The sequence below is a fragment of the Inhella sp. genome, from assembly GCF_027532025.1.
Lineage (GTDB): Bacteria > Pseudomonadota > Gammaproteobacteria > Burkholderiales > Burkholderiaceae_C > Inhella.
Map to the genome: position 1 here is coordinate 1 of NZ_JAPZSY010000014.1, position 55,002 is coordinate 55,002.

Consider the following 55,002-nt stretch of genomic DNA (forward strand, 5'->3'; position numbering starts at 1 on the left):
CTCAAACTTGTCGATGCCGTCGACCTTGAGCGTGCGCGGTTGGAACGAGCCCACGCCGCCGGCGATGAAGATGGTCTTGGTCAGGAACTGCGTGCCCTTGCTGGTGGCGACGAAGAAGCGGCCGTCGTCTTGCTTCTCGACGGTGGTGACTTCCTGGCCCAGGTGGAAGGTCGCGCCGAAGGGCTCGATCTGCTTGAGCAGGTTGTCGGTCAGCTCTTTGCCGGTGACCACCGGCAGTGCCGGGATGTCGTAAATCGGCTTGTCGGGGTACAGCTCGATGCACTGGCCACCGGGGTAGGCCAGGCTGTCGATGATGTGGGCCTTGATCTCGAGCAGGCCGAGCTCAAAGACCTGGAACAGGCCCACGGGGCCGGCGCCAACGATGACGGCGTCGGTCTCGATGACGCCTGCGGGGGTTTGGTTCTGGGTCATTTACTTGATCAGCTCGGGCAGCTTGCCCGTCTTGTCTTTCCAGTCGTCGGCGTCGGGCAGCGGGGCCTTGCGCTTGGTGATCGAGGGCCACTTCTTGGCCAGGTCGGCGTTCAGCTTGATCATGTGCTGCTGATCACCGGGCACGTCCTCTTCCGGCACGATGGCGTTGACCGGGCACTCGGGGATGCAGACCGCGCAGTCGATGCACTCGTCCGGGTCGATGGTCAGGAAGTTCGGGCCTTCGCGGAAGCAATCGACAGGGCAGACGTCGACGCAATCGGTGTACTTGCAGCGGATGCAGGCTTCGGTAACGACGTGGGTCATGGTGGCAAGGCTCGCGCGAGGGTTGACGCCGGAAAAGGCAAAGCGCGCGATTTTAGGTGGGGGCGGGGGTTTTCCTGGGGAGGGGTTGGGAAGCCGCAGCCGGCGTGTACCGGCTTTGCCACAACGGCGCCGACTTCTTGGGCGCCCACGCCCACGGTGACGACGGTCGGCCGACCGGCGTGCAGTGCTTGGGCATCGGCCAAATCGGCCAGTGCATGGCTGCTGTGCAGGGCATCGGCACAGCCAGCGCGGCTCACCACCAGGGCGGGGGTTTCGGCGGGCCAGCCGGCTGCCAGCAGACGGCGGCGCAGGGCGGGCAGTTGGCGGCCGGCCATGTAGAAGACCTCGGTGTCGGCAGTCTTACCGGCATGCAGGTCGCCCTCGCGGGTCATGGCCGTGGTCAGGGCCACGGTGCGGCCGCTGCCACGGCGTGTCAGAGGGCGTTGGGTTTCGGCCGCGGCAGCCGAGGCGGCGGTCACGCCCGGCACCACCTCGCTGGCGATGCCGGCCTGCGCCAGCGCTTCGAGTTCTTCTTCGAGACGTCCGAACACCGAAGCGTCGCCACCCTTGAGGCGCACCACCAAGCCGGTGGCGGTTTGGGCGTACTGCACCAGCAGGGCGTTGATGTCACTTTGCTTGGCGGCGTGGTCGAAGCCGCGCTTGCCCACGTCCACCCAGGTGGCCTGGGGGGCGAAGGCCCGCAGGGCCGGGTCGGTCAGCGCGTCAAACAGCACGACCGCGGCTTGGCTCAGGCGTTGCACGCCACGCAGGGTGATGAGGTCGGCGGCGCCGGGACCGGCGCTGACGAAGCTGACCCGCACGCTCACCACGCGTCGTCCTCGGCCGGGGCGGGGATGGCGTCGACCAGCAACGCACCGCTGGTGCGGTGGCTGGCCGGGTCGACCACGATCAGCGCGCCGCCCACGCGGTTGTCGGCGAAGGGCTCCACGGGCAGGGCGTGCTGCACCTCCATCTGCACGCGGCCGATGGCGTTCACGGGCAGTTCGTGCGCGTCCTGCGGCTGCAGGGTGTGGATGTCGAGCACCGAGTCGATGCTGCTGATGCGGGCCTGCACCCAGCGGTTGCCGTGGCGCACCCAGTACTTGCGGCCGGGCTTGGCGGGTTCCGTGTCCAGCCAGGCCAAGGTGGCCGGGAAGTGCGTGCGGGAGTCGGCCGTCTCGGGGGTGACGATCCAGTCACCGCGGCTCACGTCCAGCTGGCGGTCGAGGATCAGGCCGGCCGACTCGCCAGCCTTGGCGTCGCCGACCTCGTCGCCGGCACGGCGCAAGGCGGCCACGATGGCGCGTTGGCGGCTGGGCAACACCTCGATTTCGTCGCCCACCTTCACGCCGCCGTGGGCGATGCGGCCCCACAACACGCGCGGCTGGAAGCCGGCGCCTTCGGTCTGGTAAGCGTCCTTCTGCACGAACTGCACGGGCAGGCTCAAGGGGGCGTCGGTGCGCTCTTGCGTGGTGGGCAGGCCTTCCAGCACCTGCAGCAGCGAGGGGCCGTCCCACCAGGGGGCGTCGAGCGGCTGGGTGACGTTGTCGCCGCGCAGCGCGCTCACCGGCACGGTGGCGGCCACGTTCAGGCCGGCCGCCTGGGCGAAGGCCTCCAGAGCGGCCTTGACCTTGGCGAAGCCGGGACCCGGCTCGGCCAGCGCGTCGATCTTGTTCACGGCGAACACGATGCTGGGCACGCGCAGCAGCTGCGCCAGCAGGCTGTGGCGGCGGGTTTGCGGCAGCAGGGCCACCTCGGGCTGGCTCAGGTCGAGCTTGGTCACGTCCACCAGCACCACGGCGGCGTCACTGCCCGCGGCGGCCGTCACCATGTTGCGCGTGTACTGCTCGTGGCCGGGGGCGTCGGCAATGATGAACTTGCGCGTTTTGGTGGCGAAGTAGCGGTAGGCCACGTCGATGGTGATGCCTTGCTCGCGCTCGGCCTCGAGACCGTCGGTCAGCAGGCTCAGGTCCAGGGGCTTGCCGACGGCGCGGCGGGCCAGCACGTCGAGTTGGTCGGCCAGGATGGCCTGGCTGTCGAACAGCAGCCGGCCGATGAGGGTGCTTTTGCCGTCGTCGACGGAGCCAGCGGTGAGGAAGCGAAGGGCTTGCATGGGTGGGATGGGTCTCGGTGCCCGTTCGCCCTGAGGTATCGAAGGGCCGCGGGGTGAGCGCGGGGGCTTCGATACCTCAGCCCGAACGGTGGTGGGAAGGCGGCCGGGAAGGCGTTAGAAATAACCCTCTTTCTTGCGCTTTTCCATCGAGGCTTCGCTGGTGCGGTCGTCCATGCGCGTGGCCCCGCGCTCGCTGACGGTCACGGTCAGCGTTTCGGCCACCACCTCGGTGGCGTTGCGGGCCGGGCTTTCCACGGGGCAGGTGCAGGTCATGTCGCCCACGGTGCGGAAGCGCACCTCCACCGTCTCCACCGTTTCACCGTCTTGCGGCGGCGTCACCTCGGTCAGCGGCACCAGCAGGCCCTTGCGCCGCATCACTTGGCGCTGGTGCGCGTAGTACATGGGCGGCAGCGGGATGCTTTCACGGGCGATGTACAGCCACACGTCCAGCTCGGTCCAGTTGCTGATGGGGAAGCAGCGGAAGTGCTCGCCCGGGCGGATGCGGGTGTTGAACAGGGTCCACAGTTCGGGGCGCTGCTCCTTGGGCTGCCATTGGCCGAAGCTGTCGCGGTGGCTGAAGATGCGTTCCTTGGCGCGGGCCTTCTCTTCGTCGCGGCGGGCGCCGCCGATGAGGGCGTCGAACTTGTGCTCTTCGATGGTCTCCAGCAGCGTCACCGTCTGGTGGCCGTTGCGGCTTTCCAGCGGGTGGGCCAGGCGGATGGTGCCCTTGGCCATGCTGTCTTCCAGGTGGCCGACCACCAGGCGCTCTTGCATGGTGGCCACGCGCTCGTCGCGGAAGGCGATGACCTCGGGGAAGTTGTGACCCGTGTCGATGTGCACCAGCGGGAAGGGCAGCTGCCCGCGGAAGCCGCTGGGGTGGCTGGCGTCCTTCAGCTTGAAGGCCTTCTCGGCGAGGCGCAGGACGACGCAGCTGTCCTTGCCGCCGCTGAACAGCAGGGCGGGGCGCTCGAAGCTGGCGGCCACCTCGCGCAAGATGAAGATGGCTTCTTCTTCCAGCGCATCGAGGTGCGCGTGGTCGACGTCGGGAATGAGGTTTTCAGGCTTCACAGCAGCATTCATGATTTCGCGTGCAGACCGCACTCTTTCGTGGAGTCTTCCCACCACCAACGCCCAGCGCGGAAGTCCTCGCCCACGGCAATGGCGCGGGTGCAAGGCGCGCAGCCGATGCTGGGCATGAACTGGTCGTGCAGCGGGTTGGTGGGCACGGCAAATCGCTCGACGTAGGCCCAGACTTCGGCCCAGGTCCAGTCGGCGATGGGGCTGATTTTCCGGCGGCTCATGTTGGGCGTCATGCCGTCGTCCTCGTCAAACGCCACCTCGGCGCGGGCGCCCGATTGCTCGCGGCGCAGGCCGGTGATCCAGGCGCTGCGGCCGGCCAACATGCGGCCCAGGGGCTCGAGCTTGCGCACGCCGCAGCAGGCCTTGCGCAGCTCGATGGACTTGAACATGGCGTCCTCGCCCTCGCGCTTCACAAAGGCAATGACTTGCTCTTGTTGGGGCTGGAACACGGTCACGTCCCGCCCGTACTGGGCCTGGATGCGCGGCAACAGGCCCAGGGTTTCCGGGTGCAGCTTGCCGGTGTCCAGCGTGGCGATGTCGATGGGCAGCTGGTGGCGGGCGATCAGGTCGGTGACGACCATGTCTTCCACGCCCAGGCTGCTGCTTTGCACCAGACCCTGGCCGTGGGCGATGCTGGCCTCGCGCAGGCGCTGCACGGCGGCCTCGATCTTGGCGTCCAGCGCCGGGCTCCAGCGCGCGTACAACGCGATGGCATTGCCCGCGGTCGCGGAGGCCGGGGCGGCCCAAGGCAGGGCGCTGCTGCTCATCGGGCGAACACCGGCGCTGTGGCGTGCACGTCGCCTTGGTAGAAGCCTTGCGGGAAGAAGGCCAGCGCGCGCTCGGCCGCGGCTTGGCTTTGGTCGCCGCGCAGTTGCACCTCGCTGAAACCGGTGCGGTGCAGCAGCTGCATCATGTCCACCAGCACCTGGCCGCTGGCGCGGATGGCGCCGGCAAAGCGGTAGCGGGCGCGAAGCAATCGAGCCTGGCTGTAGGCGCGGCCGTCGGTCCACTTGGGGAAGTCCAGCACCACCAGGGCGATGCGGTCCAGGTCGGGGGCCAGCTGCGCGATGTCGGCGTCGTTGGGGAACTCGATGGCCACGGGCAGGTCCGCCGGCCAGTGGCTGCGCACGGCGTGCCATTGCTCCAGGCTCAGCAGGCGATTCGGCGCGGGATCGGGGTCGGGCTTGGGGCCGTCTTCGCCCACCGCGTGCTGCCAAAGGTCGTGGTGCAGGTCGATGTACTTCATGGCAATTCCGATCACGCTCGCGCGGTGGCCACGCGCACGGCGTTGGCGGCGGCCTTGAAGGGGTCCAGGCCGAGGCGTTTGACGGCGTCGACGAAGCGCTCGCCACTCAGGCGCTGGGCCTTGTAGGTGTCGAGCACGGCCTCGATGGCGTCGGCGATCTCGTCGGCCGCGAAGCTCGGGCCGATGACCTTGCCGGCCACGGCCGGGCCGCTCAGGGTGGAGCCGTCGCTGCCGCCCAGGGTCAGCTGGTACCACTCGGTGCCGTCCTTGTCGACGCCCAGCACGCCGATGTGGCCGCTGTGGTGGTGGCCGCAGGAATTGATGCAGCCGCTGATGTGCAGGTCGATGTCGCCCAGGTCTTCCAGCTCGTCGAGGTCTTGGTAGCGCTCGGCGATGTCGGCGGCGATGGGCAGCGAGCGGGCGTTGGCCAGCGCGCAGTAGTCGCCCCCGGGGCAGGCGATCTGGTCGGTCAGGCGGCCGGCGTTGGGCGTGGCGAAGCCGGCGGCGCGCGCGGCCTGGAACAGCTCCGGCAGGTCGGCCTCTTTCACCCAGGGCAGCACGAGGTTTTGGCGGTGGCTCACGCGCAGCTCGCCGTGGCTGAAGCGGTCGGCCAGCGCGGCGGCGGTGTCCATCACGTCGGCCGTGGTGTCGCCCGGTGGGATGCCCACGCGCTTGAGGCTCAGGGTCACGGCGCGGTGGCCGCTGACGCGGTGGCCGTGCACGTTGCGCTGCAGCCAGCGCTGGTAGGCGGGCTCGGCGTTCAGTGCGGCCACGTCGATGGCGGGCGCGGCTTGCAGCCCTTCCGGGTCGACAAAGCCGGCCTTCACGCGGGCCAGTTCGGCCTCGGGGATCAGGTGCTCGTGGCCACCGGCGTCATCCGCCAAGATGGCGGCGAACTCGGCGTTCACGGCGTCGACAAACTTTTGCCCTTCGGCCTTCACCAAGATCTTGATGCGGGCCTTGTAGAGGTTGTCGCGGCGGCCGGCCAGGTTGTAGACGCGGACGATGGCTTCGATGAAGACCAGGATCTGCTGCCAGGGCACGAAGGCGTTGATCTCGGTGGCAATGATGGGCGTGCGCCCCATGCCGCCGCCCACGAAGACCTGGAAGCCCACCTCGCCGGCGGCGTTCTTCTTCAGCTGCAAGCCGATGTCGTGCCACAGGATGGCAGCGCGGTCTTCGGCGGCGCCGCTCACGGCGATCTTGAACTTGCGCGGCAGGTGGGCGAACTCGGGGTGGAGCGTGGACCACTGGCGCAGGATTTCGCAATACGGCCGCGCGTCCTCGATCTCGTCGGGCGCGATGCCCACGAACGCGTCGCTGGTGATGTTGCGGATGCAGTTGCCGCTGGTCTGGATGCCGTGCATGTCCACGGCGGCCAGCAGGTCCATCACGTCGGCGCTCTTGTCCAGCGGGATCCAGTTGTACTGCAGGTTTTGGCGCGTGGTGAAGTGGCCGTAGCCGCCCTGACCGGCGAAGGGGCCGCTGCTCACCACGTCGTACTCGCGGGCGATCTTGGCCAGTTGGCGCAGCTGGCGGCTGCTCAGCTCGCCGTAGGGAATGGCCACGCGCAGCATGGGTGCGTGGCGCTGCACGTACCAGCCGTTTTGCAGGCGCAGCGGGCGGAAGTCGTCGGTGCTCAGCTCGCCGCGCAGGTGGCGCTCGAGCTGGTCGCGGTACTGTGCGGCACGTTGGTGGACGAACTGACGGTCGAAGTCGGTGTAACGGTACATAAGCTTCAGGCCAGGGCCTTCCAGAGGTTGAAGGCGCTGATCAACACGATGACGGTGCCCACCAACGCCAACAGGGCCTTGGTGTGCAGCTTGCTAGTAAGTAGGGCGGCAAAAGGGGCAGCGAACAGGCCGCCGACCACCAGGCCGGCCACCGTCGTCCAGGGGCTTTCGCCCACGAGCACGGCGAACACGCCGGCGCTGATGAAGGTCAGGAAGAACTCGGCCAGGTTCACCGAGCCGATGGTCATACGCGGGTCGTTGCCGGTACCCACCAAGGTGGTGGTCACCACCGGGCCCCAGCCGCCACCGCCGACCGCGTCGACAAAGCCGCCGAACAGACCCAGCTTGGCCACGTGCTTGGGCTCCTCGCGGCGCGGCTTGATCTTGCGAAAGATCTTGCTGATGACATAGAGCCCCATCAGCATCAGGTAGCCGGCGATGAAGGGCTTGATCAGGTTGCCATCCACGCTGGACACCACCCAGGCGCCCGCGGCCGCACCGATCATCCCGGGCACCAACAGGCGCAAGAACAGGCGCTTGTTCACGTTGCCCAGCTTGATGTGCGAGATGCCCGACACACCGGTGGTGAACACCTCGGCAATGTGCACCGAAGCACTGGCCACCGCCGGGCTGGTGCCCGTGGCCAGCAGGAAGCTGGTGCTGGTGATGCCGTAGGCCATGCCCAGCGCCCCGTCGACCGTCTGGGCCAACAGGCCCACGGCGGCGGCCAACCAAAACTCGCGGCTTTGCAGGGCTTGAACGATCAGCTCGAAGCCGCTGTGCCCCGCACCGGGTTGGGTGAACAGTCGTGTCGCCAAGGCGATGGTCAGCGCCATCAGCAGGAACACCACCGACCACATGGCAAAGCGCAGCACAGGGTGGTGCGGGTCGTGGGCGTGGGTCACCGCGTTTTCCAGGGGCGGCAGGCCCAGGGCCGCGTGTTCGGCGTTCACCGGGTTGTCGCTGAGGTCGAGGTCGCGGATTTTCATGGCGGGCGCGACTCTACGAGGCGGTAGTTATTCCAGCAACGAAGTATTCGTTCTCTTTATATTCAGATGCGGAATATGGCTTCAGCGACCCGGCTCTCGCCATGTCGCCGCCCCCAGCAGCACCACCCGCAACTGCCTCACGAAGGTTTCCGTCATTTCGGCCTCCAGCAAGGGTTGCTGGGGGGGCAGGTCCAGCATCTCGGGCGCGGCGGCCAGCATCGTGGTGACCACCAAGCCGCACACCATCTGCAGGCTGGGCGTGGGCATGTCGGGGTAGGCGCCCAGGTGGCGGAAGTCCTGCGCCATTTCGTGGGTGAAGTGCACCACCTCGTTGCGGATGGCCAGGCGCAGCAGACGGCTGCCGCCCGCGCGCTCGCTCGAGATGAAGCGGAACATCGGTCGGTTGGCCTTCACATAGTCGTGGTAGACCTGCACCGATCGCCGCACCACCGAGCCTTGTGCGGTGCCCATGGTTCGTGCCTCGCGCAGCAGGCGCCTCAGGGTGATCCCCACCTCCTCCACCAGGGCCAGGCCCAGCTCGTCGGTGTTGCGGAAGTGCCGGTAGAAGGCGTTGGGCGCCACGCCGGCCTCGCGCACGATCTCGCGCAGCGCCAAGCTGGTGAAGCTGCGTCCTTCGTCGATCAGCGTCAGCGCTGCTTGCATCAGCGCCTGGCGTGTCAGGTCCTTGCGCTCGGCGCGCGACAGGCTGTCCTTGCGAGAGCTGGTGTCGGTCATGCCGACATTTTGCCTGCGGCAGGTTGACGGTTGTCGTTTTGGTTTGACGACCGTTCTTGGATGCCGTCCTCTAAAGAGAAGGATTGCCGCGCCATTTCGGTGGACAAATGTACACAATGCGGACGTCGCCCACTTTGGCGGCGCCCCAAAGGTTTCTCATGTCCAGCCTTGCCGCCTCCCACCCCACCTCGGCCGAGCGAATCGCCCGGCCCCTGGTGCGCCTGCTCCGTCACCCCCTGGTGGACAACGTGGTTCGGCTCAGCACCGTGGAGGACGTGATGCAACACGTGCGCCCCACAGCCTCGCTCACCGAAGTGCGGGCCCGCGTGCTGGCCGTGCGCGACGAAACCCCCGACACCCGCACCTGGCTGCTGCAACCCAACGCCCTGTGGCGCGGCCATCAAGCGGGCCAGCATGTGACCGTGCGCACCGTGCGCGACGGCCGGCGCGTGCAGCGCCCCTACAGCCTGTCGTCCGCCCCGGGTGATGGGCCCCTGGCCATCACCGTTAAGCGCCAGCCCGGCGGCTTGGTGTCCAACCACCTGCACGACACCCTGCGCGTGGGCGACGTCGTCGCCCTGGGTGCGGCCGAGGGCGACTTCGTGCTGCCCGCCGTGCTGCCCACGCGTCTCACCTTGCTCAGCGCGGGCAGTGGCATCACCCCCGTCATGGCCTTGCTGCGCGAGCTGCGCCGGCGCGGGCACGACGGCGCCATTGCCTTCGTGCACGTGTGCCGCACCCCGCAAGACCTGATCTTTGGCGATGAGCTGCGCGCGTTGGCTGCCCGCTGCCCCGAGCTGCCGGGTCTGCGCGTGCACCTGCACGTCAGCGCCAGCACCGGCCGCTGGACGCCGGCCGACTTGGCTCGCGCCGTGCCCGATTGGGCTGGTCGCGCCACCTGGCTGTGCGGCCCTTCTGCGTTCATGGACGCCGTCAGCGCGCATTGGGCCACTCACGGTGCGCGCGCTCCGCTGCATCGCGAACGCTTCACCCCTGCCTGGACGCCGCCCCAGCCGCTGGACATGCCCGTGGCCGTGCAAGCCGCCCGCAGCGGCCGTGCTTTTGCCAGCACCGGCGCCTCCTCCCTGTTGCTGCAGGCCGAGCAAGCGGGCCTCGCGCCCCAGCACGGCTGCCGCATCGGCATCTGCCGCTCTTGCCAGTGCGTCAAGCGCAGCGGCACGGTGCAAAACCTGCAAACCGGCGCGCTCAGCAGCGAGCCGAACGAACTCATCCGCCTGTGCGTGAGCGCTGCGCGTTCTGACCTGACTCTAGACCTGTGAAGGAAGCGCCATGAGCTTCGCCGCCCCCACCCACCTCACCCGCGAACAAGTCGCGCAGTTCCAAACCGAGGTCGACGCCATCCGCGAGCGCGTGATGAACGACCTCGGTCAGGCCGATGTCGACCACCTGCGTCGCATCATTTGGCGCTGCCGCGCCAGCGAAGCGGCGGGCCGCGCGCTGCTGCACTTCGGCGTGGGGCCGCTCAGCTGGCTGGGCGGCGTGCTGGCCTTGGCCCACGCCAAGATCCTGGACAACATGGAGATCGGCCACAACGTCATGCACGGCCAGTACGACTGGACGGGCGACCCGGCGCTGAACTCCCAAACTTACGAGTGGGACATCGCCTGCGACGGCGACAGCTGGCGCCACTCGCACAACGTGGTGCACCACACGTACACCAACATCCTGGGCAAGGACCGCGACCTCGGCTACTCCCTGCTGCGCATGACACCCGAGCAGCGCTGGAAGCCGCGCCACTGGCTGCAGCCCATCGCCAACGCCATGCTCGCCATGGGCTTCCAGTACGGCGTGGGCTCGCACGACCTGGAGCTGGGCCGCTACAAGCACGGCGCCCTGCCCAAACCCGTGTTCATGGACCGCTGGAAGCGTTTCCGCCGCAAGGTCGGCCTGCAATGGGCCAAGGACTACGCGCTGTTCCCGCTGCTGGCGTGGCACGGCTGGCTGCGCGTGCTGGCCGGCAACGCCGCGGCCAACCTGCTGCGCAACCTCTGGACCTACCTCGTCATCTTCTGCGGCCACTTCACTGAGGGCGTGGCCATCTACCGCCCCGAAGACTGCGAGAACGAAACCCGCGGCGACTGGTACCTGCGCCAGCTGTCCGGTTCCAGCAACCTCACCGGCCCGCGCTGGTTCCACGTGCTGACGGGGCACCTGAGCCACCAGATCGAGCACCACCTGTTTCCCGACATGCCCGCCCACCGCTACGCCGAGGTGGCGCCGCAGATCCAAGCGCTGTGCGCCAAGTACGGCCTTCGCTACAACACCGGCAGCTTGTGGAAGCAGTACGGCACGGTGATGAAGCGGATTTGGGTGAACACCTTTCCCCCGAAAGTGGCCGTGGCGCAAGGCTGACCCAGCGGTGGAGGTGCAGGGTTGTCCTCATGGGCGAGGCTGGTGCGTCTGTTGGGGTCGGCTGGGTCCGCATGGCCCGCAGCTCTCGCTGCCGGTCTGTCAGGGCCGCGCACCCCGCAGGGCAACGCCATCCACGCTGCGAATGACGGGACAGTTCACCACCACGTCCAGCGGGGTTAGGCGCACTTCGCCTCGATCCTGGGCGGCCAACACATCCTCTTCGGAGCGCAGCTCGCGGCGCGGGTGTCCGGGCACCCAACGGACTTCCACCACTCGCCACAAGGGGCTGTAGTGGACCCCCTGACGATCTGGGCTGCTGGGCAGCGGGGCCGACTCGAACACGCTGATCTGCGCATCGTCGGCGAACTTGTAGACGCGATCCACCAGTGAGCGGCCTCCAACGCCTCCGATGGCCGCGCGCAGGCGCGGTGCGTGATGCGCGCCCATCATCGAGGCCATGGCGGCGTCTGACACATCGGTCACGATGTACTCGACCGTTTGGCCGTTGAACCAAGCGCGACTCAAAGGAAGCCGAATCTCGGTCGTTGTGGGTCCCTCAGGCAGGGTTGAGCACCCCAGCATCATCCCCGCCATCAGCAGGGCCGCCATCCGGCCTCGCAGGTGCCCCTTCATGGCAGCAACTCCGCCACCGTGTCCCATGCTTCAGGGGGGATGCGGCCTGCCACACGCAGGTGCTCCCGGCCGTCGGGCCCGAACACCAGGGTCAGAGGCAGCTGGGTGGGGCGGGTGTGCAGACTGTGGCTGAAACCAGGGGAACCCCCCCACAGGGTCACGCCGCGCTGCGCTGCTTTGGGCTGGGTGATGGCGAGCAACTGCTCGTAGCGCCGCCAATCGCCCTCCGACTTGTCCAGGCTCACCATCACCAAGTCAAAGGGCTGATGCGCCCAACCGGCCAGGTTGCGGCGCAGTTCCGGCAACTTGTCGAGGCAAACCGCACAGCCGGTGGACCAGTACACCACCATCACCACCCGGCCCTGCTGCGACTTCAAGTCAAAGTTTGGGCCTCGGAGCGTGGGGCCACGAAGCTCGAACGGCTCAACCGGCGCTGCGGACGCGCTCGTGGTCATCGCCCCAAGGGCCAGCAGCATGGACAACACAACAACCAGACGGGGCATGAGACTCTCCTTGCGAAAGACAGGAGTCGATCTCTGTCCTGCAGTCCTTACAGCCTGGCCGTTGCGGTGAAGTTGCGCATGCGGCGTTGCCGCGTATCCTGATCACAGATAACCAAGCAGCCCCCTATGCAATCCCGCCCCACTCAGTCCCCTCTCGGCCACAAGGTGGCCATGTCCCTTTGCGCCGCCAGCCTTGTTGTGATCGGCGTCTCCACCTACCTCGTACACCTTGCCCCGTTGCGGGCGATTGGTGACGAGCGCTACGGCGCGCTCAAGGAGGCCTGTAGCGCGAATCCGGGTTGCAAGGGGGTTCGGGTGCTCTGGCATCCGCGCGATGGCTACGTCGACAAGCCGGCTGTATCGGTGCTGGTGTCTATCGAGGGCGACGCGAAAGCTCGGCGCCCCGCCATCGAGGCGATCAATGCCGCAGCGGCGCTGGGGGAAGACCCCGTGCCCGTGATCGAGAACCGCATCATTCGAGGCCGCTAATGCGTTTCCTTCTCTATCCCTTCTTCTGGGTCATGTTCCAGGCTGCCGACCTCATTCGGTGGCCCGGTCGCCGGTTCCCACGCATGGGCACGGCGCTCTTTTCGATCCCAGCAGTCCTGCTACTCCTGAGCTGGGGCTTGGCCGCGATGCTGGGCGACCGCATTCAGCCCCGCCCGGGCGGCTTGATCGGCGTGGATCAGGAGGCGGTGCGCCAAGTGGCCATGCTTGCTGCTGGCTGCATCGGGTTGATGGTCCTGGCCACTGTCTCGCTGGTCCGTCGGCTCTACCCTGTCGTCACGATGCTGCTGTACTTCGGCGCGGCCGCTGCTGGCTTCATCTGGCTGCTGACCTACTGCCCGCTGTTTCTGATCTACGGGCCTTGGACGCTGCTGATGCTTTACCCCCTGGCCGTGGTCGCAGTCAGCGCGCCTTTCGTCATGGGTTGGTCGACCTTCGCCGAGCGTCCTCGCGCCCGCAACGAAAGCCTGGAACGAGTCAAGCGCTTCGTGGAGGGAGACAACGTCGGCTCCCAACACCAGGGTCACGCCGGCAGCCATCCCTACCAGGCCCAGCCACCGCACAGCACTGGTGGCACCGATCACCAGACTGCTACGCCGGCCATGGGCGCAGGTCCGTCGTCCGCTTTCGATGTGTCCATGCCGACCCGCAACCTGAGTTCGATCGCCGGCATGTCTGCTCTGAAGGCCGACCTAGAGCCGGTCCTTGCGAAGTTCCGCGTCTGGCACCAGTCTCGCGATAACCCCAAGGCTCCCCGCCCTGAGCCCGTCGACCGGAACGGCATCTTGTTCACCGGCCCACCCGGCAACGGCAAGTCCACGATGGCTGAGGCCATCGCCGGGGAACTGCGACTCCCTCTCCTGCGAGTGGGGACGCAAGACCTCAGTTCGAAGTGGGTGAACGAGACCGCCGAGAAGATCACGGCAGTGGTGAACGAGGCCATCGCGATTGCCCCTTGCGTGTTGTTCATCGACGAGATGGACGCCGTCGCGCCTCGCCGGGATAGCAATAGCTCCCACCAGGAAGACAAGAAGGGTGTGAACACCCTCTTGCAACAGATCGACCGTCTGCGCAAGAAGTGCGTCCTGCTGGTTGGTGCCACCAACTTCTTGGAGAACATGGACGCGGCCGTGGTGCGGGACGGGCGTTTCGACTTCCGCATCGAAATCCCCTGGCCGGACGAGGAAGCCCGATTTGGCATCCTGACTGCGCTGGCAGCCAAGCACAAGGTCGCCCTGCCAACCGATGTGGCCCAGGCAGCGGCCAAGCGATGGGAGCGCCGCAGCGCTGCCTTCATCGAGAACGTGGTGAAGCGCCTGCGCGACGAGATGCAAGCGTCACCTGGCGCGACTGCAACGAGCGCCATGGTGCGTGCGGCCGACCGAGCCGTCAGCAAACGGGCTGGCAGCATGCCGAGGGCTGGCCGCAAGCTGAGCGATCTGGCCCTCCTGCCGGATGTGAAGCGCCAAGCAGGCTCCATCGTGTCCCGACTCGCCCATTGGGATGAGATCACCGATCAGGGCGGCACGCCGCCTCGTGGCATCTTGCTCTATGGCCCCCCGGGCACCGGCAAGACCGAGCTCGTCAGCGCCATGGCACGCGAGTTGGGCGAGTGGCACATGTTCGAGGTCCGCACGGCCGAGATCCTGGCCGACTCACGCAGCTTTTCCAAGGTGATCGAACTGGCAACCACCCATCGGCCGGCGTTCGTCTTCATTGACGAGGCGGACGACTTGTTGAAGGACCGGACGGCCTCCTACAACGCCACCGCCACGAACGAAATCCTCAAGGCCATCGACGGCACGATGGGCGCGGTACCCGAGGTTGTGTTCGTGGCCGCGACGAACAACCCAGACGCCATCGACGCGGCGGCCAAGCGCAGCGGTCGGTTCTCCGAGAAGCTGTTCCTCGACCTGTTCCGCGGCGACGAGCTGGTGGCCTTCATCGCGCACCACATCGAGCGGAACGCAGCGAAGCTGCAACTCGAAACTGGGCTGGGTGCGGACGCCATCGCTGCCTGCATTCAGGCTGCAGGCCCGGCTGACATCATCGGCGTCATGAACTCAGCCGTGAACGCCACCTTCGACGGAAGCGCTGGCGCTGGTAAGCGCCGCAGTGTGACGCTCGCTGACATCGAGCGAGCCACTGCCGAACTGCGAGCCGTTTGAGTCGGGCACGTGAGGCGGGGAATCCGATTCACGTGCCTGTCTTGATCAGCCCGGCTGCAGTGCCAGCCTGACCGTACCAGCTAAGGCGATCAGCGCAGTGACCACGCCGAGAGCAATGGGCATCGGCTCTTGAAGCCAAGCCTGCTTGACTGCCCACCACAGCGACAACCAAACAGACTCGGTGACCTCAACAGGGGGTGAGATGGCGAGTGCCAGGTCTTCCGGCGGCGCGCCGGAGCTGGCCACATCCAGGTAGTCGATCCGGCGTAGGAAGAACTGCTCACGGGCGTCCTCCCACTGCTCGCGTGTCGGCCATTGCATGTTCATCGCTGCATTCCGTCCTAGCTACGGGGGCGGTCAGGAGGTTGGAACCTTGGGAAGAGGCGGACCACCGCTTGGCGCTGGCGAGCCGCTCTTGTTCTCGGACACCTTGCTACGGACGTATTGCTCACCTGCCCTTCGTGCTGCAGCAGTCTGGGCAGCGCCGCCCGGGAAGCCACCGGCTCGACGCGCTGCCGACGACATCTCACGCTTCATCGCCTTCTGGTCGCCCTTACCCATATCGAAGCCCGTCTGGGCCTTGAGCTGACCCGGGGTCAGGTCTTCCCTTTTGCCCCTTGAGCTGACCCGGGGTCACCCATTAGCCGCCTCCGTCAAGTAGCAAAAGCGAACCCCTGCCCCGAGCGGGCGCGGTCGTTCTTCCATCCAAAGCCGTCTTCCCAGTCGTCGAAGTCCAGCACACTTGGTTCTCGATGTTTTGGTTGCGCCGCAGCGCACCAGTCACCCATCAGGATCAAGGCCCTGGGCCTCGCGGCCTGAGCCCCTGGCGGCATTCACCGCCCCAGAAAACCCTCTGTTCCCCAGCGCGTCCAATCATTCCGGCCTGATACATGTTCGGCCGGCACAGGTCTTGTGGCTGCGCCGCCGTGCCTCACGGTCTTGGCGCTCCAACCCCATCTGGCTCGCGCTGCGGGCGCTGCGTCCTTCTCGGAACTGAGCGGGATCGGCGCGGGCTGGCATTCAGGTCTCATGGTTCTGCCAACCCCATAGCTGCTTGGCCCGCGCCGTCCCTTCACCTTGCACTCCTTGGTTCAGCCGAAGGCGCGCGCCGCATCAAACGGCGCGCCGCTCTTCATCACGGGGAAAAAGGCCCGCGCCAGCTTGTGGGTACTGGGGTCAGGTCTTGCCTTTTGCCACCTCCGTTGTCGACCTGTCGGGTCCCAGCCATTTGCCCGCCATGCTCGCCAATCGACCCAGAGCCACCACCATCTCGGCCAAGCGAGTCGGCCAAGCCGCAGCGCCGTGCGATAGATGTCCAAGCAGCTTTTGAGCTTCGGCGGAAGCCTCCCCCTGGGTTTCCCAGAGCGCAGCGTCCTCGACGTCTCCGAGCACCAGCGCGACCGCCTCCCCACCCACAAACGCCTGCAAACTCGCCTGCCGCCGCGGGTGCGGATAGGCCTCCCCCTCGCACCCCTTGAGCAACAAGCTCGGCCCATCCAGCTGCGGCAGCACCGATGCCAGGGCGTCGAGAAAGTCGCCATGGGTCACGGCCGCCACGCGCACGCTGTGGCCGTGGAAGGGGTCGAGCAGCTTGGCCATCGTGTGCGCGCTGTTGCGCAGGCCCAGGCGGGGGCGCAGGGCCATGAGGCGGTCCAGGCCGGGGCAGAGCAGGGCGGTGGGCAGCACGGCCAGGTTCTGGGCGTTCAGGCGTTCTTGCGCTTCGGCCAGGGTGTTGCAGCGGGGGTGGCCCAGGGCGGCGAACAGGGCGAAGGTGTCGCCGCGGGCGGCGCCGAAGTCGTTGCGGCCGTGCACCAGCACGGGCACGCCTTGCTGGGCCAGGTGCAGGGCCAGCAGGGGCATGAGGTTCAAGAGCTTGCGCGCGCCGTTGAGCGTGGGCAGCAGCACCACGCGCTGCGCGTGCTGCAGCCGCTGCACGCGGGCCTGCATGGCGTCGTGAAAGCCCAGCAGCTCGTCCACCGATTCGCCCTTGACGCGCAGGGCCAGCACGATGGCACCCAGGCGCAGCTCGTCGACCTCGCCGTCCAGCATGGCGCCGAAAAGGGCGGCGGCTTGCTCGCGGCTCAGGTCGCGGGCGCCCCGGGCGCCGCGGCCGATTTCTTTGATCAGGGCGGGAAGGTCGAGGGGCGGTGCGGCAGGCGGGCTCATGGCCGGTTCAGTGTAGGCAGCCCGGGCATCGCCTAAACTCCCGCCCTTCCTGTCGCCCGCGCGTGCCCCGCACGCGAGGCCCGTGGCAGGCAATGCGCCGATGTCCCTCGCTGGCTTCTGCCCGTTCAACCTCTCTCATTTTCTGGAGCCACACCATGGGCAACAAGATCCGCACCGAAGCCGACCGCAAGGCCACCCCCCGTCCCGTCGCCCCCAAGGGCGTGACCTACACGACGGCCCGCGGCCAAAAGCGCAGCCAAGAGCGCGGCTCGCACACCCGCAGCAAGAAGAACCCGGGCAAGCGTCCGCACCAAGGCTGATCGGTCTTCCGAACTCCTTCCGCACGGCGCCCCTGGGCGCCGTTGGTTTTTCAGCTTGACGTCACCTCCATGCTCCGCATCACCGACCTTCGCCTGCCCCTGAACCACGCCGAGCCTGCCTTGCGCGCGGCGGTGATGGCGCGCCTGGGCCTGAAGCGCGACGCCGAGTTGGTGGCGTTCACGGTGTTCAAGCGCGCCTACGACGCGCGCCGCAAGACCGACATCCAGCTGATCTACACCCTGGACTGCGAACTGGCTGACGCCGCCCAAGAGGCGGCGTTGCTGGCCCAGGGCGACCCGCACCTGCGCCCGAGCCCGGACACGACTTACCGCGTTGTGGCGCAGGCGCCGGTGGACTTCGACGCCAGCGGCGAAAAGTTGCGCCCGCTGGTGGTGGGCTTTGGCCCCTGCGGCCTGTTCGCGGCCTTGGTGCTGGCGCAGATGGGCTTGAAGCCCATCGTGCTGGAGCGCGGCCGCGCCGTGCGCGAGCGCACCAAGGACACCTGGGGCCTGTGGCGGCAAAGCGTGCTGCAGCCCGAGAGCAACGTGCAGTTCGGCGAGGGCGGGGCGGGCACGTTCTCCGACGGCAAGCTGTGGAGCCAAATTTCCGACCCGCGCCACCTCACCCGCAAGGTGCTGACGGAGTTCGTGAAGGCCGGCGCGCCAGAAGAGATCCTCTTCGTGAGCAAGCCGCACATCGGCACCTTCCGGCTGGTGAGCATGATCGAGAAGATGCGCGCCGACATCACCGCGCTGGGTGGCGAGATCCGCTTCCAGCAGCGGGTGACGGACGTGCTGATCGAGGACGGCCACATCCGCGGCGTGACGCTGGACAGCGGCGAGCAACTGCGCGCCGACCACGTGGTGATGGCCCTGGGCCACAGCGCGCGCGACACCTTCGCCATGCTGCAGCAGCGCGGCGTTTACATGGAGGCCAAGCCGTTTTCGATCGGCTTTCGCATCGAGCACCCGCAGTCGGTCATCGACCGCGCGCGCTTCGGCCCCAACGCCGGCCACCCCATCCTGGGCGCGGCCGACTACAAGCTGGTGCACCACGCCAGCAACGGGCGCTCGGTGTACAGCTTCTGCATGTGCCCCGGCGGCACGGTGGTGGCGGCCACGTCGGAGCCCAACCGCGTCGTCACCAATGGCATGAGCCAGTACTCGCGCGCCGAGCGCAACGCCAACGCCGGCATCGTGGTGGGCATCAACCCGCAGGACTACCGGCAGGACGGCCTGTCCAGCGGCCCCGTGAATCCGCTGGACGGCGTGGCCTTCCAGCGCATTTGGGAAAGCCGCGCTTACGAGCTGGGCGAGGGCGGCTACCGCGCGCCCGGCGCCTTGGTGGGCGACTTTTTGAAGCGCCAGCGCTCGGCGGTGTTTGGTGAGGTGGAGCCCTCGTACAAGCCGGGCGTGACCCTGACGCAGGTGGCCGACCCCGAGCGCCCGGTGCTGCCGCACTACGTGCTGGACGCGATTCGGGAAGCGCTGCCCGCCTTCGGCCGCCAGATCAAGGGCTTCGACCGGCCCGACGCCGTGCTGACGGGGGTGGAGACGCGCACTTCGTCGCCACTGCGCATCACCCGCGGTAAGGACCACCAAAGCCTGAACGTGAAGGGCCTGTACCCGGCGGGCGAGGGCGCGGGCTACGCCGGCGGCATCATGTCGGCGGGGGTGGACGGCATCGAGGTGGCCGAGTCGGTGGGGCGTTCGATCCTGGGGCTGGCGGCATGAGCGCGCGCTGGAAAGCCATGGCCATAGCCTGCTGCTTGGCCCTGCTGAGCGGCTGTTCGGTGCTGTCGCCCGCGCCAAGCCGCCCGCCCGGCCCGCCCTCGGTGGAGCCCGAGCCCGAACCGACACCACCGCGGGTACTCAAGGCGCCCAAGGTGGCGCTGGCCCTGGGCGGCGGCGCGGCGCGGGGCTTCGCCCACATCGGCGTGGTGCAGGTGCTGGAAGAAAACGGCATCAAGGTGGACCTGGTGGCCGGCACTTCGGCCGGCAGCCTGGTGGCGGCGCTGTACGCCAGCGGCAAGTCGGGCCAGGAGATGGCCAAGCTGGCCGAAACGATGGACGAGGGCGCCATCACCGACTGGAGCTTTCCGCTCAAGGGCCTGATCAAGGGCGAGGCCTTGGCCCGCTACGTGCGCCAGCAAACCGGAGGCAAGACGATCGAGCAGTTGCCCGTGCCCCTGGGCATCGTGGCCACGAACCTGCACGACGGCAGCGGCGTGCTGTTCCGCAGCGGCGACCTGGGGCAGGCCGTGCGCGCCAGCAGCGCGGTGCCGGCGGTGTTTCAGCCGGTGGAGATCGGCGCGCGCACCTTCGTGGACGGCGGCTTGGTGGCGCCCGTGCCGGTGCGCTACGCGCGCCAGATGGGCGCCGAGGTGGTGATCGCCATCGACATCAGTTCGCCCCCGGACCCCAAGACCAAGACCGATCCTTTCAACATGCTGATGCAGACCGTGGCCATCATGGGCCGCAGCATCAACAGTTCCGAACTGCGCGAGGCCGAGGTGGTGATTCGCCCCGACCTGACCGGCGTGGCCAGCAGCGATTTCAGCGCGCGCAAGCAGGCCATCGCGGCCGGCCGGGCCGCGGCTCAGGCGCTGCTGCCGCGCTTGAAGGCCGCCGTGGCGCCTCGCTGAACCGACGCCTGCCGCAGCCCCAGCGCGTCGGGGGCGTTGCAGTTGGCGAAGGCGCCGGCGCCCCCGTGCCAGGCCACTGACTGAGCCCCCAAGCGCTGCAGGGCGCCACGCAGGCTGCGCTCGCCCATGCGCCAGGCCTCGTCCAAGGCAGGGGCCGCGGCCACCGCCACGAGCGCGTGCGCGGGCTCTGGGCCGAGGTTGTGTTGCGGGTAGGCGGCTGGGGCCGTGCCCAAGGCGTGGCGCAGGCGCAGGCACAAGTCGGTGGGCAGGTGCGGCGTGTCGCAGGCGCTGAACTGAACCCACTCAGCCCCCCAAGCCTGGGCCCATGCCAAGGCCGCTCGCCAACCGGCCAGCGGGCCCTCGAAGGCCTGCGGCTGGTCATCGCTCCACACCGGGTGGCCGCGTTGGGCGTAGGCCTCGGGGTTTCGGTTGGCCACGATGGCCAGCGCGTCCACCTGCGGCCCCAGCCGGGCCAGCACGGCGTCCACCATCGCGGCGTCGCCCCAGGGCAGCAGGCCCTTGTCGGCGCCGCCCATGCGCTGCCCCCGACCACCGGCCAGCACCACGCCAAGCACCCGAGGCGCAACCATGCTCAGCCGCCGATGTAGGACATCTCGACCCGCTGCGTGGCCCGCAGCCATTCGGCTTCGGGCGTGTCGGCCAAACGCAGGGCGGAGTAGCGGTCGCTGCGTTGCGCCCAGTGGCCGGCGATGTGGGCGCGCAAGGTCGCGTCGTCGGTTTGGCCGTCGCGCAGCCAGCGCCGGAGGTCCAACCCCTGGTGGCCAAACAGGCAGGTGAACAGGCGGCCGTCGGTGCTCAGCCGTGCGCGGTTGCATTGGCCACAGAAGGCTTGGCTGACGCTGCTGATGAAGCCCACTTCGCCCGCTCCATCGTCGTAAGCCCAGCGCTCGGCGGTTTCGCCGGGTTCGCTCGGGTCCAGCGCGTGCAGCGGGTGGGCGGCGTGCAGCCGCTCGCGCAACACGGCGCTGGGCACCACGTCGTCCAAGCGCCAGCCGTTGCTGGCGCCCACGTCCATGAACTCGATGAAGCGCAGCACGATGCCGCGGTGCCGGAAATGACGCGCCAATGGCAGCAGTTCCTGTTCGTTCACGCCACGCTGAACCACCGCATTGACCTTGATGGGCCCGAGGCCGGCTTGCTGCGCCGCGGCGATGCCCTCCAACACCTCCGCCACGCCCACATCCATGTCGTTCATGCGGCGGAAAACGGCGTCGTCCATGGCATCCAGGCTCACGCTGACGCGTTGCAGTCCAGCCTCCGCCAGCGCGGCGGCGTGCTGGCGCAACAGGGTGCCGTTGGTGGTCAGCGTCAGGTCCAGCGGCAGGCCTTCGGGCGTGCGCAACCCGGCCAACTGGCGAACGAGGGTGGGCAGCTCGCGCCGCAGCAGGGGCTCGCCCCCGGTGATGCGCAACTTGCGCACGCCGAGTCCGACGAAGGCACGGGCGGTGCGCGTGATTTCTTCAAAGCTCAGCAGGTCGGCCTGCGGAAGAAAGCGGTGGCCGGGCCCGAACACCGACTTGGGCATGCAGTACGTGCAGCGGAAATTGCAGCGGTCGGTGACGGAGATGCGCAGATCGCGCAGGGGCCGCTGCAGCGCGTCTTGCACCGCCGCGCCTTCGGGCACCGTCAGTGGGCGCGAGCGCAACTGGTGCAGGGGAATGCGAACCTCGGTCATGTCGGGTCCGGATTGTGCCCAGCGGCCGGCGCACTCGAGATCGAGGGGGCGATCTGCCCCGCTGATCGGGCCGGGTGGTTCAGGACTCGGGCTGCTGGGCGCGACGTGCGCCCGTGAAGCGACGCGACCAGTAAGCGTCGCGCATGTCTTCCACCCGCACCACGGCACCGGCGCGGGGCGCATGGATGAACTTGCCATCGCCCAAGTAGATGCCGACGTGGGAGAAGGTGCGACGCATGGTGTTGAAGAACACCAGATCGCCGGGTTTGAGCTCGGCGCGATCGATGGACAGCAGGCGGTCGCTTTGGGCTTGTTCGTCGGCCCGGCGCGGCAGCACAAAGCCCAGCGAGTGCTCGAACACGTAGCGGGTGAATCCGCTGCAGTCGAAGCCTTGCTCGCTGTTGTTGCCTCCGCGCACGTAAGGCACACCCAAGAACCCCATGGCCTTGCGCACCAGGGCGCCAGCGCCATCGCGCACGCCGCTGAGCCAGGTGCTTTCATCGGCCTGACCGCCGCCATCGCCCTCGGCCGGCGGGCCGATCCAGCCCTGCTGCTGCAAAAAGCGCTGCAAGCCGGCTGGTGCTGGCTGGCTGGCTGCGGCCTTGGGTGCTTCAGCCGCGTTGGGGTTGGGCGGCCCGCCGTCTGCCGGCGGCGCGGCCAAGGCACCGCCCAGCGCGAGGGCGCTGAGCAGGGCGATCAACCGGGGGAAGCGGGGCAGGACTAGGGTCTTCACGCAGGGCGGGGGTGGGGCAGAGGGGGGTGACGCTGCCGCGGCGGCCTCTCCCCGGCAGGGGCCTTGGGCACCTGGCCTTTGAAAACGCCGGAGTTTGGGCCCCGGGGCGCGGGGGTGTCAACCCAAAGCCGGTTTGGAACCGGCCCGCTCCTGGGCAAACCCCAGGGTTTGTCAGGGGGCGCGGCTGGTGGGGCGGTCAGCCTCGCGTCAGGCGGGGGTTCCCACAATGGAGTTTCTCCAGCCTCTCACCGCCACGCCCATGAGCCTCAGTCCGATTGCCGACCCGAGTGGCCGCTACACCGCTCTGTACGAACGCTCCTTGTGCGAACCCGAGGCCTTTTGGGCCGAGCAGGCGGCGCTGATCGATTGGTTCTCGCCCTGGCAGCAGGTGTTCGACGGCAGCCGGCCGCCGTTCGCCAAGTGGTTCGTGGGTGGGCGCACCAACCTGTGCCACAACGCGGTGGACCGCCATGCTGCCACCCGTCCCGATGCGCCTGCCTTGATCTGGGCCTCCACCGAGGTCGACCAAGAGAAAACCTGGACCTTCGCCCAATTGCGCGATGAGGTGCAGGCCATGGCCGCCGTGTTGCAAGACCAGGGCGTGGGCGAGGGCGACCGCGTGCTGATCTATTGCCCCATGGTCCCCGAAGCCGCGTTCGCGATGCTGGCCTGCGCGCGCATCGGGGCCATTCACTCCGTCGTCTTCGGCGGCTTCGCCTCGCACGCCCTGGCCGGGCGCATCGACGACGCGCAGCCCAAGCTCATCGTCAGCTGCGACGCCGGCAGCCGTGGCGGCAAGGTCACGGCCTACCAACCGCTGTTGGACGAGGCGCTGAGTTTGGCGGGCCATCGGCCCGAGCGGGTGCTGTGGATCGATCGCGGCCTGCAGCCTTTGCACCGCCATGACACGCGCGACCTGTTGTGGCACGAGGAGCGCCAGCGCGTGTGGGGCCGTTCCGTGCCCTGCACTCCACTGGAGAGCAACCAGACCAGCTACACCCTGTACACCAGCGGCACCACAGGCAAACCGAAGGGCGTGCAGCGCGACGTCGGCGGCTACGCCGTGGCCCTGGCCATGTCCATGAAGCACATCTTCGACGGCCGGCCCGGCGAGACCTACTTCAGCACCAGCGACATCGGCTGGGTGGTGGGGCACAGCTATATCGTGTACGGGCCGTTGATCGCCGGCATGGCCACCTTGATGTTCGAGGGCCTGCCCGTGCGGCCTGACGCGGGCGTGTGGTGGCGCTTGGTGGCAAAGCACCGCGTCACGGTGATGTTCAGCGCCCCCACTGCCGTGCGCGTGCTGCGCAAGGCCGACCCGGCTCACCTGACCCAGAGCGACCTGTCCAGCCTGCGTTCGCTGTTCCTGGCCGGCGAGCCGTTGGACGAGCCCACGGCACGCTGGATTCGTGACGCCCTGGGCAAGCCGGTGATCGACAACTACTGGCAGACCGAAACCGGCTGGCCGATCCTCACCCTGGCGCGCGGCGTGGCGCCGATGCACGAGCGACTGGGCAGCCCCGGCGTGCCCATGCCCGGTTACCGCGCCGTTTTGGTGGACCCCGAGACGGGCCAGCCCGTGACCGAGCCGGGCCACAAGGGCGTGCTGGCGCTGGACTACCCGCTGCCCCCAGGCTGCTTGCAAACCGTGTGGGGCGACGACGCCCGCTTCGTCACGACTTACTGGGGCAGCCTGCCCGGGCCGCAGCGCTACTCCACCTTCGACGTGGCCACACGCGACGCCGACGGTTACACCTTCATCCTGGGCCGCAGCGACGACGTGATCAACGTGGCCGGCCACCGGCTGGGCACCCGCGAAATCGAGGAATGCATCGCGTCTCACCCCGCGGTGGCCGAAGTGGCCGTGGTGGGCGTGGCCGACGCGCTCAAGGGCCAAGTGCCGTGGGCCTTTGTCGTGCCCAAGGGCGACGCCGAGGGCTTGGCCGCTGGCGTGCAAGCGCATGTGGATGCGCAGTTGGGTGCGGTGGCGCGCCCCAGCCGCGTGCTGGTGTTGCCCCTGTTGCCCAAGACGCGCAGCGGCAAGCTGCTGCGTCGGGCCATGCAGGCGGTGTGCGAGGGACGGGACACGGGCGACCTCTCCACCATCGAAGACGCCGGCGCGCTGGCCGGGCTGCGCGCCGCGCTTTGAGGGCTCAGACGCTCACCGCGCCATACCAGGCCTGCACCTGCTGCTGGGTGTTGTCGCCGTCGGTCATGAAGGCCACCGAGCGCAGTGGACCAGGGGCTTCGCCAAAGGCGGTCTCGAAGTCAGCTGCTATGTCGCGTCGGTGGTCGCGCCAGCGCCCGAGGCCCTCCGAGCCGCTGTCGAGCACCCATTTGCGGATGCGTTCGCTGCGCGCGCTGGTGACGAGGGTGTCCACCGCCGCTTCGCTGTCGTACACGTACATCAGGGTGGCGTAGGGGGGCTCCTCTCCCGTCAGCAGTTGCGCCAACTCGAACTGCGCGCGCACGCGGGCCGACAGGCGGCTGCGATCACCATCGAAGCCAAAAACCACCCGCGCCACGGCATCGTCGCGGCCAGGATCCGTCACGCTGGCCCCCTTTACCACCGCGGGCGCCCACCAGGAAAAGCTCACCTCACCCAGGCGGTCTGGAGGCAGATCCAAGCGTTGCCGCCACAGGCTGACGGAGCGGTCGGCCACGGCCTCGACGGCCCAGCGGCCTTCGTGAAACGCCCGTTGGTAGCGCGTGGGGGCTTTGCCTGGCAATCGCACGCCATGCCAGCCACCGGCTTCAGGCAGGGGCGGGCGGGTGCTGCAGGCACTCAGGGTGCTGAGCAGCGCCAGGGCTCCGAAGCCCAGCGTGGTGCGGCGGTTGGTGACCATGCGGTGAAAGTGCGACAAAACCCGATCCTGCCGCGGGTGCGATTCCCCCTCGGTTGGGGGGGACTGCGGCGGTCGGGTGTTGCAGTTGCAACCTTTGCACGCTTTTCAAGGGTTGGGTTCGGCACAGTTCGAATATCGGGTCCGCCGGATCTTCCCTTTGTCCATCCCCAACATGAAAAAGCTCGTTTCTGCCGCTCTGATGAGCCTGCCCTTGCTGGCCAGCGCCGCGCCCGTCAACCTCGTCGTCAATGGCGATTTCGAATCGGTCGTCTTGGGCGCCGGCACCTGGACCAACGTCAGCACCTTGGCGGGCTGGACCCGCGTGGGCGGTCCCGGTACTGGCTTCGAGGTTCGCAACAACGTTTCGGGCCAAGCCTACTTGGGCAAGAACTTCATCGAGCTGGACACCAACGGCAACACCACCATCGAGCAGCTGTTCAACAGCTTGGTCACCAGCGCTGGCTACACCCTGAGCTTCGCTTACAGCCCGCGCCCGGGCGTGGCCGCGGCTTCGAACGGCATGGATGTGTTCTGGAACGGCCGGCAGTTGGCCCCGACGATGATCGGCACTGGCGGTGGCGCGCACCAGTGGAAGGTGTACAGCTTCGACGTGTACGCCGCGGCTGGCACCAACAGCCTGCGCTTCGCCAGCGTCGGCACCAACGACAGCCTCGGTGGTTCGCTGGACGCTGTGAGTCTGAAGGTGCCTGAGCCGAGCGCCTTCGCGCTGGCTGGTCTGGGCGTGCTGGGCCTGTGGGCTGCGCGCCGCCGGCGCGCAGCCTGACCGCCGAACCCATCGCCAACGAAAAAGGGCGCCCAACGGGCGCCCTTTTTCATGCCGTGTGCCTTCACAGCACTTCGGAAGCGAAGTCGGCCAAGCGCGAGCGCTCGCCGCGCGCCAGCGTGATGTGGCCGCTGTGCGCCCAGCCTTTGAAACGATCCACGCAAAAGGTCAGTCCGGAGCTGCCTTCGGTGAGGTAGGGCGTGTCGATCTGCGCGAGGTTGCCGAGACAGACCATCTTGGTACCCGGACCCGCCCGGGTCAGCAGGGTTTTCATCTGCTTGGGGGTCAGGTTCTGAGCCTCGTCGATGATGACGAACTTGTTCAGGAAGGTGCGACCGCGCATGAAGTTCAGGCTTTTGATGCGCACCTTGCTGCGCATCAGCTCCTGGGTGGCGGCGCGGCCCCACTCGCCGGCGCCACCGTCGCCCTTGGTCAGTACCTCCAGGTTGTCGTCCAAAGCGCCCATCCAGGGGCCCATCTTTTCTTCTTCGGTGCCTGGCAGGAAGCCGATGTCCTCGCCCACCGGGACCGTCACACGGGTGACGATGATTTCGCTGTAACGGCGCTCGTCCAGTACCTGAGCCAAGCCGGCGGCCAAAGTGAGCAACGTTTTGCCGGTGCCCGCAGTGCCGGTCAACGTGACCAGGTCCACGTCAGGGTCCATCAACAGGTTCAGTGCGAAGTTCTGCTCGCGGTTGCGCGCGGCAATGCCCCACACCGCGTTCTTGCTGTTGCCGTAGTCCTTCAGCGTGCGCAGCACGGCGGTCTTTCCGGTGATCTCGGTCACACGGGCATGCAACGGAGCCTCGCCCGGCGCTTCCAGGTACAGCATCTCATTGACCAGCAGCGATGGCACCAAGGGGCCGCTGATGCGGTAGTAGGTGTGACCGTTGGTGGTCCAACTCTCCATGGTCTTGCCATGGCGCTCCCAAAAATCGGCGGGCAGCTGCTGCACGCCGGTGTAGAGCAGATCAGAGTCTTCCAGCGCCTTGTCGTTGCGGTAGTCCTCGGCCGGCAGGCCCAGCGCGCGGGCCTTGATGCGCATGTTGATGTCTTTCGACACCAGCACCACCTCGCGGCCCGGATTGCGCTCTTTGAGCGCTTGCACCACGGCAAGGATTTGGTTGTCGGCCTTGCCTTGGGGCAAGCCGGCGGGCAGGGTCGTGGGCAGGGCCTCGGTTTGGAAGAACAGGCGGCCAGTGGCTTCTTTGTGACCGCTGTGGTCCAGCGGCAGGCCTTTGCTCATCTCAAGCAGGGACTGCGTGGCCATCGCGCCCGCCAGCACGTCGAGTTCGCGACTGACCTGACGCACGTTGCGAGCCACTTCGCTCATGCCCTTCTTGTGCCCGTCGAGCTCTTCCAGCGTGATCATGGGCAGGAAGACGTCGTGCTCGTCGAAACGGAACAAGGACATCGGATCGTGCATGAGCACGTTGGTGTCCAGCACGAACAGCTTGGTGGGCTCCCCAGGCTGCGTGCGCGTTTTGGTGCGGGGCTTGGGCGCCAACACGGGGGTGGCGCGCTCGGCCAACGCCGGCGCCGAGGCGGCGACAGGCGGCGGCGCGGTCAGGGGTGAGGCGGGTGCCGCTCGTGAGACCGAGCCTGCGGCCTTCTTGACGGCCGCGGGCTTCTTCATCGGCTTGAGGTCTTGGGCCAGGGCAGGGGCTTGGACGCGGTCGGCTTTCTTGCTGGGGGCTTTGGGCAGGGGCATGGCAGAAGAGAAAAAGCCGCCCACGAAGGGGCGGCTTTGGGTTCAGGAAGCAAGGCTGCGAGGCATGTGAGCCAGTATGCACCAGCCCCGAGTTCCGCTTTCTACGTGCTTTAGCGCAGCCACATGCGGGCGGTTCGGGCGGGCAAGCTGAAGGTATGGCTGCCGCTGGTGATGCGAACGACGTTGCCCGAGCCCACGGTGTCGGTGTAGTTCGTGTTCCACCAGAGCACGCTGTTGTTCATGTTCACCGTGGCATTCACCGTGCTGCCGCATTTGTTGATGCCAACGATGCCTTGGTTGCCGCGGCGGAACACGATGTGGCATTGCCCATGCGAAAGCACCTGCATGTCGCTGCCCTGCACGGTGTTATGGAAGCGGATCATGCCTTTGAGGTCGGCGCGGTTGTAGGCGTTGACCCACCGGTTATCGCCGCTTTCGTTGTTGTCGGAATAGACCATGGGCACGCCACCGTCGCGGCCCATGACGTAGGCGTAGGCCAGCGTCTCGTCGGTGGGGTCCATGATTTGGTAGCGGAAGCCACTGTTGTTCGGTATGTCGTGCGTGACCGTGAAGGTGACAGCACGAGAGCCCGGTAGCGCTTGACCGAAAGCGCCCGGATCGACCAATTGACTCATGGAGCCTCCGATGCTGAAAGCCCCACGGATGGAGGCGAACAGCGGGAAGTCGTAGGCGCCGTGGTCGGTGCCGCTCAGGTAGGGTGCCAAGAAGCGGTCGTATTCGGTCTCTCCGGCACCGCCACCGGTGATGATTTCGCCGAAAACGTGCATGCCGCTCTTGATCGTGCTGGTCAGCACCGCGTTCATGTGGCTGTTGGGCATGTGCTTGGCGGCGTCGATGCGAAAGCCCTTGACGCCCATGTTCTTCAGCGCCTGCAGGTACTGCTGTTGCTGGCTGATGACCCAGGAGTTGGCCACCAAATCGGGCAGGCCAGCGTCGCCGCTGCCGCCGCACAGGCGCCAGTTCTGAACCTGCCAAACGTCGCTGTAGTTGTTGATGCAGTTGGCGGACCCGAAGTCGCCAGCGCCCAGGAAGTTTTGCGACAGGGTGCCGAACAGCCGAAGGCCGTTGTAGTAGCTCGTGTTGCCGGCGTAGGTGGTGAGCACGGCCGAGCCAGGGTAGTTCAGGTCGGGGCGTCGCCAGGCTTCGTTGGCCATGTGATTGAGGATCACGTCGGCGTACACCCGCACGCCCTTGGCATTCAATGCGTTGACCATGGCCTTGAAGGCGTTGGTGTCGCCCAGCGGGTGATGGATCACGCGGTAGTCCTGCGGCTGGTAGCGCGACCACCAAGCCCCACCTTCCGACTTGTAGGCTGGGGCCACCAACACCATGCGATAGCCGGCGGCGCGGATCTGCTCGGCGCGAGCCTGCACGTCGGCGTACTTCCAGTTGAACGCGTGCAAGATCACGTCGGCCTGCGCGGGCGTCAAAGCGACGATGCCCAGACCAATGGCTGTCAAGGCGGTACGCCAGCGGGGCAAGAAGCGGTTCATCGGAGTCTCCTGGGGGGTGGTGCGCCCGATTCAGGCGCGACGGGGCCACGGCGCCTGGACGGGGGTCGGCGCCGACTGTGGATGCTGGGGAAGAGGCAGGCGCTGAGCCGAGCCGAAGAAACGGCTGGCGACTCAGGGGCAGAGCGTTAACCGCTGGGGGGCGTGGGGCGGGGTGTCATCGCGATCGGCTCCTGCGCGGCCGTCCGGACTTGGCGGGCGGCTCTCGGGTATCCCTGGGCATCGCGCCTTCCAATACTGCCGAATCCCTCGACGTCGTACTGCAGGCGACGGGGTGCGCGATGGGTGTAGTTTGACTACCTGGCGCCGCCGTGGGTATGGCGGTTTCCCGTAATGGTTGGGCCGGGGGTGTGAAACTCGGTCACATGCCGGCCTGTAATTTGCCTAGAAATCGCCGGGGTATTCGCGTCGTTGCCAGGGGTCTAGCGGGCACAAAAAAGCCCGGCGTGGCCGGGCTTTTTGGGCGAGGGGGAGCCGCTCAGGCCGCTACTTTGGCTTCGGCTTGCAGCGTTTTGATGGCGGCGACGACTTCTTCCGTGTGGCCGGTTACCTTGACCCCCCGCCACTCGGCACGCAGGATGCCTTGCGGGTCGATGAGGAAGGTCGAGCGCTCGATGCCCTTGACCTTTTTACCGTACATGATCTTGTTCTTGACCACGCCGAACAGGTGGCACAGCTTTTCTTCGGTGTCCGCCACCAGCTCGAAGGGCAAACCCAGGGCTTCCTTGAATTTGTTGTGCGAGAGCAGGTTGTCGCGCGACACCCCCAACACCACAGCACCGAGTTTCGTGAGTTCTTTGTGGTGATCGCGGAACTGCATCGCTTCCGTCGTGCACCCCGGAGTGTTGTCTTTGGGGTAGAAATACAGCACCAGGAACTTTCCCGCAAAGCTATGCTGGGTGAACTTCAGCCCGCCGGTGGCTTGGGCCTCGATGTCGGGAAGGGCTTTGTTGAGCGCTGGCGTCATGAGGTCGGCTTCTCGTGTTGGGGAACCAGCGCCGGTTGAACCCAGCGCCAGCCCCCGTTGCAGGGGGCGCCTGATCAACCGAACCAGACGCAGTCCGCGATTATACGGGAGCGTCAAGTCTTGCGCGTTTCAGCCCAGGATGAGGGCTGCCAGCACCTTGCGTCCCTCGGACGTCAGCACGCTGTAGGTGCGGCAGGCGGCGGCCACGTCCATCGCGTCCAGGCCGATGCCCGCTCGCATCAGCGACTGTGTGAGCCTAGGCTGCACGTGCTGAAGCCGCGCTCCGGTGCCCAGCAACACCAGCTCGGGTGCGTGCTCCAGCAGGCCCTCGAAGTGCTCGCTTCGTAGCGCCTCGAAACTCGCCACCGGCCAGGGCATCACCGAGCCGATCCAGGGCACCAGCACCGACTGGCGATGGGCTTGGCCGTTGACCCACACGCAGCCGGGCTCGACCCGCGTCAGTTGATTGCCCCCGAGGGCGGTGTCGAGTTGGAACTTCATGAATTCGCAGCCGACGAAGGCTAGAGGGTCTCGTGTGTTGAAATTGGTGCGCCGCACACTATAGAGAGTGCCCTCCCGGAGCCCGTGTCTTGAAACCCCTGCACAAGTCCAGCAAATTGGCCAACGTGGCCTACGACATCCGTGGCCCCGTGCTGGAAAAAGCCCGTCAGATGGAAGACGAGGGCCAGAAGATCATCAAGCTGAACATCGGCAACGTCGCCGCGTTCGGGCTGATGCCGCCCGACGAGATCGTGCAGGACATGATCCGCAACCTGCCCAGCACCGAGGCGGCGGGCTACACCGACAGCAAGGGCCTGTTCGCCCCGCGCCGCGCCATCGTGCACTACACGCAGCAGCAGGGCGTGGCAGGGGTGACGGTGGACGACGTCTACTTGGGCAACGGCGCGTCGGAGTTGGTGCAGATGGCCGTGATGGCCCTGCTCAACGATGGGGACCAACTGCTGATCCCCTCGCCCGACTTCCCGCTGTACACCGCGGTCACCGGCTTGGCCGGCGGCGTGCCCGTGCACTACCGCTGCGACGAGAGCGAGGGCTGGCTGCCGGATCTGGACGACATCCGCGCCAAGATCACGCCGCGCACCCGTGGCATCGTCGTCATCAACCCAAACAACCCCACGGGCGCTCTCTACCCGAACGAGACCCTGCTCGGCATCATCGACATCGCGCGCGAGCACGGCCTGGTCATCCTGGCCGACGAGATCTACGACAAGACCCTGTTCGACGGCGTCAAGCACACGGCCATGGCCTCGCTGGCCGACGACGTGCTGTTCGTGACCTTCAACGGCCTGTCGAAGAACTACCGCAGCTGTGGCTACCGCGCCGGCTGGATGGTGGTGAGTGGCGCCAAGCGCGACGCCAAGGACTACATCGAAGGCCTGAACATGCTGGCCTCGCTGCGCCTGTGCGCCAACACGCCCGGTCAGCTGGCCATCCAGACGGCCTTGGGCGGCTACCAAAGCATCAACGACCTGGTGGCGCCCGGCGGGCGCTTGACCCGCCAGCGCGACCGGGCCTACGAGCTCATCACCGCCATCCCGGGCGTGAGCTGCGTCAAGCCCAAGGCGGCGCTGTACATGTTCCCCAGGCTGGACCCCAAGGTCTACCCCATCGCCGACGACCAGCAGTTCGCCTACGAGCTGCTGGCCGAAGAGAAGGTGCTGATCGTGCAAGGCACCGGCTTCAACTACCCCACGCCCGACCACTTCCGGTTGGTGTTCCTGCCCCATGTGGACGATCTGGAAGAGGCCATCGGCCGCATCGCCCGATTCCTCGCTGGCTACCGAAAGAAACACGCGTCATGAAACCCATCAAAGTTGGCCTGCTGGGCTTTGGCACCGTCGGCGGCGGCACCTACCAAGTGTTGACGCGCAACCAAGAAGAAATCAGCCGCCGCGCCGGTCGTCGCATTGAGGTCGCCGCCGTGTGCCGGCGCGATCTGGCCGCGGCGCGCGCCCAGGTGGGCGAGGGCGTGCGCGTGGTCGCCGATCCGATGGAGATCATTCGCGACCCCGACATCGACATCGTGGTCGAACTCATCGGTGGTGAGGGCGTGGCGCGCGAGGTGGTGATGGCGGCCATCGCCGCGGGCAAGCACGTGGTGACCGCCAACAAGGCCCTGCTCGCGGTGCATGGCAACGAGGTCTTCTCGTCGGCCCGCGACAAGGGCGTGATGGTGGCCTTCGAGGCCGCCGTGGCCGGGGGCATTCCCATCATCAAGGCCCTGCGCGAAAGCCTGGCGGGCAACCGCATCGAGTGGGTGGCCGGCATCATCAACGGCACCACCAACTTCATCCTGAGCGAGATGCGGGCCAAGGGCCTGGACTTCGCCACCGTGCTGAAGGAAGCTCAACGCCTGGGCTACGCCGAGGCCGACCCGACCTTCGACATCGAGGGTGTGGACGCGGCGCACAAGCTCACCATCCTGAGCGCGATCGCCTTCGGCATCCCGGTGCAGTTCGCCAAGGCGCACGTCGAGGGCATCAGCCAGTTGCAGGCGGTGGACATCAAGTACGCCGAGCAACTCGGCTACCGCATCAAGCTCTTGGGCATCACGCGCCGCCGCAATGAATTGGGCGGCATCGAGCTGCGCGTGCACCCGACCCTGGTGCCGACGCAGCGCTTGATCGCCAACGTCGAAGGCGCGATGAACGCCGTCATGGTGCAGGGCGATGCCGTGGGCACCACGCTGTACTACGGCAAGGGCGCCGGCGCCGAACCCACCGCCTCCAGCGTGGTGGCCGACATCGTCGATGTGACCCGCCTGGCCACGGCCGACCCCGACCACCGCGTGCCCCACCTGGCCTTCCAGCCCGACCAGATGCAGGGCACGCCCATCTTGCCCATGGACGGGGTGCGCACCGCCTACTACCTGCGCTTGCGTGTGGCCGACGAAACCGGCGTTCTCTCACGCATCACCACCATCCTGGCCGAGAACGACATCAGCATCGACGCCGTGCTGCAGCGTGAAAGCCTGGAGGGCGAGCGCCAGACCGACCTGATCATCCTGACCCACGTGACCGTTGAAGAACGCATGAACCGCGCCCAAGAGTTCATGCAAAGCCTGCCCTCGGTGCTGGCGCCCATCGCCCGCATCCGCAAGGAAGAGTTGGCCTGATGAAGTACGTTTCCACCCGCGGCGGCGGCCTACAGAAGCGCTTCTGCGACATCCTGCTCGAAGGCCTGGCCGACGACGGTGGCCTCTACCTGCCCACGCACTACCCGCAGGTCGATGCGGCCACCTTGGCGCGCTGGCGGACCTTGAGCTACGCCGAGTTGGCGTTCGAGATCCTGTCGCTCTACATCGACGACATCCCGGCCGAGGACCTGCGCCGCTTGACGGCCCAGACCTACCGCGCCGAGGTCTTCGGCGGCCGGCCCGAGATCACCCCGCTGCACACCCTGGAGCCGGGTTTGCACCTGCAAGAGCTGTCCAACGGGCCCACACTGGCCTTCAAGGACATGGCCATGCAGTTGCTGGGCGCCCTGTTCGAGTACGAACTGGGTCGCCGCGGCGAAGCGCTCAACATCCTGGGCGCGACCAGCGGCGACACCGGCAGCGCCGCCGAGTACGCGATGCGCGGCCGTGCCGGTGTGCGCGTGTTCATGCTCAGCCCGCACGGCCGCATGAGCGCCTTCCAGCAGGCGCAGATGTTCAGCTTGCAAGACGCGAACATCCACAACCTCGCGGTGCGCGGCGTGTTCGACGACTGCCAGGACATCGTCAAGGCGGTGTCGAACGACTTGGCGTTCAAGAAGAGCCGTCGCATCGGCACGGTCAACAGCATCAACTGGGCGCGCTTGTTGGCCCAGGTCGTGTACTACTTCGCCGGCTACTTCCAGGCCACGAAAGACGCCCCCGGTCTCCGCTCCGCTTCGCCACCCCCCGAGGGGGCCACGCCGGCTTGGGGCGGCCCGGCGCCGGCGGCCAACGATCTGCCCCGCGTGAGCTTCACCGTGCCCAGTGGCAACTTCGGCAACGTGTGCGCCGGCCACGTGGCGCGCCAGATGGGCCTGCCGATCGCGCAGTTGGTGGTGGCCACCAACGAGAACGATGTGCTGGACGAGTTCTTCCGCACCGGTCGCTACGCGCCGCGCGGCGCGGCGCAAACCCACGCGACCAGCAGCCCGAGCATGGACATCAGCAAGGCCAGCAACTTCGAGCGCTTCATCGCCGACCTGTTCGGCCGCGACGGTGCGCGGGTTCATTCGGCCTTCACGTCCCCTTCGTTTGAGCTGAGTGCGGCTGAGAAGGCCGAGGTCGAGGGGCGCTACGCCTTCGCCTCGGGCCGCAGCAGCCACGCCGATCGCCTGACCACCATTCGCACCTGCCAGCAGCGCTACGGGCGCCTGATCGACCCGCACACGGCCGACGGCTTGAAGGTGGCGCTGGAGCGCCGGCAAGCCGGCGTGCCCATGATCGTGTTGGAGACGGCGCTGCCGGCCAAGTTCGCCGAGACCTTGCGAGAGGCCACGGGGCAAGAGCCCCCGCGCCTGGCGGGCCTGGAGGGCATCGAAGCCCTGCCCAAGCGCGTGACCGTGATCGACAACGACGTGCAGGCGGTGCGCACTTTCATCGACGCCCATGTTGACCCGCGCTGAGGCGCTGCAGCGCTTGCTGGCCGGCGTGACGCCGGTCTCCGAGGTCGAGACCCTTCCCACGGCGCAATGCCTGGGCCGCGTGCTGGCGGCCGAGGTGGTGGCCACGCTGGACGTCCCGCCCGCCGACAACAGCGCCATGGATGGCTATGCGCTGCGTGCGGCCGATGCAGGGGGCGAATGGCCTGTGAGTCAGCGCGTGCCAGCCGGCCACTGGCCAGGGCCTTTGGCGCCTGGCACTGTGGCGCGGGTCTTCACCGGCGCGACGCTTCCCCCTGGCGCCGATGTTGTGGTCATGCAAGAGCACTGCCCCACGCGCACCGACGAGGCCGGGCGGGTCTGGGTGCGGGTGCCGGCCGAGCTTCGCGCTGGCCAGCACATCCGCCGCCGTGGCGAGGACATTCAAGCCGGCGCCCCCCTGCTGCCAGCCGGCACCCGACTCAACGCCGCGGCCTTGGGCTTGGCGGCCTCGGTGGGTTTGGCGGGCTTGAGCGTGCGCCGTCGTCTGCGGGTGGCCTTGTTTTCCACGGGCGACGAATTGGTGATGCCGGGCGAGCCTTTGCCGCCTGGGGCCATTTACAACAGCAATCGGTTCACTTTGCGGGCCTTGCTGGAGGGGCTGGGCGCTGAGGTTCAAGACCTCGGTCTTGTTCCCGACCGCTTGGAGGCCACGCAAGCGGCCTTGCAGCACGCGGCCGCCCAGGCCGACGTGATCGTCACCAGCGGGGGGGTGTCGGTGGGCGAAGAAGACCACGTCAAGCCCGCCGTGCAGGCCCTGGGTCGCCTGGACCTGTGGCAAGTGGCCATCAAGCCGGGCAAGCCCTTCGCCCACGGCGCCGTGCGGCGCGCCGACGGCACCGAGACCGTGTTCGTGGGCTTGCCGGGCAATCCGGTTTCCAGCTTCATCACCTTCCTTGTCTTGGCCCGCCCGCTGCTTCTGGCTTGCATGGGGGCGCGGTCCGCCGCGCCCACCCGTCTGCGCTGGCCCGCTGGCTTCGCTTGGCCCAAGGCCGACCCCAAGCGAGAGGAGTTCTTGCGCGTGCGTTTGGAAAGCGACGGCCGCCTGGGCCTGCATCCCAACCAGGGGTCGGGGGTGCTCAGCAGCCTGGCGTTTTCGGATGCCTTGGCCGTGCTGGCGCCCGGGCAGACGGTGCAGTCGGGCGATACGCTCGACGCTTGGCTGTTGACGGAACTGACGTGCTGACCCTTAAGTACTTCGCTCGCTTGCGCGAGCAACTGGGCGCTCAAGAAGAGCGCCCTTGCGTGCCCGGACAAAGCCTGGGCCAGCTGCGCGACGCCCTGATCGCGCAAGGGGGCGCGCACGCCGAAGCCTTGAGCCGCGCTCATTTCCTGCGTTGCGCAGTCAACCAACAGATGGCCGACGAATCGGCACTGCTGCACGACGGCGACGAGGTGGCGTTTTTTCCCCCGGTGACGGGCGGCTGAGGGCGCGCACGATGCAGGGCCTGCACCTGTGCGCCGACTTGCGCGGCTGCGATCCCGAGGCCGCTTGGATGACCGAGGTGGACGCCTTGCGCGCCTTGTGCGTGCCCGCAGTTCAGGCCGTCGGCCTCACGGCCGTGGCCGAGCGCTTCCATGGCTTCAGCCCCGAAGCGCCGGGTCAAGCCGCCGGGGTGACCGGGGTGGTGCTGCTGGCCGAAAGCCACTTGGCGGTGCACACCTGGCCCGAAAGCGGCGACGTCAGCGTGGATGTCTACGTGTGCAACCGCGGGCAGGACAACGGCGACAAGGCCCGTGCGCTGCTGGAGCGCCTGCTGGTGACGATGGCGCCCCGCACGCACCAGGTCCAGGCCGTGCAACGCGGCGCCACAATCGGTTCAAGCTCTTGAACCTTTGAAGGACCGCTGCCGATGCCCCAAGGCCCCGCGCTGGAACAGTTGGCTCAGGTGTTTGCCGACTGCAAGCCCTTGTTCTTCGCCTTGGCCGAAACGCCGCGGCAACAGATCATGCTGCTGCTGACGGAGCACCACGAGATGAACGTGGGGCAGTTGGCCGATCGCCTGCCGCTGTCGCGCCCGGCCATTTCGCATCACCTGAAGATCCTTCGACAAGCCGGCTTGTTGGAGGTGCGCCAGCAGGGCACGGAAAACTACCACCGGCTGACCGCCGAGCCCGCCCTGGCCCTGATCGAGCGCTGGGTGCTGGGTCAACGGGCCTTGGGTTGATTCGGAGGTTGGGTGTCGCAGCGGCGAATGCAGCAGGTGGTGCGACCGGTTGGGTGTCAATCGCTCGGCCCCGGCACATGCCGACACCGGTGAGTCAGCCCGTCGCTCAACCGATCAGGGCCTCGGCCGCTTGCCAGCCGGCATAGAACGCCTCTTCGAACACGGAATAGCCGGCCAAATCGGCGTGGGCGAAGCGCACACGGCCACCCGACTGGCGCAGCGCCGCCAAGGCGCCTTGGGCGACTTCGCGGCGCACGCCGGGGCGGGGCACGGCCATCGCATGTCCCCAGCGTGTCAGGCGCACGGCTTGCAGGTGCTCGGGAAGGTCGGGGTGTGTGGGGCGAAGCGTGTCGATCACGCGCTGGGCCCATGTTCGGGCGCTGTCCTGCAGGAGCCGGGCGCGTTCGGCGGCGGGCAAGGCCCAGTACAGGGTCAGCACCTGCGGGCCAGGGCGCGGGTCGAGGGTTTGGTGACGAGCGTTCACGTAGCCCAGGGTCGGGCTGTCGCGCATCACGTTGTCCCAGGCTGGAGGCGCGCCCAGGCGGTTGGACAAGGGGGCGCTCAGCGCGAGGTTGGCCACCAGCCAGGGCGCGCGTGCCAGTTGGACGCTCTTGAGCGCTGCATGCGGTCCGCGCAGCAGCCGCTGGGCGACGAACAAGGGTACGGCCATCACCAGGTGCCGGGCGTGCCAGGTCTCGGCGCCGTCCGGGCCCAACACCTGGGCGATCACGCCATGGCGTTCTTCGTCCACCCGCCAGACCAGCCGTTGCAGGTGGATGGCACCGGCCAGTGGCGCGCTCAGGCCCCGTACCAGCCACGCATTGCCGTCGGGCGCGGTCAGCACGGGGGGCTGGGAGGCTTGGGGGTCGTCATCATCGCCAGGGTCGCCGGGCACATGAAAGCCGTGGCGACTCGCGAAGTACTGCAGCCCGGCCCAGGCAGAGACCTCGTCGGCACCGGCGCCGTAATCGTCGCGGCAACAGTAGTCCAGATACCAGCGCAAACCAGGATCCAGCAAACTTTGCGCGCTCAACCAAACGGAAAAGGTCGTGGCGTCCAAGCTGGCATGCATCGCCTGGAATGGGGCGCGATGCGTGGGCAAGACAAAGCCTTGACGCATCGCCTCGCGCACTTGTGCCGCGAACAATCGGTATTCCGCGCGGGTCTTGCTATCACCGGGGATGGGTAGCAGGCCGGCGTGCCAAGCCCCCTGGTCGTACAGGCGTTCGGCTGGCGCATGGACCTGCCAAGCCTCCCGCGCCTGCCAGCCGCCCAGCCCCCGCTCGGCTGCGCCCAATTCGATCAGCAAATCTTGCAACTCCGGCAATGACGAACCGGGTTGCGGCAGGTAGTGCGCGCCCAGGGGACAAGGCTGGCCTTGGACCACGCCGCCCTGCGCATTGCCACCGGCCTGGAGGTCCCACTCCAGCACCGCCACGTCGATGCCACGACGCCGCATCTGGCGTGCCGCCGTGAGTCCAGCCACACCCGCACCCACGACCAGCACTTGCGTGCGCCGCGATCGTCCTGCCTGGACGGACGGGGCGCTGCGGAGCGCATGGGCGCGTGCGGGATCGGGACCCAGCCATGACGCGTCGAGCTCCGCAGGTGCCGGAGCACAGCCAGCCATCGCCGCCAACGAGGGCCAGGGCAAGGCGAGGAAGGGGCGTCGCCTCAATGCACCGCGCCCCACTCGCGCAAGAAGTGCTGCACCAGCACCGGGTCAGAGGCCCGATTCACCCCGCCAGGAACCCGTGACATGTCGGGCGGGAAGCTCATCAGCAAGGGCAGCGTTTCCGGCGTCAGGAAACGCAAGCCCGGCGGAAGCTTGGTGGGAGACTGCCAAGCCCGACGCCCGGCGATGACGAAGCCCCACTCCCCAAAACTCGGCACGTTGGCGTGGTAGGCCGTGGTTTGCAGGCCGACAGCCTCCAGGGTGTCGACCACCGTCCAATAGCTGTGGCGCGCAATGAGCGGTGACGTGGCCTGAACGACCAGGAAGCCACCGGCATTCAAGTGCTCGAGCACGCGCTGGTAGAACGTGGTGGAGTACAGCTTGGCAATCTGGTGGTTGCTGGGGTCAGGGAAGTCCGCGATCACCACGTCGTAGCCCCCCGGCTGCGGTTGTTCCGCGAGCCAAGCATGGGCGTCGGCGTGCACCACGCGCACCTTGGGGTGCCGCAGGGCGTTGCCATTCAGGCGCGAGAGTTGCGGACTTTGTGCCAAACGCGTGACCTGTTCGTCGAGCTCCACCAAGGTGATGCTCTCGATCCCGGGGTATCGCAGCAACTCGCGGACGGCCAGGCCATCGCCGCCCCCCAAAACCAACACCCGTTTCGGCGCGCCGTGGCCAGCCATGGCGGGATGCACCAGGGCCTCGTGATAGCGGTATTCGTCGCGCTCGTGAAACTGCAGATTGCCATTGAGGAACAGCTTCACCCCGGTGTGGCCCTCTGTCACCACGACGCGCTGGTAGGGGCTGCTCTGTCGCAACACGATCGATTCGCCGTAGTACCGCTGCTCGGCCCACAGGGTCAGACGTTCGGCACCTGCCCAGGCGGCGATCAACAGGCCCAACGCCGCGACACAAGCCAGCGCATGGGCCCGCCACGCGCGCAACTGGTGCCGAAACATCCACAGCGCCCAGAGCGCGACCGCCCAGTTCAGCAGCCCGAAGAACAACCCGGTGCGCACCAAGCCCAAGTGGGGCACCAGCAGCAACGGAAAGGCCACTGCCACGAGCAGTGCGCCCAGGTAGTCGAAGGTCATCACCTGGCTGACCAATTCGCGCAGGCTCGCTCGTTCGCCTTGGGCATGGTCCTTCAAGATGCGCATCACCAGGGGAATCTCGAGCCCCACCAAGGTGCCCACCAGCAACACCAAGCCGTACAGCAGCACACGAAAGCTGGTGTCGGCTCCTGGTGGCAGCACGCTGTGTGCCGCGAACAACCCCATGGGCAGCAACCCGCCCACCAGCGCCACCATCAACTCGATGCGCAGGAACTGGGCGATCAACTGGCGCTGGACGTAGCGGCTGAGGAAGGAGCCGATGCCCGAGGCGAACAAGTACGCCCCGATGATGGTGCTGAATTGAAGCACCGAGTCACCCAGCAAGTAGGACGCCAGGGCGCCTGCGGCCAACTCGTACGCCAAACCGCACGCGGCGATGAAGAAGGCGCTCGTGAGCAGCAGGACCTCCGCATGGGAGGCTTTGCTGGAGGAGGGAGTCGGTTCCATGAGTCGAAAGTGGGCCTCAGGGCGTACCCGAGCAGCCTCAGTTCACCGCGCAGGCGGCGGGGACGGAGGGTGAGGCTTGGTGGCGGGAGCTAGTGGATCGCGGCCGCGACGATCAGGCCGATCGCGATGCCTTTGGCAGCCACGACGATCGCCAGCGCCAGGTTGCGGTGTTCCACGATCTCTTCCCACAGTTTGTAGGGAGAGATCTTGTCCACGATGATGAAGCTGATCCAGAAGATCAAGACGCCGAGCAGCGCGTACAGGGTGGTGCCGCCGATGGCCAGCAGGCTCATCCATTCAGGTTTCATGGTGGATTTCTCCTTGAAGTCGATGGGTCATTTGTGGCCTCCGCCCCAACTGCCGCCACTGCCTCCAGAGCCCGAGTAGCCGCCGCTTCGACGTTGGTTGGCCAAACAGCTCTGGTACTCGGCGCTCTGGGGACCGAAAGTTTGCTTGGTGCTCTCGCAGGGTTCATCGCTGCACGCCTTCATCAGCCCTACGATCAGCAGGGCTAAGACCACAAACACGATGAGCCCCTTGAGGGTCTCGCCTCCGCCGCTCAGCGGTGAGGCGTCGCGCTGGATTTGCTTTTGCTGCTGTGGGTTCAAGCCAAAGGCCTGGGCCACCTCGCTCGCGTCCATGGCGCGCCCCAGGCTCCAGGTGACTTCCTGATCGCTGCGTTCGCAGCTCAGGAACTGGTCGCCGCGGCGGTAGTCGGCCACGTCGGTGAGTTCGTCGCGTCGCACCCGCCAGAAGAACTCGCCCAGCACATGCGTCGTGACGGCTTGATAGCGTTCGTGCAGGTTGAACTGCTGCCCTTGCCATTGCACGCCGGCCCCCACTGGGCTGGGGGCCCCGGTGAGCACGGAGACCACGCTCCAGCCCTCATCGCTGTCCACCAGAAAGGCGAAGCCGCGCAGTCGGTTGTAGAGCAGGTATTCGCGCCAGAAGTACTGCTCGTCGTCGCCCCGGGTGCAGCGCTCCAGGAAGCCGACGACCTGCCACGGTTCGCGGGCCCCGCCTTTGATCAGCGCCAGCTTGCCGGTGCGGCCCAGTGGGATGGGCGGCTCCATGCCGATGGCCTGCTCGTGGTGGCGCAGGGCCTGACCCGGCCCGCCCGAGAGATCGACCACCGCCTGGCACTGCCCGCAGGTCACCGACAGGGCTTGGTTGAGATGCGGCTGGATGGCCGACCCGCAACTTGGGCAGGACAAGCTTCGACCCGCCCACTGGGCGACTGACTCGTCGCGCAGGTTGACCAGCTTCAGATCGGCCAGCTCCACGGGCCGACCCACGCTCCAGCGTGGTGCTTCACCGTCGCAGTACTCCAAGGATCCGACCGAGTCGCGGCTGGAGCGCAGCTCGGCCACGAACACGGCCTGCCCCAGCTTGGGCGCTTGGGGCAGTTCGCCCTCGGCGGCGTGAAGGGTCGCAGCGGTCAGTGCCGCCACCCGATAGCCCTCGCCGTCCACCACTTGCTGGGCGCCCAGCTTCAGCTCGGTCTGGGCGGGAGGTTGCGCCAGCGGCAGCGGCCAGCTCAGCACGAAGCGGCCGTTGTCCTCGCTCAGCCAGGCGGATTTGCCCGATGCGTCAAAGAAGGCGTGCCACTCGCTCCAACAGCCGCCTTCGTAGGCCAGCTGGACGCGACCCAGCGCGGTGAACGGGGCACCCTGCCAGCTGCCTTGGGTGCCGATTTGCAGCGGCGAGTAGTCGGCGAAGAGCTCGGCGCTTTCACCGGTGCGCAGCAGGGTCTCGCCGTCGCGCAGCAAAGTGCTGCGGCAAAAGCTGCACACGGCGCTCGCACTGTGCGCCGAGGCGAACTCGACGGGCGCGCCGCAGTTGGGACAGGCGGCGCGCCAACGCCGTTGCGTTGGCGCGGGCGTTTCGTCAGCCAAAGCTCAATGCCCGTTGGGGTGCGCCTCCGCGCGGGGCGCCTGCGCCAGGGCGGACGGCCTCGGCGCGGCGGGGTCCCGTTGTCACAGCTTGGAGAGGAGCTCGGCCTTTTTGGTGGCGAACTCTTCGTCGCTGAGGATGCCTTTGGACTTCAGGTCGCCCAGCTTTTCGATCAGGGCGATCACATCCTCGGCTTTGACCGCCGCGGGTGCCGCTGCTGCCGAGGCGGCAGCCTGCACGGCCGGGTTCACACCGGCCAAGCCCGCTTGCATCTGTTGCGCCAGCACCTGCCCCATGGCCACACCGGCCCCCAGGCCCATGGCGTCGCCCATGACGCCGCTGCCGCCACCGTTGGCCACGCCCTCGGCCATCTTGGGGATGGCCTGGGCGGTTTGGTACTGCATGAACTGGCCCATGTTGTTGCCGATCATGCCCATGCCGATCTTCTGGTCGAGGATCTTTTGCAGTTCCTCGGGCAGGGACACCGATTGCACCGTCACGGCTTCGAGCTTCAAGCCCAAAGCCTCGAAGGCTGGACCGGTGGCTGCCTCCATGGCCTTGGCGAACTCGATCTGGTTCGCGGCCAGGTCCAGGAAGGGGATGCCCGATTGCGCGATGCCGTCGGAGATGTGCTGCAGCATCACGCCGCGCAACTGGCCGTCCAGGTCGGTGACGGTGTAGTTGTCGCGCGTGCCGCTGATCTCGGTGTGGAACTTCTTCGGGTCGACGATGCGGTAGGCGTAGTTGCCGAAGGCGCGCAGGCGCACCGCGCCGAAGTCCTTGTCGCGGATGGTGATCGGCTGCGCCGTGCCCCAGCGCTGGTCGATCTGTTGGCGCGTGCTGAAGAAGTAAACGTCGCTCTTGAACGGGCTCTCGAAGAGCTTGTCCCAGTTCTTCAGGTAGGTGAGCACCGGCAGGGTTTGGGTCGTCAGCTTGTGCGTGCCGGGTCCGAAGACGTCGGCCACCTTGCCCTCGTTGACGAAGACGGCCATTTGGCTTTCCCGCACGACGAGCTGGCCGCCGTACTGGATTTCGAAATCCTTCATGGGGTAGCGCCAGGCCAGCGTGCCGTCGCCGGACTCCGTCCACTGCAGGATGTCGATGAACTGTTTCTTGATGAAATCCATCAGGCCCATGGTGCTTTCCTTTGATGCACAACGCCGTCAAGCGACGGCGGTTGCAGTATCCCCAAAAGCGGGACACAAAAAAGCCCACCGGCTTGCGCTGGTGGGCCAAGTCGGCGCCCCGAAGGGGCCCCGAGGAGACGACCGTGAATCAGGCCGCGCGTTTGGCGGTCTTGGTGGTCTTGGTGGTCGTGGCGTTCAGCGTCTGGAAGTTGGACTCGGCCACTTCAGCCACTTGCTTGGCGGCCTTTTGGGCCGACTCGAACGCGTTGTTGGCGGCGGCCAGCGTGCTCTTGGCCAAAGCGACGACGTTTTCGGTGCCGGCCGGTGCGTTCTTGGCCAGGTTGTCCACCAGGCCGTCGAACTTGGACTTGACGTCACCCAGTTGGGCCTCGACCAGCTTGCCCAGTTCGGCGCTGGTGTTCAGGCCGATGTCGGCCACGTGGCGACCATAGGCAGCCAGCTTTTCGCCGCTGGGTTGCAGCAGGCCCGTTTGCAGGGCGATCAGTTCTTGGGCGTCCTTCACCGACAGCAGGGCGGCCGTGGTTTCGGCGGCTTCGGTCAGCGAGGTCTTGGCCACTTGCAGGTTCAACTCGGCCAGCTTTTCGGCGCCGCTGAACGCGGTGGCGCCGAAGGTGAAGGCGGCTTGGGCGTAGGACTTTTGGGCGGCAAGGAATTGCTCGGGCGTCATCATGGCAGGCTCCTGGTTGAGTGTGGTGGGCAGTGTTTTGTGCACTGCAGCATGAGGCGAAGTATAGGCAGCGCTGGCGCAAACGCAAGCACTTTTTTGCACTGCAACAATTCATTCACACATGCAAGTTCATCACTTCGACGCCCAGCCCTTGGTGGTGCCGCCGGGCCACCGCTTCCCGCACCACAAGTACCGGGCTTTGCTGGAGCGTTTGCAAGGCGAGCCGGACTTGCGCTTGAAGCAGGCGCCGGCTGCTGGGTGGAGCGACATCGAGCGCGTGCACGAGCCCGGCTATGTGGCGCGGGTGCGCGACGGGGGGCTGAGCGCGGCAGAGCAGCGGGAGATTGGCTTCCCCTGGAACCCGGACATGCCGGTACGGGCCCAGCACTCCGTGGGGGCGACGCTCGCGGCGACACAGGTTGCGTTGGAGGAGGGCGTGGGCCTGAACCTGGGTGGCGGCACCCACCACGCGCGAGCCGATGCGGGCGGTGGCTTTTGTGTGTTCAACGATGTGGCCGTGGCGGCACGCTGGCTGCAGGCCTCGGCCCGTGCCGAGCGGGTGCTGGTGATCGATCTGGACGTCCATCAAGGCAATGGCACCGCTGCCGTGTTCGCCAACGACCCGCGGGTGTTCACGCTGAGCCTGCACGGCGAGAAAAACTTCCCCTTCCGCAAGGTGGCCAGCAGCCTGGACGTGGACTTGCCCGACGACTGCGGCGATGCCGCCTATCTGGCCGCATTGGACGCGGCGCTGGCCGCCGTGGCGGCTCGATTCGATGGGCCGCAGTTCGCGTTCTATCTGGCGGGCGCCGACCCGCACGAGGGCGATCGTCTGGGGCGGCTGCGCCTGAGCTCAGGGGCCATGGCCGTGCGCGATGCCCGCGTGTTCGATTGGTTGTGGGCGCGCCGCGTGCCGGTGACCGTGGTCATGGCCGGGGGTTACCCGACCGATTTGGAACGCATGCTGGACGTGCAGGTGAACACCGTCCGCTTGGCGCGGGGGCTTTGGTCCCGATGGAACAATGCCGGCCACTTTCCGGAGACTCCATGACGGCGACGCCCCCTTCGATGAGTGTGTTCGACGCGCTGCACGCCCGGCATTCGGTGCGCGCTTTCCTGCCCACGCCGGTTCCGCGGGACACGATCGAGGCCATCTTGGCCGATGCGGCCACGGCGCCGTCGGGCACCAACATCCAGCCCTGGCGGGTGCGGGTGCTGACGGGCGACGCGCTGAGGCGCGTGGTGGACGGCGCCCTGGCCATCCACAACGACCCGATTCAGGCCACCAAGTTGGAGGCCGAGTATTCCTACTACCCGCTGGAGTGGGTGTCACCGTTCGTGGATCGACGCCGCAAGGTGGGCTGGGACATGTACGGCCTGCTGGGCATCGGCAAGGCCGACAAGGACAAGATGCACGCCCAGCACGGGCGCAATTACTGCTTCTTTGATGCCCCGGTCGGCTTGATCTTCACCGTGGACCGTGTGCTGACTCAAGGCGCTTGGGTGGACTACGGCATGTTCCTGCAATCCTTGATGCTGGCGGCCAAGGCCCGCGGCCTGGACACTTGCCCGCAAGCGGCCTGGATCCATTACCACCGGCAGTTGTCGGCGTGGTTGGACTTTGCCCCCAATGAAATGCTGGTTTGCGGCATGGCTTTGGGCCATGCCGACCCCGATGCGGTGGTGAACCGCTTGCGCACCGAGCGCGCGCCCGTGGCCGGCTTTACCACCTTCATCGAAGCATGAGCGGGCTCGCGTGGGTGGCTTTGCTGCCGCTGTTGGTGGGCAGCCCGCTGTGCTTTGCGCTTGGCGCACGCAACACGGCCGCGCGCCGCGCGGCTGCTGCGGTGGCGGCCGCCCTCACGGCGCTGGTGAGCCTGGGCCTGCTCCTGGTCCAAGCCGATGGCGTGCTGGCGGGGCATGTGGTGCTGACGCAGGCGGAGTGGGTGCCTGCCATCGGTCTGAATGCCAGCTTCCGGCTGGATGCGCTGAGCCTGATGTTCGCTGCGCTGATCGCCGGCATGGGGGTGCTGGTGGTCATGTATGCCGCCTTCTACTTGCACCAGGACGATCCAGCAGGCAAGTTCTTCGGCACGCTAATGTTGTTCATGGCAGCGATGTTGGGCATCGTGTTGTCCGACAACCTGCTGCTCTTGCTCGTGTTTTGGGAGCTCACCAGCATCTCCAGCTTCTTGCTGATTGGCTACTGGGGCGGCCGGGAAGAGTCTCGCCAAGGCGCCCGCATGGCCTTGGCCATCACCGGCGGAGGCGGGCTGGTCATGTTGGCCGGCATCGTGCTGTTGGGGCAGGTCGGTGGCAGCTTCGAGTTGTCGGTGCTGTTGAGCAAAGGCGCCGAGATCCAGGCGCACCCTTTGTACCCTGTGATCTTGGGCTTGATCCTCGTCGGGTGCTTCACCAAGAGCGCTCAGATGCCCTTCCACTTCTGGCTTCCCGAGGCCATGGCGGCGCCCACCCCAGTGTCCGCCTACCTGCACTCGGCCACCATGGTGAAGGCCGGGCTGTTCATGCTGATGCGAACCTACCCCATCTTGGGTGGCACGCCGCTGTTTGAAGGCGTGGTGGGCAGCGTGGGGCTGGCAACGATGGTGTTCGCGGCCTTCGTGGCCGTGTTCAAGCACGACCTGAAGGGCCTGCTGGCCTACTCCACCATCAGCCATTTGGGTCTGATCACCTTCCTGATCGGCTTGGCGTCGCCGCTGTCCATGGTGGCGGCGGTTTTCCATGTCTTGAACCACGCCTGCTTCAAGGCAGCCTTGTTCATGAGCGCGGGCATCGTGGACCACGAGACTGGGACGCGCGACCTTCGCAAGCTCGGCGGTCTGATGGCGGCACTGCCCATCGTCGGAACCTTGGTGTTGTTGGCGTCGGCGGCGATGGCGGGTCTGCCGCCGTTCAACGGCTTCATCAGCAAGGAAATGATGCTGCACGAGGCCGTGCACGCCACGCTGTGGGGCGGCGCTCATGTGTGGGTGGTGGTGGCTGCGACGCTGGGCGGTCTGTTTTCGGCGGCGTATTCCTTGCGTCTGGTTCACGACTGTTTCTTCAATGGCCCGGCGCGTGGTCTGCCACAGCCGCAACCGCACGAACCCCCCTGGGGCATGAAGGCGCCGGTCGTGTTGCTGGTGGCGGCATGCCTGTTGGTCGGTTTGGCGCCGATGGTCCTGTTGGGTGACGTGGTTCGGGGTGTGTCGCAGGCGGCGCTGGGGGCGGCACCGCCGCCGTTCGAACTGGCTTTGTGGCACGGGGCTAACACGCCTTTGTTGCTGAGCGCGCTGGCAGTGGTCGGCGGAGCCCTGCTTTACGCGTGGCTGATGCGGGGTCGGCGCCTTCACCGTTACGAACCCACCGGTCGCGGCGGCAAGCGGCTGTTTCATTCGGCGATGGACGCGCTGTTGGCCGGCGCCGGTCGGGGCAGCCACGCGCTGGAGAACGGCTCGCTGCAGCGCTACCTGGCCTGGATGGTGGCTGCGGCCATCGTGGTGGCCGCGGTGCCCTTTTTGGGGGCGGCGCCAGGACCCACGGCGGGCGATCGAGCTTTGATTGCAGCGCCCGCCTTGGCGGTGGGCGTGTGGGTGGCACTGGTGGTGATGGCCGTGACCCTGGTTGTGCTGCACCGCCATCGGTTTGTGGCCACGGTGCTCGCGGGCGGGGTGGGTTTGGTGACATCGCTCACCTTCCTGGCGTTTTCGGCACCCGACTTGGCGCTGACCCAGCTGTCGGTGGATGTGGCGTCGACCGCTCTGTTGTTGATGGGCTTGGCCTTGCTGCCGGCACAAAGCCCGCGCGAATCGGCCTCTTGGCGCCGGTGGCGCGATGCGGCATTGGCCGTCACCGGCGGCGCAGGCGTGGCCTGGCTGACTTGGCTGGCCTTGACCAGCAACCACGACTCGATCGCTTGGTACTTTCTGGAAAAGAGCCTGCCCGAGGGCGGCGGTACCAACGCGGTGAATGTGATCTTGGTCGACTTCCGCGGGTACGACACCTTCGGCGAAATCACAGTGCTGGGCATTGCCGGTGTCGGTGTGCTGGCCCTGCTCGACGGCTGGCGCACCCGGCGCCCGGCCACCGATGCGCAGGGGCGCGCCTGGAGCTTTTCCACCGTGCCCCTGATGCTGCGCGTCGTGGCGCGATTGGTGTTGCCCATCGCCTTGGTGGTTTCCGCTTACATCTACTGGCGGGGTCACAACTTGCCAGGAGGGGGCTTTATCGCGGGCTTGGTCACAGCCGTTGCGCTGGTGTTGCAGTCGATGGCCCTGGGCCATCAGCGGGCCGATGCATTGCTGCATGGCGAGGGTGGCCGCCGTTTCACGCGGTGGATCGGGGCGGGATTGGCCATCGCGGGGCTCACGGGCGTGGGTGCCATGCTGCTGGGGCATCCCTTCTTGACCAGTGCTTTCGGCCACCCAGTCGTCCCGGTGCTGGGCGAATTGCCGCTGGCGAGTGCGGCCTTGTTTGACTTGGGTGTTTACTTGACGGTGGTCGGGGCCACGATGTTGATGATGTCGGCGCTGGCCAGCGCCAGCAAGGGCACGGCGCGGGAGGCGCACGCATGATCTCCATGGAAATGCTGGTGGCCAGTGGCATCGGCTTGGTGACCGCCTGCGGCTTGTACCTGTTGCTGCGCGGGCGCAGCTTCAGCGTGGTGCTGGGCTTGACCTTGCTGGGCTACGCGGTGAATGTGTTCATTTTTGCGATGGGGCGCTTGTGGCGTGGCGCTCCACCGGTGATTTCGGGCTCAGGGCCGTATGCCGACCCGCTGCCGCAGGCTCTGGTCCTCACGGCCATCGTGATCGGTTTTGCCACCACGGGCTTCGTCATCGAACTGGCCTTGCGCAGCCGGCATGACAACGGCAGCGATCACGTGGACGGCGAGGAGCCGGCGGGAGATCGTTCGTGAACTGGGACCTCTTGGCGCATTTGCCAGTGCTTCCGGTGCTCGTGCCGGCGGCCGCGGGCATCTTGCTGCTGCTGCTCGGCGACCATGGCGGCGACCCCGCCCACGGTCACCCTCACCTGGTTCGGGCGCGGCGCGTCGGCCTCGCGGCGGTGTCCATCACTTTGGCGCTGGCCGTGCTGTCGGTGCAGCAGGCGGACACCGGCCGCTTGCTGGTCTACAAAGTGGGGGAATGGCCCGCGCCCTATGGCATTGCGCTGGTGTTGGACCGGCTGTCGGCGTTGATGTTGCTGCTCACAGCCTTGGTGGCCCTGCCGGTGCTTTGGTATGCGCGAGGAGGGTGGGACGCGCACGGGCGCCACTTCCATGCCTTGTTTCTCTTCCAGTTGATGGGCTTGAACGGTGCTTTTGTCACCGGCGACTTGTTCAACCTGTTCGTGTTCTTTGAAGTGCTGCTCATCGCGTCCTACGTGCTGATGCTGCACGGCCAAGGCCGCGAGCGCCTGCGCGTGGGTCTGCACTACGTGGTGCTCAACTTGGCGGCCTCGGCCTTGTTCCTGGTGGGGGTGGCCTTGGTCTATGCCAAGACGGGCACCCTCAATCTGGCCGACCTGGCGATGCGCGTGCCGCAAGTCGCTGGTCCCGATGCCGCCTTGGTTCAAGCGGGCGCGTGGCTGTTGCTGGTGGTCTTTGGATTCAAGGCCGCCTTGCTGCCCTTGTCCCTGTGGTTGCCTGCCACGTACGCGGCCAGCAGCGCGCCCGTGGCCGCGCTGTTCGCGATCATGACCAAGGTGGGTGTGTACGCCATCGTGCGCGTGCATGGCGTGGTGTTCGGTCCCAGCGGTGGCGAGTCGGCGATGGTGGTCGAACCCTTGCTGCTGCCCCTGGCCTTGGGCACGGGGGTGCTGGGGGTGATGGGCGCTTTGGGCGCGCCCACCTTGCAGCGCATGGTGGCTTGGCTCACGGTGGCCTCGGTGGGCACGGTGTTGGTCGCCATCGGGCTCTACAACACGGCCGCTTGGAGCGCGGCCTTTTACTACTTGGTCAACAGCACCTTGGTGGTGGCCGCCTTGTTCTTGCTGGCGGAATTGGTGTCGGCGCAGCGCGGGCAGGCGGCGGGTCAACTCGTTCCGGCGGGCAGCGTCGCGCAACCCACCTTGTTGGGCCTGCTCATGCTGCTGGCGGCGGCTTCGGCGGCGGGACTGCCTCCGCTGCCGGGCTTCATCGGCAAGATCATGGTGCTGGAAGCGGCGTCGACGCACCCTTGGCAGGCAGGCATCTGGACGGTGATTTTGGCGGCTGGCTTCTTCACTCTGGTGGGGCTGGCCCGCGCGGGCAGCATCTTGTTCTGGCATGTGCGTGAGGACGTTCCCAACGCCCAGGCGGGGGCCAGCCCCTCCTTGATGGCCGCGATGCTGAGCCTGCTGGCCTTGAGCGTGGCCATGAGCGTTTGGGCGGCTCCGTTGCAGCGTTACACCCATGCGGCCGCTGTGCAGTTGCAGGACACCGCCGCCTACGCCAACGCCGTGCTGGGCCCGGAGAAAGGCGTCAGCACACGCCCGTACCGATTTGATCCTCCGGAGGCCAGGCCATGAGCCCCTCGCGTCGCCCCTGGTGGCCCCACCCTTGGTTGTCGGGTCTGCTGTTGGTCGTGTGGCTGGTGCTGCAGCACAGCGTGGCACCGGCCCATGTGCTCAGCGGCTTGGCCATGGCGTGGGGCCTGCCGTGGTGTCTGGTGGGTTTTCTGGGAGCTGCGTCCAAGCCCCGCCGTTGGGGTCTCATCCTGCGTTTCGCGGCGCTGGTGCTGTGGGACATCGTGGTGTCCAACCTCGTCGTGGCCCGCATCGTGCTCAATCCTTGGTCGCGTCCCCAGCCGGCGTGGGTGCCCGTGCCGGTCGAGCTCAAAGACCCGCTGGCGCGCACCCTGCTCGCCAGCATCATCACCACCACCCCAGGCACGGTGTCCTGCGTGATGCAGGAGGAAGGCGGCATCCTGGTGCACGCGCTGGACTGTCGCGATCCAGCAGCGCTGGCCCGTGACATCCAGCAACGCTATGAAGCGCCGCTGCGGATCATCTTTGAAGGAGCGTCGGCATGATCTTGTCCTTCGCCTTGAACTTCGCCACGGGCGCCGTGGGCTTGGCTCTGTTGCTTTGCGTGTGGCGTTTGGTGCGCGGCCCCGAGTTGACCGACCGCGTTTTGGCCTTGGACACGATGTACGTCAACCTTGTGGCCCTGGTGGTGCTGCAGGGGCTGCGGGAAGGCGCCAGCGTTTACTTCGAAGCGGCGCTGCTGATCGCGTTGCTGGGTTTTGTTTCCACCGTGGCTTTGGCGCGATTCATCGCCCGCGGTGACATCGTTGAGTGAGGCATCCATGACCCCCTGGCACGAGCTTCATGCGTTTTGGCAATGGGCCATGGCGGTCGCCTTGATGGTGGGCGGCCTGTTCGCTGTGGTGGGCGCGGTCGGTCTGCTGCGCTTCCCCGACTTCTTCATGCGCCTTCACGCCCCGACCAAGGCCACCACGCTGGGGGTTGGCGGCGTGTTGGTGGCCGCGCTGCTGCTGCGCATGGCACGTGGCGAGTGGGCCGTGCCTGAATTGCTGATCACCTTGTTCCTTTTCGTCACTGCACCCGTCTCGGCCAACCTGCTGGCCCAAGCGGCCATGCACCTGCGGGCGCGGTCCGAGGCCGGTCCGCCCCCCAACGACAACGAACGATGAGGCAGCCCCGCCTGCTGGTGGCGCGGCGTCTGTTTGGCGATCTGCTCGAGCCGCTGCGGGCCCACTACCGGCTGGACGTGCACGACAGCGATGTGCCGCTGTCACCGGCAGCCCTGACCGCGCGCCTGCAGGGCTGCTGGGGCCTGCTGGCCTCGGGCACCGAGCGCGTGGACGCCCAACTGCTGGCCGCCTGCCCGGATTTGCGGGCCGTGTCGCTGGTGACGGTGGGTTTCAACAACCTGGACCTGCCGGCCTGCCAAGCTCGCGGCTTGCTGCTCAGCAACGCCCCGGGGGTGCTGACCGAGGCCACCGCCGATTTCGGCCTGGCTCTGCTGCTGGCCGCGGCCCGGCGGGTGGGGGAGGGCGAGCGCTTCGTGCGTGCGGGGCAATGGCAGGGCTGGGCGATTGACCAATTCGCCGGCGCACCCGTGGCGGGGACGACCCTGGGCGTTGTCGGCCTGGGGCGCATCGGGGCTGCCATCGCCCGGCGGGCGCACCACGGCTTTGGCATGCGCATCGTCTACAGCCAGCGTCGCGCCTCGCCCGAAGCGGTCGCGCTCCAGGCGCAGCACCTGCCCCTGACGGACTTGCTGCGGCTGGCCGACCATGTCGTCGTGATGGTGCCCTACGGGCCGGACACCCATCACCTCATCGGTGCTGCTGAACTGGCCTTGATGAAGCCCAGTGCCACCCTGGTCAACTTGGCCCGCGGCGGTGTGGTGGACGATGTCGCGCTGGCGTCGGCCTTGCAGAGTGGCCGGTTGGCCGCAGCGGGGCTGGACGTGTTCGAGGGCGAGCCCGCCGTGCACCCGCACCTGTTGGCCTGCCCGAACGCCGTGCTCACGCCGCACATCGCCAGCAGCACCTTGCCCACCCGCCGCGCCATGGTGCAGTTGGCGGTGGACAACCTGCTGGCCTGGGCCGAGGGCCGCCCCGGCCCCAGCCCGATTTAGGACGCCAGCTCGAGCTGCAGTTGGCGGCTCTGCTTGCCCTTTTCCCCCGCTCCCTCGCCGCTGGACTGGCTGTTGCGACGCACCGCCACCAAGCGTTCGCCGACCACGGTGTAGTGCGTTTCCTCCGTGGCGCTCATCTCGAAGCTGATGACCATCATGGCGCGGCCGGACATGGTTTGCGTCTGTCGCGCTGCCAACGGTGTTCCGTCGGCGCCCACCCAAACCTCCAGCACGTTGCTGAACTTCTTGGCGTATTTGTTGGGCTCGCGCAGTGGTACATCAAAGCTCACCACCCGCGCCGCTTGGCCTTGCCAGGTGTCGGTCCGTTCGTTTTTGAAGGTGCTGCGGTTGAGCGTGCGCAGCAGGTCATCGGCGGCCCGGGTCATCTGCCGCACGTCTTGATGGTCGAGGCTGGACAGACCCGTGACCGTCGGCGTCTTGGCCTTGGGGTTCGCGTCCTTGGCCGCGTCTTCCTGCTGAGCTCTCATGAGCAGGGGCTGCGGGTAGAGCAGTCGCAAGCCTTGGGGGCTGTCGTCGAAGGCGACCTGCGCGGCACCGTGGTCGACGCGGGCATCGTCTTTGCCTTCGTTTTGGCGGCTTTCGCTCTTGATGCTGACTTGCCCCTTGATGGGCGTTTGCCCTTGCAGCCGGTTCAGCGCGGACTTCAAGTCGCGGACGGCATCGGCGTGGGCCCAAGGGCTGACGACCAGCAAGCCGGCCAGGGTGAGGGTGCGCAGGGGGATGAACATGTCGGCGTCGTTCAGGAGGGGTGGACCTTGGAATTGTGGCGAGCCCGCGGCAACGCACCACCCCGCCGCGACAATCCCCCAATGTCTTGGAATGAACTGCTGCTGACGGGCCTGGTTTTGCTGAACGCGGGGTTGCTGTGGGGCCTTTGGGTGCTGTGGCGCCGTCCGGCGCCACCGCCCGACTTGAAGCCCACGCTGGAGGCCCTCCAGGCTGTTGAGCGCCACCTGCGCGACGACGGCCAGCGCGCCGCGCAGGCCACCCGTCAAGAGTTGCTGGGGCAGCTGACCCAGTTCCAGGCCGCGCTGCTGACCCAAGGCGGCGACGCGGCGCGCACCCAAAACGAGCAGATCGATTCGCTGCGCGTGCAAGTGGCCGGCTTGCAGCAGGGCTTGTTGGGCGGCTTGGCGCAGACCACGCAGGCCTTGAACCAGGCCCAAACGGCGGCCCGGGAAGCCCAGGATGCGGCGCTCGCGCGCAGCAGCACCCAGTTGCGCGAGCAACTGCAAGCCCTGGCGCAGACGAACGACCAGCGCATGGCCGAACTGCGCCATGCCGTGGAGCAGCGCCTGCAGGGCATCCAGCAGGACAACGCCGCCAAGCTGGAGCAGATGCGCCAAACGGTGGACGAAAAGCTGCACGCCACGCTGGAGCAGCGCCTGGGCGAAAGCTTCCGCCACGTGGCCGAGCGCCTGGAGCAGGTGCACCGCGGTCTGGGCGACATGCAGAACCTGGCGCGCGACGTGGGCTCCTTGAGCCGCGTGCTGACCGGCGTGAAAACGCGCGGGGTGTTTGGCGAGGTGCAATTGGCGGGCCTGCTGGAGCAGGTGTTCACGCCCGAGCAGTACGCCAGCAACGTGGCCACCGTGCCGGGCAGTGCGGAGCGTGTGGAGTTCGCCATCAAGTTGCCGGGCCAGGCCAGCGATGGCCAGCCTTTGTGGCTGCCCATCGACGCCAAATTCCCCCGCGAGGACTACGAGCGCCTGTTGGATGCCCAGGAGCGTGCCGACCCCGGCGCGGCCGAAGCGGCTGGCAAGGCGCTGGAAACCCGCCTGCGGCTGGAGGCCAAGTCCATCGCTGACAAATACCTCGCGCCGCCCCACACCACCGATTTCGCGTTGCTCTTCGTGCCCACCGAGGGCCTGTACGCCGAGGTGCTGCGCCGCCCTGGCCTTTTTGAATCGCTGCAGCGCGAGCACCGGGTGATGCTCACCGGCCCCACCACCCTGCTGGCGACTTTGGGGAGCTTGCAAATGGGTTTTCGCACCCTGGCGTTGGAAAAGCGCAGCAGCGAAGTCTGGGCGGTGCTGGGCGCCGTCAAGACGGAGTTCGGCAAGTTCGGCGACGTGCTGGCCAAGACCAAGAAAAAGCTGGACGAAGCCAGCAAGACCATCGACGACGCCGAGGTGCGAACCCGCGCCATGGCGCGCAAGCTCAAGGGTGTCGAGTCCCTCCCCGACGCTCAAGCTCAGGGTCTGCTGGCGCTGGGTGGCGAACCGGAAAGCGACGAGGCTTGAGCGCACTGCCGACTGGCTTCGTGCGGCTCATCGCCGCCTTGATGGGCTTGCACGCCACCATGGCGGTTGCCCGCGTCACCTCCACCTTGTGGCTGCTGCAAAACGGGCACAGCGCGTTCGTGGTGGGCGTCATGCTGGCCCTGGTGTCGCTCACGCCCGCT

At 67.2% G+C, this 55,002-nt stretch carries 56 protein-coding genes (1 of these 56 only partly in view); 27 read left to right on the forward strand and 29 right to left on the reverse strand.

Going from position 1 to position 55,002, the window contains the following annotated elements:
* The 10 genes from O9335_RS03040 to fabR form a co-directional block, all read right to left on the reverse strand.
* Positions 1–432, reverse strand: a 432-nt coding sequence (locus O9335_RS03040) for an NAD(P)/FAD-dependent oxidoreductase (protein WP_367185396.1), incomplete at its 3' end; no start/stop codon positions are given.
* Positions 433–756 (reverse strand): ferredoxin FdxA, encoded by a 324-nt coding sequence (gene fdxA / locus O9335_RS03045; RefSeq protein ID WP_127681772.1) that lies wholly within the window; start codon positions 754–756, stop codon positions 433–435.
* Complete coding sequence (gene cobA / locus O9335_RS03050; RefSeq protein ID WP_298383377.1) at positions 753–1,583, reverse strand: uroporphyrinogen-III C-methyltransferase; 831 nt, start codon at positions 1,581–1,583, stop codon at positions 753–755. Before cobA ends, fdxA begins: the two co-directional genes overlap by 4 nt.
* Entirely contained in the window at positions 1,580–2,869 is a 1,290-nt protein-coding gene (locus tag O9335_RS03055) for a GTP-binding protein (protein WP_298383380.1), read from the reverse strand. Before O9335_RS03055 ends, cobA begins: the two co-directional genes overlap by 4 nt.
* Before the next feature lie 114 nt (positions 2,870–2,983).
* On the reverse strand, positions 2,984–3,949 hold the full coding sequence (gene cysD / locus O9335_RS03060; protein WP_298383386.1) for a sulfate adenylyltransferase subunit CysD: 966 nt from the start codon (positions 3,947–3,949) through the stop codon (positions 2,984–2,986).
* Positions 3,946–4,716 carry a phosphoadenylyl-sulfate reductase gene (locus tag O9335_RS03065; protein ID WP_298383389.1) on the reverse strand — a complete coding sequence of 257 codons (771 nt, stop codon included), beginning with the start codon at positions 4,714–4,716 and terminating at the stop codon, positions 3,946–3,948. Before O9335_RS03065 ends, cysD begins: the two co-directional genes overlap by 4 nt.
* The gene (locus tag O9335_RS03070; protein ID WP_298383392.1) at positions 4,713–5,195 is read right to left on the reverse strand and encodes a DUF934 domain-containing protein; all 483 of its coding nucleotides are present in this window, start codon (positions 5,193–5,195) and stop codon (positions 4,713–4,715) included. The genes O9335_RS03065 and O9335_RS03070 overlap by 4 nt, the downstream gene beginning before the upstream one ends.
* Before the next feature lie 11 nt (positions 5,196–5,206).
* Entirely contained in the window at positions 5,207–6,928 is a 1,722-nt protein-coding gene (locus O9335_RS03075) for a nitrite/sulfite reductase (protein ID WP_298383395.1), read from the reverse strand.
* A gap of 5 nt (positions 6,929–6,933) precedes the next feature.
* Entirely contained in the window at positions 6,934–7,917 is a 984-nt protein-coding gene (locus O9335_RS03080; protein ID WP_298383398.1) for a sulfite exporter TauE/SafE family protein, read from the reverse strand.
* A gap of 81 nt (positions 7,918–7,998) precedes the next feature.
* Positions 7,999–8,652 (reverse strand): HTH-type transcriptional repressor FabR, encoded by a 654-nt coding sequence (gene fabR / locus O9335_RS03085; protein WP_298383401.1) that lies wholly within the window; start codon positions 8,650–8,652, stop codon positions 7,999–8,001.
* A 158-nt stretch (positions 8,653–8,810) separates the two neighbouring features.
* Between fabR and O9335_RS03090 the strand changes: the two genes are divergently transcribed.
* Positions 8,811–9,932, forward strand: coding sequence for a ferredoxin reductase (locus O9335_RS03090; protein WP_298383404.1), 1,122 nt, complete (start codon positions 8,811–8,813; stop codon positions 9,930–9,932).
* Between the two features lie 10 nt (positions 9,933–9,942).
* Positions 9,943–11,025 (forward strand): acyl-CoA desaturase, encoded by a 1,083-nt coding sequence (locus O9335_RS03095; RefSeq protein WP_298383407.1) that lies wholly within the window; start codon positions 9,943–9,945, stop codon positions 11,023–11,025.
* Between the two features lie 99 nt (positions 11,026–11,124).
* Here O9335_RS03095 and O9335_RS03100 read toward each other — a convergent pair whose 3' ends face one another.
* Complete coding sequence (locus tag O9335_RS03100) at positions 11,125–11,658, reverse strand: hypothetical protein (RefSeq protein ID WP_298383410.1); 534 nt, start codon at positions 11,656–11,658, stop codon at positions 11,125–11,127.
* Positions 11,655–12,161 carry a TlpA disulfide reductase family protein gene (locus O9335_RS03105; RefSeq protein WP_298383413.1) on the reverse strand — a complete coding sequence of 169 codons (507 nt, stop codon included), beginning with the start codon at positions 12,159–12,161 and terminating at the stop codon, positions 11,655–11,657. Before O9335_RS03105 ends, O9335_RS03100 begins: the two co-directional genes overlap by 4 nt.
* A gap of 171 nt (positions 12,162–12,332) precedes the next feature.
* On the opposite strand from O9335_RS03105, the gene O9335_RS03110 reads away from it, so the two are divergent.
* The gene (locus tag O9335_RS03110; protein ID WP_298383416.1) at positions 12,333–12,650 is read left to right on the forward strand and encodes a hypothetical protein; all 318 of its coding nucleotides are present in this window, start codon (positions 12,333–12,335) and stop codon (positions 12,648–12,650) included.
* Between the two features lie 146 nt (positions 12,651–12,796).
* Complete coding sequence (locus O9335_RS03115; protein ID WP_298383541.1) at positions 12,797–14,836, forward strand: ATP-binding protein; 2,040 nt, start codon at positions 12,797–12,799, stop codon at positions 14,834–14,836.
* A 45-nt stretch (positions 14,837–14,881) separates the two neighbouring features.
* On the opposite strand, the gene O9335_RS03120 is transcribed toward O9335_RS03115, so the two are convergent.
* Together O9335_RS03120 and ybiB are read right to left on the reverse strand one after the other, a co-directional pair.
* Complete coding sequence (locus O9335_RS03120; RefSeq protein WP_298383421.1) at positions 14,882–15,163, reverse strand: hypothetical protein; 282 nt, start codon at positions 15,161–15,163, stop codon at positions 14,882–14,884.
* Between the two features lie 849 nt (positions 15,164–16,012).
* On the reverse strand, positions 16,013–17,002 hold the full coding sequence (ybiB, locus tag O9335_RS03125; protein WP_298383423.1) for a DNA-binding protein YbiB: 990 nt from the start codon (positions 17,000–17,002) through the stop codon (positions 16,013–16,015).
* Positions 17,003–17,157: 155 nt separating this feature from the next.
* On the opposite strand from ybiB, the gene O9335_RS03130 reads away from it, so the two are divergent.
* The 3 genes from O9335_RS03130 (at position 17,158) to O9335_RS03140 (ending at position 19,967) form a co-directional block, all read left to right on the forward strand.
* On the forward strand, positions 17,158–17,322 hold the full coding sequence (locus O9335_RS03130; RefSeq protein ID WP_164845951.1) for a hypothetical protein: 165 nt from the start codon (positions 17,158–17,160) through the stop codon (positions 17,320–17,322).
* Positions 17,323–17,391: 69 nt separating this feature from the next.
* A complete protein-coding gene (locus tag O9335_RS03135) occupies positions 17,392–19,056 on the forward strand; it encodes an NAD(P)/FAD-dependent oxidoreductase (RefSeq protein WP_298383433.1) in 1,665 nt (554 codons plus the stop codon).
* Complete coding sequence (locus O9335_RS03140) at positions 19,053–19,967, forward strand: patatin-like phospholipase family protein (RefSeq protein WP_298383436.1); 915 nt, start codon at positions 19,053–19,055, stop codon at positions 19,965–19,967. Before O9335_RS03135 ends, O9335_RS03140 begins: the two co-directional genes overlap by 4 nt.
* On the opposite strand, the gene mobA is transcribed toward O9335_RS03140, so the two are convergent.
* From mobA to O9335_RS03155, 3 genes are all read right to left on the reverse strand, one after another.
* Positions 19,922–20,557 (reverse strand): molybdenum cofactor guanylyltransferase MobA, encoded by a 636-nt coding sequence (gene mobA / locus O9335_RS03145; protein ID WP_298383439.1) that lies wholly within the window; start codon positions 20,555–20,557, stop codon positions 19,922–19,924. The genes O9335_RS03140 and mobA overlap by 46 nt on opposite strands.
* Positions 20,558–20,559: 2 nt before the next feature.
* Entirely contained in the window at positions 20,560–21,663 is a 1,104-nt protein-coding gene (moaA, locus tag O9335_RS03150) for a GTP 3',8-cyclase MoaA (protein ID WP_298383441.1), read from the reverse strand.
* Between the two features lie 79 nt (positions 21,664–21,742).
* Positions 21,743–22,396: a C40 family peptidase gene (locus tag O9335_RS03155; RefSeq protein ID WP_298383444.1), complete on the reverse strand. Its 654-nt coding sequence runs from the start codon at positions 22,394–22,396 to the stop codon at positions 21,743–21,745.
* Positions 22,397–22,655: 259 nt separating this feature from the next.
* Here O9335_RS03155 and O9335_RS03160 point away from each other — a divergent pair, with 259 nt between their 5' ends.
* A complete protein-coding gene (locus tag O9335_RS03160; protein ID WP_298383447.1) occupies positions 22,656–24,548 on the forward strand; it encodes a propionate--CoA ligase in 1,893 nt (630 codons plus the stop codon).
* Between the two features lie 4 nt (positions 24,549–24,552).
* Here O9335_RS03160 and O9335_RS03165 read toward each other — a convergent pair whose 3' ends face one another.
* On the reverse strand, positions 24,553–25,245 hold the full coding sequence (locus tag O9335_RS03165) for a DUF3047 domain-containing protein (RefSeq protein WP_298383450.1): 693 nt from the start codon (positions 25,243–25,245) through the stop codon (positions 24,553–24,555).
* A gap of 199 nt (positions 25,246–25,444) precedes the next feature.
* Here O9335_RS03165 and O9335_RS03170 point away from each other — a divergent pair, with 199 nt between their 5' ends.
* Positions 25,445–26,029 (forward strand): PEP-CTERM sorting domain-containing protein, encoded by a 585-nt coding sequence (locus tag O9335_RS03170; RefSeq protein WP_298383453.1) that lies wholly within the window; start codon positions 25,445–25,447, stop codon positions 26,027–26,029.
* Between the two features lie 64 nt (positions 26,030–26,093).
* Here the strand turns inward: O9335_RS03170 and O9335_RS03175 are convergent, their stop codons facing one another.
* The 4 genes from O9335_RS03175 to O9335_RS03190 all read right to left on the reverse strand — a co-directional run bounded on the left by O9335_RS03175 (position 26,094) and on the right by O9335_RS03190 (position 30,740).
* Positions 26,094–27,740 carry a PhoH family protein gene (locus O9335_RS03175; RefSeq protein WP_298383455.1) on the reverse strand — a complete coding sequence of 549 codons (1,647 nt, stop codon included), beginning with the start codon at positions 27,738–27,740 and terminating at the stop codon, positions 26,094–26,096.
* 110 nt (positions 27,741–27,850) lie between these two features.
* Positions 27,851–29,254, reverse strand: a complete 1,404-nt coding sequence (locus O9335_RS03180; protein WP_298383458.1) for an alpha-amylase family glycosyl hydrolase — start codon at positions 29,252–29,254, stop codon at positions 27,851–27,853.
* Between the two features lie 496 nt (positions 29,255–29,750).
* A complete protein-coding gene (locus O9335_RS03185; RefSeq protein WP_298383461.1) occupies positions 29,751–30,239 on the reverse strand; it encodes a peroxiredoxin in 489 nt (162 codons plus the stop codon).
* A gap of 129 nt (positions 30,240–30,368) precedes the next feature.
* Complete coding sequence (locus O9335_RS03190; RefSeq protein ID WP_298383465.1) at positions 30,369–30,740, reverse strand: MTH938/NDUFAF3 family protein; 372 nt, start codon at positions 30,738–30,740, stop codon at positions 30,369–30,371.
* Between the two features lie 89 nt (positions 30,741–30,829).
* Here O9335_RS03190 and O9335_RS03195 point away from each other — a divergent pair, with 89 nt between their 5' ends.
* From O9335_RS03195 to O9335_RS03225, 7 genes are read left to right on the forward strand one after another with little or no spacing between them, the layout of a single operon-like run.
* Positions 30,830–32,062: a pyridoxal phosphate-dependent aminotransferase gene (locus tag O9335_RS03195; protein ID WP_298383468.1), complete on the forward strand. Its 1,233-nt coding sequence runs from the start codon at positions 30,830–30,832 to the stop codon at positions 32,060–32,062.
* Entirely contained in the window at positions 32,059–33,375 is a 1,317-nt protein-coding gene (locus tag O9335_RS03200) for a homoserine dehydrogenase (RefSeq protein ID WP_298383471.1), read from the forward strand. The genes O9335_RS03195 and O9335_RS03200 overlap by 4 nt, the downstream gene beginning before the upstream one ends.
* The gene (gene thrC / locus O9335_RS03205; RefSeq protein ID WP_298383473.1) at positions 33,375–34,859 is read left to right on the forward strand and encodes a threonine synthase; all 1,485 of its coding nucleotides are present in this window, start codon (positions 33,375–33,377) and stop codon (positions 34,857–34,859) included. The genes O9335_RS03200 and thrC overlap by 1 nt, the downstream gene beginning before the upstream one ends.
* Complete coding sequence (gene glp / locus O9335_RS03210) at positions 34,843–36,060, forward strand: gephyrin-like molybdotransferase Glp (protein WP_298383476.1); 1,218 nt, start codon at positions 34,843–34,845, stop codon at positions 36,058–36,060. Before thrC ends, glp begins: the two co-directional genes overlap by 17 nt.
* Positions 36,054–36,302 carry a molybdopterin converting factor subunit 1 gene (moaD, locus tag O9335_RS03215; protein WP_298383478.1) on the forward strand — a complete coding sequence of 83 codons (249 nt, stop codon included), beginning with the start codon at positions 36,054–36,056 and terminating at the stop codon, positions 36,300–36,302. The genes glp and moaD overlap by 7 nt, the downstream gene beginning before the upstream one ends.
* An 11-nt stretch (positions 36,303–36,313) precedes the next feature.
* A complete protein-coding gene (speD, locus tag O9335_RS03220) occupies positions 36,314–36,706 on the forward strand; it encodes an adenosylmethionine decarboxylase (protein ID WP_298383480.1) in 393 nt (130 codons plus the stop codon).
* Between the two features lie 21 nt (positions 36,707–36,727).
* Entirely contained in the window at positions 36,728–37,042 is a 315-nt protein-coding gene (locus O9335_RS03225; RefSeq protein ID WP_298383481.1) for a helix-turn-helix transcriptional regulator, read from the forward strand.
* A 106-nt stretch (positions 37,043–37,148) separates the two neighbouring features.
* Here O9335_RS03225 and O9335_RS03230 read toward each other — a convergent pair whose 3' ends face one another.
* From O9335_RS03230 to O9335_RS03255, 6 genes are all read right to left on the reverse strand, one after another.
* Complete coding sequence (locus O9335_RS03230) at positions 37,149–38,549, reverse strand: FAD-dependent oxidoreductase (protein WP_298383483.1); 1,401 nt, start codon at positions 38,547–38,549, stop codon at positions 37,149–37,151.
* A 167-nt stretch (positions 38,550–38,716) separates the two neighbouring features.
* On the reverse strand, positions 38,717–40,279 hold the full coding sequence (locus O9335_RS03235) for a polyamine aminopropyltransferase (protein ID WP_298383485.1): 1,563 nt from the start codon (positions 40,277–40,279) through the stop codon (positions 38,717–38,719).
* A gap of 89 nt (positions 40,280–40,368) precedes the next feature.
* Positions 40,369–40,587: a DUF350 domain-containing protein gene (locus tag O9335_RS03240; RefSeq protein ID WP_298383487.1), complete on the reverse strand. Its 219-nt coding sequence runs from the start codon at positions 40,585–40,587 to the stop codon at positions 40,369–40,371.
* A 27-nt stretch (positions 40,588–40,614) separates the two neighbouring features.
* A complete protein-coding gene (locus O9335_RS03245; RefSeq protein WP_298383490.1) occupies positions 40,615–42,174 on the reverse strand; it encodes a DUF4178 domain-containing protein in 1,560 nt (519 codons plus the stop codon).
* Between the two features lie 81 nt (positions 42,175–42,255).
* On the reverse strand, positions 42,256–43,308 hold the full coding sequence (locus tag O9335_RS03250; protein ID WP_298383493.1) for an SPFH domain-containing protein: 1,053 nt from the start codon (positions 43,306–43,308) through the stop codon (positions 42,256–42,258).
* Between the two features lie 139 nt (positions 43,309–43,447).
* A complete protein-coding gene (locus tag O9335_RS03255; RefSeq protein WP_298383496.1) occupies positions 43,448–43,990 on the reverse strand; it encodes a phasin family protein in 543 nt (180 codons plus the stop codon).
* Positions 43,991–44,108: 118 nt separating this feature from the next.
* Between O9335_RS03255 and O9335_RS03260 the strand changes: the two genes are divergently transcribed.
* Genes O9335_RS03260 through O9335_RS03300 form a run of 9 tightly spaced genes read left to right on the forward strand, consistent with a single transcriptional unit; the run spans position 44,109 to position 52,577 of the window.
* On the forward strand, positions 44,109–45,038 hold the full coding sequence (locus O9335_RS03260; protein ID WP_298383499.1) for a histone deacetylase: 930 nt from the start codon (positions 44,109–44,111) through the stop codon (positions 45,036–45,038).
* Entirely contained in the window at positions 45,035–45,733 is a 699-nt protein-coding gene (locus O9335_RS03265) for a nitroreductase (protein ID WP_298383501.1), read from the forward strand. The genes O9335_RS03260 and O9335_RS03265 overlap by 4 nt, the downstream gene beginning before the upstream one ends.
* Positions 45,730–48,561, forward strand: a complete 2,832-nt coding sequence (locus tag O9335_RS03270) for a monovalent cation/H+ antiporter subunit A (RefSeq protein ID WP_298383503.1) — start codon at positions 45,730–45,732, stop codon at positions 48,559–48,561. Before O9335_RS03265 ends, O9335_RS03270 begins: the two co-directional genes overlap by 4 nt.
* The gene (locus O9335_RS03275) at positions 48,558–48,905 is read left to right on the forward strand and encodes a Na+/H+ antiporter subunit C (RefSeq protein WP_367185397.1); all 348 of its coding nucleotides are present in this window, start codon (positions 48,558–48,560) and stop codon (positions 48,903–48,905) included. The genes O9335_RS03270 and O9335_RS03275 overlap by 4 nt, the downstream gene beginning before the upstream one ends.
* Complete coding sequence (locus tag O9335_RS03280; protein ID WP_298383505.1) at positions 48,902–50,497, forward strand: monovalent cation/H+ antiporter subunit D; 1,596 nt, start codon at positions 48,902–48,904, stop codon at positions 50,495–50,497. The genes O9335_RS03275 and O9335_RS03280 overlap by 4 nt, the downstream gene beginning before the upstream one ends.
* A complete protein-coding gene (locus O9335_RS03285) occupies positions 50,494–51,000 on the forward strand; it encodes a Na+/H+ antiporter subunit E (protein WP_298383508.1) in 507 nt (168 codons plus the stop codon). The genes O9335_RS03280 and O9335_RS03285 overlap by 4 nt, the downstream gene beginning before the upstream one ends.
* Positions 50,997–51,269, forward strand: coding sequence for a K+/H+ antiporter subunit F (locus O9335_RS03290; RefSeq protein WP_298383510.1), 273 nt, complete (start codon positions 50,997–50,999; stop codon positions 51,267–51,269). The genes O9335_RS03285 and O9335_RS03290 overlap by 4 nt, the downstream gene beginning before the upstream one ends.
* 7 nt (positions 51,270–51,276) lie before the next feature.
* Positions 51,277–51,624: a Na+/H+ antiporter subunit G gene (locus O9335_RS03295; RefSeq protein WP_298383512.1), complete on the forward strand. Its 348-nt coding sequence runs from the start codon at positions 51,277–51,279 to the stop codon at positions 51,622–51,624.
* A complete protein-coding gene (locus O9335_RS03300) occupies positions 51,621–52,577 on the forward strand; it encodes a D-glycerate dehydrogenase (protein ID WP_298383515.1) in 957 nt (318 codons plus the stop codon). Before O9335_RS03295 ends, O9335_RS03300 begins: the two co-directional genes overlap by 4 nt.
* On the opposite strand, the gene O9335_RS03305 is transcribed toward O9335_RS03300, so the two are convergent.
* A complete protein-coding gene (locus tag O9335_RS03305; protein WP_298383518.1) occupies positions 52,574–53,326 on the reverse strand; it encodes a hypothetical protein in 753 nt (250 codons plus the stop codon). The genes O9335_RS03300 and O9335_RS03305 overlap by 4 nt on opposite strands.
* Positions 53,327–53,407: 81 nt before the next feature.
* On the opposite strand from O9335_RS03305, the gene rmuC reads away from it, so the two are divergent.
* Positions 53,408–54,841, forward strand: coding sequence for a DNA recombination protein RmuC (rmuC, locus tag O9335_RS03310; protein ID WP_298383521.1), 1,434 nt, complete (start codon positions 53,408–53,410; stop codon positions 54,839–54,841).
* Positions 54,838–55,002: the 5' portion of an MFS transporter gene (locus O9335_RS03315; RefSeq protein WP_298383524.1), read on the forward strand. Its footprint extends 1,014 nt past the window's final position; only the first 165 of its 1,179 coding nucleotides appear in the window; its start codon is at positions 54,838–54,840; its stop codon lies beyond the right edge, outside the window. Before rmuC ends, O9335_RS03315 begins: the two co-directional genes overlap by 4 nt.

What these genes read in the sequence shown, in the direction of transcription:
- fdxA (WP_127681772.1), bottom strand. Translation starts at nt 756, where the DNA reads ATGACCCACGTCGTTACCGAAGCCTGCATCCGCTGCAAGTACACCGAT.
- O9335_RS03055 (WP_298383380.1), bottom strand. Translation starts at nt 2,869, where the DNA reads ATGCAAGCCCTTCGCTTCCTCACCGCTGGCTCCGTCGACGACGGCAAA.
- cysD (WP_298383386.1), bottom strand. Translation starts at nt 3,949, where the DNA reads ATGAATGCTGCTGTGAAGCCTGAAAACCTCATTCCCGACGTCGACCAC.
- O9335_RS03065 (WP_298383389.1), bottom strand. Translation starts at nt 4,716, where the DNA reads ATGAGCAGCAGCGCCCTGCCTTGGGCCGCCCCGGCCTCCGCGACCGCG.
- O9335_RS03070 (WP_298383392.1), bottom strand. Translation starts at nt 5,195, where the DNA reads ATGAAGTACATCGACCTGCACCACGACCTTTGGCAGCACGCGGTGGGC.
- O9335_RS03075 (WP_298383395.1), bottom strand. Translation starts at nt 6,928, where the DNA reads ATGTACCGTTACACCGACTTCGACCGTCAGTTCGTCCACCAACGTGCC.
- O9335_RS03080 (WP_298383398.1), bottom strand. Translation starts at nt 7,917, where the DNA reads ATGAAAATCCGCGACCTCGACCTCAGCGACAACCCGGTGAACGCCGAA.
- fabR (WP_298383401.1), bottom strand. Translation starts at nt 8,652, where the DNA reads ATGACCGACACCAGCTCTCGCAAGGACAGCCTGTCGCGCGCCGAGCGC.
- O9335_RS03090 (WP_298383404.1), top strand. Translation starts at nt 8,811, where the DNA reads ATGTCCAGCCTTGCCGCCTCCCACCCCACCTCGGCCGAGCGAATCGCC.
- O9335_RS03095 (WP_298383407.1), top strand. Translation starts at nt 9,943, where the DNA reads ATGAGCTTCGCCGCCCCCACCCACCTCACCCGCGAACAAGTCGCGCAG.
- O9335_RS03100 (WP_298383410.1), bottom strand. Translation starts at nt 11,658, where the DNA reads ATGAAGGGGCACCTGCGAGGCCGGATGGCGGCCCTGCTGATGGCGGGG.
- O9335_RS03105 (WP_298383413.1), bottom strand. Translation starts at nt 12,161, where the DNA reads ATGCCCCGTCTGGTTGTTGTGTTGTCCATGCTGCTGGCCCTTGGGGCG.
- O9335_RS03110 (WP_298383416.1), top strand. Translation starts at nt 12,333, where the DNA reads ATGTCCCTTTGCGCCGCCAGCCTTGTTGTGATCGGCGTCTCCACCTAC.
- O9335_RS03115 (WP_298383541.1), top strand. Translation starts at nt 12,797, where the DNA reads ATGCTGGGCGACCGCATTCAGCCCCGCCCGGGCGGCTTGATCGGCGTG.
- O9335_RS03120 (WP_298383421.1), bottom strand. Translation starts at nt 15,163, where the DNA reads ATGAACATGCAATGGCCGACACGCGAGCAGTGGGAGGACGCCCGTGAG.
- ybiB (WP_298383423.1), bottom strand. Translation starts at nt 17,002, where the DNA reads ATGAGCCCGCCTGCCGCACCGCCCCTCGACCTTCCCGCCCTGATCAAA.
- O9335_RS03130 (WP_164845951.1), top strand. Translation starts at nt 17,158, where the DNA reads ATGGGCAACAAGATCCGCACCGAAGCCGACCGCAAGGCCACCCCCCGT.
- O9335_RS03135 (WP_298383433.1), top strand. Translation starts at nt 17,392, where the DNA reads ATGCTCCGCATCACCGACCTTCGCCTGCCCCTGAACCACGCCGAGCCT.
- O9335_RS03140 (WP_298383436.1), top strand. Translation starts at nt 19,053, where the DNA reads ATGAGCGCGCGCTGGAAAGCCATGGCCATAGCCTGCTGCTTGGCCCTG.
- mobA (WP_298383439.1), bottom strand. Translation starts at nt 20,557, where the DNA reads ATGGTTGCGCCTCGGGTGCTTGGCGTGGTGCTGGCCGGTGGTCGGGGG.
- moaA (WP_298383441.1), bottom strand. Translation starts at nt 21,663, where the DNA reads ATGACCGAGGTTCGCATTCCCCTGCACCAGTTGCGCTCGCGCCCACTG.
- O9335_RS03160 (WP_298383447.1), top strand. Translation starts at nt 22,656, where the DNA reads ATGAGCCTCAGTCCGATTGCCGACCCGAGTGGCCGCTACACCGCTCTG.
- O9335_RS03165 (WP_298383450.1), bottom strand. Translation starts at nt 25,245, where the DNA reads ATGGTCACCAACCGCCGCACCACGCTGGGCTTCGGAGCCCTGGCGCTG.
- O9335_RS03170 (WP_298383453.1), top strand. Translation starts at nt 25,445, where the DNA reads ATGAGCCTGCCCTTGCTGGCCAGCGCCGCGCCCGTCAACCTCGTCGTC.
- O9335_RS03175 (WP_298383455.1), bottom strand. Translation starts at nt 27,740, where the DNA reads ATGCCCCTGCCCAAAGCCCCCAGCAAGAAAGCCGACCGCGTCCAAGCC.
- O9335_RS03180 (WP_298383458.1), bottom strand. Translation starts at nt 29,254, where the DNA reads ATGAACCGCTTCTTGCCCCGCTGGCGTACCGCCTTGACAGCCATTGGT.
- O9335_RS03185 (WP_298383461.1), bottom strand. Translation starts at nt 30,239, where the DNA reads ATGACGCCAGCGCTCAACAAAGCCCTTCCCGACATCGAGGCCCAAGCC.
- O9335_RS03190 (WP_298383465.1), bottom strand. Translation starts at nt 30,740, where the DNA reads ATGAAGTTCCAACTCGACACCGCCCTCGGGGGCAATCAACTGACGCGG.
- O9335_RS03200 (WP_298383471.1), top strand. Translation starts at nt 32,059, where the DNA reads ATGAAACCCATCAAAGTTGGCCTGCTGGGCTTTGGCACCGTCGGCGGC.
- thrC (WP_298383473.1), top strand. Translation starts at nt 33,375, where the DNA reads ATGAAGTACGTTTCCACCCGCGGCGGCGGCCTACAGAAGCGCTTCTGC.
- glp (WP_298383476.1), top strand. Translation starts at nt 34,843, where the DNA reads ATGTTGACCCGCGCTGAGGCGCTGCAGCGCTTGCTGGCCGGCGTGACG.
- speD (WP_298383480.1), top strand. Translation starts at nt 36,314, where the DNA reads ATGCAGGGCCTGCACCTGTGCGCCGACTTGCGCGGCTGCGATCCCGAG.
- O9335_RS03225 (WP_298383481.1), top strand. Translation starts at nt 36,728, where the DNA reads ATGCCCCAAGGCCCCGCGCTGGAACAGTTGGCTCAGGTGTTTGCCGAC.
- O9335_RS03235 (WP_298383485.1), bottom strand. Translation starts at nt 40,279, where the DNA reads ATGGAACCGACTCCCTCCTCCAGCAAAGCCTCCCATGCGGAGGTCCTG.
- O9335_RS03240 (WP_298383487.1), bottom strand. Translation starts at nt 40,587, where the DNA reads ATGAAACCTGAATGGATGAGCCTGCTGGCCATCGGCGGCACCACCCTG.
- O9335_RS03250 (WP_298383493.1), bottom strand. Translation starts at nt 43,308, where the DNA reads ATGGGCCTGATGGATTTCATCAAGAAACAGTTCATCGACATCCTGCAG.
- O9335_RS03255 (WP_298383496.1), bottom strand. Translation starts at nt 43,990, where the DNA reads ATGATGACGCCCGAGCAATTCCTTGCCGCCCAAAAGTCCTACGCCCAA.
- O9335_RS03260 (WP_298383499.1), top strand. Translation starts at nt 44,109, where the DNA reads ATGCAAGTTCATCACTTCGACGCCCAGCCCTTGGTGGTGCCGCCGGGC.
- O9335_RS03265 (WP_298383501.1), top strand. Translation starts at nt 45,035, where the DNA reads ATGACGGCGACGCCCCCTTCGATGAGTGTGTTCGACGCGCTGCACGCC.
- O9335_RS03270 (WP_298383503.1), top strand. Translation starts at nt 45,730, where the DNA reads ATGAGCGGGCTCGCGTGGGTGGCTTTGCTGCCGCTGTTGGTGGGCAGC.
- O9335_RS03275 (WP_367185397.1), top strand. Translation starts at nt 48,558, where the DNA reads ATGATCTCCATGGAAATGCTGGTGGCCAGTGGCATCGGCTTGGTGACC.
- O9335_RS03285 (WP_298383508.1), top strand. Translation starts at nt 50,494, where the DNA reads ATGAGCCCCTCGCGTCGCCCCTGGTGGCCCCACCCTTGGTTGTCGGGT.
- O9335_RS03290 (WP_298383510.1), top strand. Translation starts at nt 50,997, where the DNA reads ATGATCTTGTCCTTCGCCTTGAACTTCGCCACGGGCGCCGTGGGCTTG.
- O9335_RS03295 (WP_298383512.1), top strand. Translation starts at nt 51,277, where the DNA reads ATGACCCCCTGGCACGAGCTTCATGCGTTTTGGCAATGGGCCATGGCG.
- O9335_RS03300 (WP_298383515.1), top strand. Translation starts at nt 51,621, where the DNA reads ATGAGGCAGCCCCGCCTGCTGGTGGCGCGGCGTCTGTTTGGCGATCTG.
- O9335_RS03305 (WP_298383518.1), bottom strand. Translation starts at nt 53,326, where the DNA reads ATGTTCATCCCCCTGCGCACCCTCACCCTGGCCGGCTTGCTGGTCGTC.
- rmuC (WP_298383521.1), top strand. Translation starts at nt 53,408, where the DNA reads ATGTCTTGGAATGAACTGCTGCTGACGGGCCTGGTTTTGCTGAACGCG.